Below are 56451 nucleotides of genomic sequence, written 5' to 3' on the forward strand. Positions count from 1 at the left end.
ACCCCTCCTACGCCGAGCAGCAGCCCGCGCAGCAGGAGTACGCGTACGAGGCGACCACCGTCGGCTATGCCTACGAGGTTCCCGTCGTCCCCGTCGCCGCGGAGCCCGACCCCTACGTCGAGACCTCCGTCTTCGAGCCCGTCCCCCATCCGGTGGCCGACGACGTGGCGTTCGACGAGGCACCCGAGGCACCCGAGGCACTCGGCGCGCTGGACGAACTCGAGGCGTACGAGGTTCCCGGCGTGCACCAGGTGCACGACCTCCCCACCCAGGCCGTGCCGGTGACCCCCGGGTCGCGCTCCGCGCGCCGCAACGCCCCCAAGGGCAAGGGCAGCGCCGGCAACAACGCCAAGGCGGGCAACGGCCGTCGCCGGACCCCGGCGAAGCGTTCCGCCCTGCTGACCGTGGCCGTGCCCTCCGCCTGCGTGATGGGGGTCGCGGGCATCGCGGCCGCTTCCGTCGGCGGTCTCACCGGCACCGAGAAGCCCTCCGACGACACCACGACGATGGCCGCGCCCGACCCGGCCGCCGTGAAGCCGGTCGCGGCGAACACCAAGCTCGACACCCAGCTGACGGCGCTCAGCGCCGACGCGGGTGACTTCGCGGACCGCGCGAGCCGCACGCAGGAGCGCATCGACCTGCGCCAGCGCCAGGAAGACGAGAAGAAGAAGAAGGCGGAGGAGGAGGCGGCCAAGGAAGCGGCCCGCCCCAAGTTCGCCATCCCCGTCTCGCAGCACGGCCTCAGCGCCATGTTCGGGCAGGCCGGCGGCATGTGGATGTCCGTGCACACCGGCATCGACTTCCCGGTCTCCTACGGAACCCCGGTCATGTCCGCCACCGACGGCACCGTGCGCACCCAGTGGAACAGCGCCTACGGCAACATGGCCATAGTGACCTCGCCCGACGGCACCGAGACCTGGTACTGCCACCTCAGCAGCACCAAGATCCGGTCCGGCAAGGTCAAGGCGGGCGACGTCATCGCGTACTCCGGCAACTCCGGCAACTCCACCGGCCCGCACCTGCACTTCGAGGTACGGCCCGGCGGCGGCAGCGCGGTCGACCCCCTGCCGTGGCTCCGCAGCCACGGCCTGGACCCCCGCTGAGAAAGGGCTCCCGGAGCCCCTTCAGCCGCTACGACCGCTACGACCGCTACAGCTTCTGCACCGGCGCGTAGCGCAGGAGCAGCCGCTTCGGCTTGTCGTCCCCGAAGTCGATGGTGGCCTGCGCGTCCGAACCCGCGCCCTTGACCTCCATGACGGTGCCGAGCCCGAACTGGTCGTGCGTGACGCGGTCCCCGACCGCCAGCGCGATGACCGGCTTGTCCGCCGCCCGGCGCGTCGCGAATCCCGACGGACCCGACTTCGTACGCGACGAGGACAGGAACGACTCCGGCGAGGTGCCGAACGAGGCCTTGCCGGCGCCCATGCTCCGCATCGGCCCGGCCGGCTTCTGCGCGGCGCCCGTGCGCTTCCAGTGCAGGTACTGCGCCGGGATCTCCTCCAGGAACCTCGACGGAGGGTTGTACGAAGGCGTGCCCCACGCACTGCGCATGCTCGACCGGGTCAGGTACAGCCGCTCGCGGGCGCGCGTGATGCCGACGTAGGCGAGCCGGCGCTCCTCCTCCAGCTCCTTGGTCTGGCCCAGCGCGCGCATGTGCGGGAAGACCCCGTCCTCCATGCCGGTCAGGAAGACCACCGGGAACTCCAGGCCCTTGGCCGTGTGCAGGGTCATCAGCGTGATGACGCCCGTGCCGTCCGTGTCCTCGTCCGGGATCTGGTCGGAGTCGGCGACGAGCGCGACCTGTTCCAGGAACTCGGCGAGGGTGCCGGGGCCGGGGGCCGGGGCGCCGGTCTCCGCCGCTTCGGTGGCCGCCGCCTCCCTGGCCTGCTCGAACTCGAGCGCCACGGCCGCGAGTTCCTGGAGGTTCTCGATGCGCGTCTCGTCCTGCGGGTCGGTCGAGGCCTGGAGCTCGGCGAGGTACCCGGTGCGCTCCAGCACGGCCTCCAGGACCACCGCGGGCCCGGCGCCGGAGTCGACGATGGTGCGCAGTTCCTCCATCAGGACGTTGAACCGCTTGACCGCGTTCGTCGAGCGCGCGGCCATGCCGAAGGCCTCGTCCACGCGCCGCAGCGCCTGCGGGAAGGTGATCTTCTCGCGCATCGCGAGCGCGTCGATCATCGCCTCGGCGCGCTCGCCGATCCCGCGCTTGGGCACGTTCAGGATGCGGCGCAGCGGGACGTTGTCCTCGGGGTTCGCGAGGACCCGCAGGTACGCGAGGACGTCGCGGACCTCCTTGCGCTCGTAGAACCGGACGCCACCGACGACCTTGTAGGGCAGTCCGACGCGGATGAAGATCTCCTCGAACACGCGCGACTGGGCGTTGGTCCGGTAGAAGATCGCGACGTCGCCGGCCTTGGCGTCCCCGGCGTCGGTCAGCCGGTCGATCTCGTCGGCGACGAACTGGGCCTCGTCGTGCTCGGTGTCCGCGACGTAGCCGGTGATGACGGCGCCGGTGCCGGCCTGGGTCCACAGGTTCTTCGCGCGGCGGTTCTCGTTGCGCTCGATGACGGCGTTGGCGGCGGAGAGGATCGTCTGCGTGGAGCGGTAGTTCTGCTCCAGCAGGATCGTCGTCGCGTCCTTGTAGTCCTCTTCGAACTGGAGGATGTTGCGGATGGTCGCGCCGCGGAAGGCGTAGATCGACTGGTCGGCGTCACCCACCACGCAGAGCTCGGCCGGGGGCAGGTCCGGGTAGCCGGTGCCGACCAGCTCGCGCACGAGCGTGTACTGCGCGTGGTTGGTGTCCTGGTACTCGTCGACCAGGACGTGGCGGAAGCGGCGCCGGTAGTGCTCGGCCACGTCCGGGAACGCCTGGAGCAGGTGGACCGTGGTCATGATGATGTCGTCGAAGTCGAGCGCGTTGGCCTCGCGCAGCCGGCCCTGGTACATCGCGTACGCCTGGGCCAGGGTCTTCTCGAAGCCGTCCGCGGCCTGGTCGGCGAAGGCCTCTTCGTCGATCAGCTCGTTCTTCAGGTTGGAGATCTTGGCGTTGAAGGCCTTCGGCGGGAACTTCTTCGGGTCCAGGTCCAGGTCGCGGCAGACGAGCGCCATCAGGCGCTTCGAGTCGGCGGCGTCGTAGATCGAGAACGACGAGGTGAAGCCGAGCCGCTTGGACTCGCGGCGCAGGATGCGGACGCACGCGCTGTGGAAGGTGGAGACCCACATGGCGTTCGCGCGAGGGCCGACCAGACCCTCGACGCGCTCCTTCATCTCACCGGCGGCCTTGTTGGTGAAGGTGATCGCCAGGATCTGGCCGGGGTGGACGCCCCGCGCGGACAGCAGGTGCCCGATGCGGTGCGTGAGCACGCGGGTCTTGCCGGAGCCGGCGCCGGCGACGATGAGCAGCGGGGAGCCCGCGTGGACGACGGCGGCCGCCTGCTGCTCGTTCAGCCCGTCCAGGAGCGTCGCCGGGTCGATGACGGGCTTGGGGGCGCCGTCCCGGTAGTACGCGTCTCCGCTCATGGGCACGTCGAACATGCCCCCGAAGAGGTCGTCCGCGCCCTGCTCGGGGGCGGCGTGCTCCTCGGGCGGCGGCGGGACCTCGTCGGAGGGGGTGAGGTCGGCCAGGAAGCTGTCGTCAAAGAGGCTGCTCATCGCATTCCGAGTCTAGGGGGCGGGACCGACAGCCGAGCACGAGTTCCAGCAGACCGGGGAAACACCGGTCCAGGTCCTCGCGGCGCAGCGCCAGGTAGAGCTTGCGGCCGCGGGGCCGCTGGCAGATCACTCCGCTCTCGCGCAGCGTCTTGAGGTGGTGCGTGACGCTCGACCGGGGCAGGTCCGGGACGACCTCGCCGCAGAACGCCTCCTCCCCGGAGGCCAGCTTGCGGACGATCTCCAGCCGGACGGGATGCCCGAGTGCCGCCAGGACGTCGACCAGGTCGATGCGGTCGGTGGCGGGGTGGGTCAGCTCAGCAGGCATGCACCAACTGTACGCAGATCTCGTACGGACATTGCCAGACCGTACGAACATCTCGTACTGTCGTGACCGTACGAGATCTTCGTACGGTTGCTTCGACGTGAGGACACCACCCATGACCACCACCGGCACCGACACCACCACCGGCACCGACACCGACACGGGCACCGGCACCGCCCTCGACGACGCCGCCCTCGCCGCCTCCCTCGACGGCTCCTTCACCAGCCGGCACGCAGAGGTCAACGGCATCCGCCTCCACTACGTGGAAGGGGGCAGCGGCGAACCCCTCGTCCTCCTCGGCGGCTGGCCGCAGACCTGGTGGCAGTGGCACAAGGTGCTGCCCGCGCTGGCCCGCCGCCACCGGGTGATCGCCGTGGACCTGCGCGGCATGGGCGGGTCCGCCAAGCCGGAGGAGGGGTACGACAAGAAGACGATGGCCGCCGACATCCGCGCCCTCCTCGACCACCTCTCCATCGACTCCGCGCACTTCGCCGGCCACGACATCGGCGCGATGGTCGCCTACGCCTTCGCCGCGAACCACCCCGAAGCCACCCGCCGCATCGCCCTGCTCGACGTCTCGCACCCCGACGAGAGCTGGGCGCGGATGCCACTGCTCCCCCGGCCCGACCTGTTCCACCTGTGGTGGTTCGCCTTCAACCAGGTGGAGGGCCTGCCGGAGCGACTCCTGGAGGGCCGCTACCACCTCCTGTTGGACTGGCTGTTCAAGGGCGCGGCCGTCGACCCGGCCTCGATCGACGCCCGCTCGCGGGCGGTGTACGCCCGGGCGTACGACTCCCCGGACGCGATCCGCGCGGGCAACGCCTGGTACCGCGCCTTCGGCCGGGACATCGCGGACCTGGCGACCTACGCCCCCGTGACCGCCCCGCTGCTCGCCCTCGGCGGCGAGTACAGCAACTACGAGCAGCTGGTGGCCGCAGTCCCGGCACTCGGCACCGACACCCGGGTCGTCCGCGTCGACGGCAGCGGCCACTACCTGCCGGAGGAGCAGCCGGAGGTCATAGTCGCCGAGTTGACGCAATTCTTCGGTTGACCAGGAGAACTCCCGGTCAACCGAGCTCGATCGGCGCCCCCGCCTCAGGCGCCAAGCGCAGGCCCGCAAAGAGATCGACTGGCTCGGCGCGCTTCCCGCCCAGGCGGCACGGGCCGTGTTGAAGACGTACTTCCAGGCGTGGAAGAACTGCCGGGGAGGCCGCGCCGACGCACCCGACTTCAAGGCCCGCTTGCGGACTGCCTGGAGCGGCGGGCCGCGCACCGCAAGAGTTCCCGCAAGCGCGGGGAGAAGACCTCCCGGCGCCTGCACCGCACCTGTGACCAGATCCGGCAGCTTCGTGCGAGAGCCAAGCGCAGGCGGCAGGACTGGCAGCACCAGATCACCACCGAGATCGCCGCGAAGTACAGCGTGATCGTGGTGGAGAACCTGGCCATCACGAACATGGTCAAGTCCGCCAAGGGAACCCTTGAGCAGCCGGGGAAGAACGTCGCCCAGAAATCCGGACTCAACCGCTCCATCAGCGGTGAGGCGTGGGGCCGCACGGTCGAGCTGCTGACGTACAAAGACCGCACGGCGCGGCGGCACCCTGCACAAGGTTCCCGCCCCGGGCACCTCCCAGCGCTGCTCCACGTGCGGGTTCACCACACCCGGCAACCGGGAGTCCCAGGCCGTGTTCGCGTGCAAGAACCCCAGCTGCGGCTGGTCCGGGAACGCCGACCACAACGCAGCCCGCAACGTCTTGCACCTTCACCGGATGGGCCTCGCGCTCATCCCGGCTGCCGGGAGGGCAGTCGCGAGGCGCACACGCCGCGTCAAGCCCGCCACCGCTCCAAGGCCACAAAGGCGTACCCGAGCTCCGAGTGATCATCTGCGGCGGTGGATTCTCGAAGCAGACGGGCTACGACGGCAACGTCGTCGTATTCGCCCGCCTGACCGAAATCCGCGGATAGCCACCCCGTACGCTCGACGCCATGGACGTACTCATCAATGCCTTCGTCGGCCTGCACATCATCGGAATAGCCTCGCTCCTCGGCGGCTTCCTCACCCAGATGAAGGCGATGGGCGCGGGCACCGCGCGCTTCGTGCCGGCGATGCTGCACGGCGCGCTCACCATGCTCGTCACCGGCGTACTGCTGGTCGGCTTCCGGGAAATGGACGGGGGCTCCCTCAACCACGTCAAGATCGGCGTGAAGTTGGCGGTCCTCTTCGTGATCCTCGCCCTCGTCTACGTCAAGCGAGACGAGGAGCGCGTGGAAAAGGCACTGTTCGGCGCGGTCGGCGGACTGACCGTGATCAACATCTTTATCGCCGTTCTCTGGCACTGACGACAAGCGATCCGCCACATCCGATCACTTCGGGTCATCTCGTCATCCACCCGTTACTTCCAGGTTTAGCGTCCTCCCCCAAGACCCAGCCGACAGGGGAAGGACGTGAGGCCCTCGTGGCCAGTCATCGAAAGCCCAGGCAGCGCCCGCTCCCCGGCGCAGCGGTACGTACGACCGCCGCCACCCTGGCCCTCGCGGGCGCTGCCACCGCCACCGCCTTCGAAGGCACCTCCCAGGCCGACCCCCAGCCCACCCCCTCCCAGGTCAAGGCCGAGGTGGACCGGCTCTACGAGGAGGCCGAGGCGGCGACCGAGCGGTACAACGGGGCGAAGGAGAGGGCCGACGAGGCCGAGCAGGCGCTGACCGGTCTGCGCGAGGAGGCCGCTCGCAAGACCGACCAGCTCAACGCCGCCCGCAACGCGCTGGGTTCGCTCGCCGCCGGCCAGTACCGCAGCGGCTCCCTCGGCACCGCCGTGCAGCTCGCACTGGCCGCCGACCCGCAGGAGTACCTGTCCCAGTCGGCCTTCATCACCCGCGCCCAGGAGCGCAGCGCCGCCGGGATCAGCACGGTGCGCCGCCGCCTCGACGAGGTGGGCGAGCTCCGCGAGCGGGCCGCCGGCCGGCTCGCCGACCTCCGTGCCCGGCAGGACGAACTCGCCGAACGCAAGGCGGAGATCGAGGGCAAGCTCGCCACGGCCAGGCAGCTGCTCGCCCGGCTCACCGCCGAGCAGCGCGCCGCGTACGAGGCCCAGTCGGCCGGCGCCGCCCCCGCCGGGCCGCACACCGCGACCCCGCCCCCGCCCTCCGACGGTTCGCGCGCGGCCCGCGCCGTGGCCTTCGCGTACGGGGCGATCGGGAAGCCGTACGTGTGGGGCGCGACGGGCCCGGGGTCCTTCGACTGCTCGGGCCTGACCCAGGCGGCGTGGCGCTCGGCCGGGGTCTCCCTCCCCCGCACCACCTACACCCAGATCAATGCCGGACAGCGGGTCTCACGTGATCAACTGGCCCCCGGCGACCTGGTGTTCTTCTACTCCGGGGTGACCCATGTCGGGCTCTACATCGGCAACGGCCAGATGATCCACGCCCCGCGCCCCGGCTCCACGGTCCGCATCGCCCCGGTCGACTCGATGCCCTGGGCGGGCGCCTCCCGCCCGGCCTGAGCGGCGGCGACAGCGGCCACGGCGGCGGCTACGGAGCCTTGACCACGCCGCTCAGCCAGCCGAACGTCTGCGGCAGCTGCTTGGACCACGCTTCGAGGTTGTGGCCGCCGACCACCTTCTCCGCGTGCACCGCGGTGGGCGCCTTCGCCAGCCCCTTGAGGTCCACGCCGGACAGGTAGCCGTCCTGTTCGGCCCCCGACATCCACAGCGAGACCGCCGGCGGCGCGGGCGCCGCCTGGAGCACGGCCTTCAGGTTGTGCGTACGGCGCAGCTCCGGGTCCTGGGCGACCAGCGAGGAGGGCTCCTGGCCCGGGTCGTTGTAGCCGGACAGGGAGACGGCCGCGCTGTAGCGGTCGGGGTGGGCGATCGCGAGCTTGGCGGCGCAGTAGGCGCCCGCCGAGTACCCGGCCACGCCCCAGTGCTTGGGGTCCTCCGAGGTCCGGAAGTTGTCGACGACCATCTTGCGGACGTCGACGCTGAACCAGCTGTCGGCGTTGACCTTGCCGGGGATGTTGGCGCAGCCGGTGTCGCCGTTGCCGAGGAGCATGGCGCGCGGCGAGACGAGGATGAACGGCTGCACCTTGCCGCTCTTCATCAGCGGTTCGAGCACCTCGTGCGCGTGGAGCCCCTGGAACCAGGACTTGCCCGTGCCGGGGATGCCCGGGATCAGCTCGACCACCGGGAACTTCTTGTCCTTGTGGGCCGGGTCGTCGTACTGCGGCGGCAGCCACACCATGACGTCGCCCTTGACCCCGGATATCTTCCCGTCGAGTTCGGTCTTCTTGACCCGCCCGCCGAGGCCCTCCACCGGCTGGAACTCCTGGTGCACCTTCGGGGCCTGCTTGACCTCCTCGGCCTTCTTCCCGCCGAGCCCGTCCGGGCCGAGGTCGGGGGCGGCCTGGACGTACTTGCCGGTGCCGAACAGGTCGCCCCAGGAGGCGTAGAAGTTCTCGGCCCGGTTCACCGCGACGAACACCACGGCGACGGCGGTGACCTGGGCGAACACCACCATCAGCGCACGGGTCGCCACGCGTACGGCGGCGGGGCCGCGGACCTTGCTCCACAAGGCCAGCGGAAGGATGACGGCGATCGCGGTCAGCACGATCGCCGTCACGAAGAAGGGTGTCCCCGTCAGGCTCATCACGCCACCCAAGAGGGCGGCCCGAGGCGGTCCGGTTGCCCTCGCCGACTGCGTCGTGGATCACACCCCGGGGCCCGGCCCCGGGGTGTCACCACCGGTTCACCCGCAGGTCAGGCGTCAGACGAGGCGGCGGGCCGTGGCCCAGCGGGTCAGCTCGTGGCGGTTGGAGAGCTGGAGCTTCCTGAGTACCGCCGAGACGTGCGATTCGACCGTCTTCACCGAGATGAACAGCTGCTTGGCGATCTCCTTGTACGCGTACCCGCGCGCGATCAGCCGCAGCACCTCCCGCTCGCGCTGCGTGAGGCGGTCCAGGTCCTCGTCGATCGGCGGGGCGTCCGTCGAGGCGAAGGCGTCGAGCACGAAGCCCGCCAGCCGCGGCGAGAACACCGCGTCCCCGTCCTGCACGCGGAAGACCGAGTTCACCAGTTCGGTGCCGGTGATGGTCTTGGTGACGTATCCGCGGGCGCCGCCCCGGATGACCCCGATGACGTCCTCGGCGGCGTCGGACACCGACAGCGCCAGGAACCGCACCGGGTGTTCCGCCGCCGCCATCAGCGGGGCGCAGCGCCGCAGCACCTCGACCCCGCCGCCGCCGGGCAGGTGCACGTCGAGCAGGACCACCTCGGGGCGGGTCGCGGTGATGACGGTGACGGCCTGGTCCACGTCGGCCGCCTCGCCGACGACCTCCACCCCGGTCCGGTCGGTCTCGCCGATCTCCGCCTGTACGCCCGCGCGGAACATCCGGTGGTCGTCGACGAGTACCACCCGGACCCTGCGGGTCTCCTTCTCAGCGCTGTCCTCGGTCATGCCGCCTTCGCCGCCCTCTCCATCTCCAGCTCGACTACCGTGCCGCCTTCGGGTGCGGACCGCAGCATCGCGGTCCCGCCGTTGCGCTGCATCCGGCCGATGATCGATTCTCGTACGCCCATGCGGTCGTCCGGTACCGCGTCCATGTCGAAGCCCGGCCCCCGGTCCCGTACGGACACGAACACGGTCTGCCCTTCCACTTCGGCGTACACCTGTACCGGCCCGCCCTCGCCACCGTACTTGGCGGCGTTGACCATCGCCTCGCGCGCGGCCTGGATCTGTGCGCCCAGCTTCTCGTCGAGCGGGCAGTCCCCGACGACGACGACCTCGATGGGCACCCCGTGGTGGTCCTCCACCTCGGCGGCCGTCTTCTTCACGGCCTCCGCGAGGGTGGCCGGCTCCTCGGCCTCGTCCTTGCCGGTGCCCTCGGGCTTGTACAGCCAGTTCCGCAGTTCCCGCTCCTGGGCCCGCGCGAGGCGGCGCACCTCGCCGACGTCCTCCGCGTTGCGCTGGATCAGGGTGAGGGTGTGCAGCACGGAGTCGTGGACGTGGGCGGCGACCTCGGCGCGTTCCTGGGCGCGGATGCGCATCAGGCGTTCCTCGGAGAGGTCCTGGGTCATGCGGATCAGCCAGGGCCCGGCGAGCAGGGCGACGCCGATGAGGACGGCGAGGGTCGCGGTGAGTACGTTGCCGAGCTGCGCGGCGGAGCCCCGTACGACGATGAAGACGGTCAGGCCGACGCCGACGAGGGCGACTCCGGCGAGGGCCCGGGCGACCTGGAACAGCCGGCCGCGCCGCGCGCCGGCCTCGCCCCAGTGGTCGCGCCGCGCGTTGTCGGCCTGCCGCCACACGAGGACCACGCCCGCGCCGACGAGCAGCGTCGGCCACACGTAACGGCCGGAGGAGCCGCCGACCTGGAGCTTCGCGATGAAGATCCACACGCCGACGAAGAGGGCTATCAGCGCGAGGACCTGCCCCTTGTCGGGCCGGCGCAGGTGGCGGCTGCCGTCGGTGAGGGTCTCGAAGAAGGAGCGGTTCGCGGAGCGGCCGCCGACTCCGAGCGGTACGAAGACCCAGAACGCGCCGTACAGCAGCACGCCGAGGCCGTCCCCGAACATGAACAGGCCGAGGAAGGCGAGGCGGACCCAGATCACGGGCAGTCCGAGGTGCCCGGCGAGACCGCGTGCGACTCCGCCGAGCATCCGGCCGTCGGCGCTGCGGTAGAGCTTGCGCGGCGGCGCCTCGTCGGTATCGGGCACGTGGTGGGGAGCGGCTGCTACGGGCATGTCACCAAGGGTCACACGCGCGCGGGCGGCCGGGCATCAGGGCATCCCCCCATTCCGGCCGGGGGGATATCAGGGTTGCGCCAGGGTAGGGCCGGATGCCCGGGGCGGTCCGGGACCGTCACCATGGACGCATGACCGAAGTACACGACGCCCCACCGGCCGGTGCCGGGGCTCCTCAGCCTCCCGACGCCCGGCCGCCCCTTCGCCGCAGCAGGCGCGACAAGGTCCTCGCCGGCGTGTGCGGAGGGCTGGGCCGTTACTTCGACCTGGACCCGGTGGTCTTCCGGATCGTGCTGGGCGTGCTCACCGTCACCGGGGGCGTCGGCCTGATCTTCTACGGCTTCGCGTGGCTGATGCTCCCGCAGGAGGGCGAGGAGGAGAGCGAGGCGAAGAAGCTGCTGACCGGCCGGGTCGAGGGCGCCACGCTGGCGGCGGTGTTCGCGGCCCTGGTGGGCTGCGCGCTGTTCCTGTCCATGCTGGACAACGGCGGGCTCGCGGTCTTCTCGATCCTGGTGATCCTGGCGCTGGGCGGTGCCTCGTACTGGTCGCAGCGGCGCCGGGCCCACGCCCCGGAGGCCGAGACCCCTGCCGCGCACTCCCCGGCCCCGCCGGAGACACAGGCCCCGCCCGTCCCCGGCAGCCCGTCGTGGTGGCGGGACCCGCTGGTCAAGGACGGCACCACCGGCCCGGTCGGGTCCACCGGGTACCTGTGGGGTCCCGCGGACGCCGAGGACGTGCCGCCCGGCGGCACGGCTACGCGGGCGCCCGAGCGGCCCAAGCCCGCAGCGGCCCGGCCGCGCGGCGGGATCGGCGGGCGGATCTTCGTACTGGCCCTGCTGGCCGGAATCGCCGGGGCCGCCTCCGTATGGCAGGGCAGCACCCTCGGGCACGCCCTTCAGATCGGGCTCGCCGCGGCCCTGGCCGTCTTCGGTCTGGGCCTCGCGGTCAGCTCGGTCAAGGGCCGCACCGGCTTCGGCACCGTCCTGCTGGGCCTGATCACGGCCGGGCTACTGGCGGGGGCCTCGGCCCTGCCGCCCGAGATCGGCACCGACTTCGAGCGGGTGGAGTGGCGGCCCGCGTCCGTGGCCGACGTACGACCGGTGTACGAGGCGGGCACCGGGCTCGCCACCCTGGACCTGAGCCGGCTGGACGTCCCCAAGGGCACCACCGTCTCGGTCCGCGCGTCCATCGACGCGGGGCGGCTGAAGGTGATCGTGCCCCGGGAGGTCACGGCGCGGGCCGACGTGTCGGTCAAGCTCGGCGACATCCACATGCCCGGGGACACCAGCCAGGACGTACGCATCAAGAGCGGCGGCGAAACCCAGACGGAGACGCTCCCGCCCACCGCCGGCACGGAGGCCGGCGGGACGATCGATCTGCACCTGCACGCGGGTGTCGGACAGGTGGAGGTGGACCGTGCCGCGTCATGAGTTCCAGCCCGGAAGGCTCCTCGCGGGGATCGTGCTGCTGACCGCGGGCGTGATGTACCTGCTCGACGCGGCGGGCGAGACCGACGTGCCGTGGTTCCTGGTCGTCCCCCTGGCCTTCGGCGGGCTCTGCCTCGCCGCCCTGGTGGGGATGGTGACCTACGCGGTGCGCAGGGACCGGCGCGACCGGATCACGGAATCGAGCGACAGGTAGGGCGCCCCGGCCAGGATCAGCGGCGTCCACGCGATCATGTAGATCAGGTCGTTGCCGTAGTAGTACGGGGTCACCGCCCACGACACCGTCAGCCACAGGCTGAGCGAGATCAGCGCTCCGCCGGCGGCCGCGATCCGGGTCAGCAGGCCGGCCAGCACCCCGAGGCCGACCAGCAGCTCCCCGACGGCGATGACCACCGCGAAGCCGACGGGGGCCTTCAGCGCCAGGTCCACCATGGCCGGGATCGCGGAGGTGTCGCGCACGCCGTGCATCAGGTCGCCGATGGATCCGGTGCCGGTGGCGGACAGGAAGGCGGAGTCGGTCAGCTTGTCGAGACCCGCGTAGACGAAGGTCACGCCGAGGAAGATCCGCAGGGGCAGCAGGGCATGGCGGGAGGCGAGGGGGGCGACGCGCAGCCCCTCCGCTCTGGACGGGGCTTCAGTTCCGGTAGTGGTCACCCGTCATGTCTACCCCGATCATTCGGCCACGTCGATGACGCAGCGGTTGGATTCCACTCCTGCGGCCGTGATGACCTGGATGTCGATCCGTCCCGGCTCCACTTCCGCGGGCACCGGCACGGTCAGCACCGCGTCGGACGGGTTGGTGAAACCGCCCGCCACCGGAACCAGCGGCACGTGCACGTGGATCGCGCCGATCCGCACCACGAGCCGGGCCAGCATCTCCGGCGTCTGCGCCCCGGGCGGTACGAACCCCACGCCCCGGATCTCGATGTCGTCCCCGGGGCGGACCGCGGCGTCCAGGTCCCCGGGCTCGCGTCTGCGGACCACCGACAGGACGAGGGGGCGGCTGCCCTCCGCGTACTTCGCCGCCAGGTACACCGCGGCCGACAGCGCCATCAGCAGCGCCAACGCCCACGGCAGTTGCGGGAGCCGTTCGGGGAAGCGGGCCAGCGACACCGCCGCGTAGGTCAGCACCACCGTGGAGACCAGCACGTACTGCGCGTCCGGGAAGCTCCCGTGTCCCGCGTCGTCCGTCAGCAGGTCCACCCCGCGCGGCCGGTCCGCGGGGAGCTTCTGCAGCCGCTGGCCCATGATCCGTACGGAGACCACCCGGCGCACAAGCACCGCCACCGCCGAGGTCAGCGACACCACCGCCAGCAGCGGCAGCGCCCGGTCCAACGCGAGCCCCGCGTAGAGGGCCTGGCGCTCGGGGCCCGGCGGGGAGGCCGCCAGCCGCAGCGCGGGCAGCAGTGTCGCGAAGGCCGTCAGCACGACCCAGGCGCTCGCCGCCGCCTTCGAGGTGGACAGCCGGTTGTCCTCGCCGACCAGCGGGGCCAGCAGCCCGCCTCGCACCGACTGGGCGCGTGCCGCGACGGTGAGCAGCCCGGCCAGCACCAGGGCGGCCAGCAGTCCGGCGGTGCGGGCGGTGGACCAGCCGGTGCCGAGCGCGGTGCCCACCTGGACGACCAGCAGGACCCCGGCGGCGATCCACACGGCGAGTACGGCCCGCCGGGAGAACAGGTACAGCCAGGAGTTCCCGGCCTCCCGGCCCCGGTCCGCCGCGGCGCGGGCCGACAGGGTGAGCTCGTCGGAGACCCACTGGCGGGAGGCACCGAGGGAGTGCGCCACGGCGGCCGGCACCCCGTGGCCGGAGGCGAACTCGTCGCGCTTCTCCAGGAACGCGGCGACCGCGCGGCGGTGGCCCTCACGTGCGCACTCGTCGCAGGCACAGGCGGCCGTGTGGGTGCCCCCGCGGGACATCTCGGACATCTCTTGGACAGCCACGTGCGTGCCGCCTCTCTGAACTACGGTGCAATGCCAGCGAATTGTGCACCACTGGGGCAGTGTTCCGGATTGCGCACGATGTCAGAGCAGGTGATTAACGGTTCATGATGTTGACGCCACCTCTTCCCTGAGGGGTTGGTAGCTCACCCAGGCGGCCAGATCGGACCCGAACCGCTCGCGCGTGGCGACCGCCGCGCGGTGGTCGACGGGCACCGGTTTCCCGGCTGCCCGGGCGGTCAGCTGCACCCGCGCCGCCCGCTCCGCCTCGATGAACCACCAGACCGCCGCGTCCACCGAGTCCCCGACGGTCAGCAGCCCGCGGTTGCGCAGGATCAGCGTCTTGTACGGGCCCAGCGCGTGCGCGATCCGGCTCGGCTCCTCCACCCCGGTGAACTCGTCCAGCAGCGCGTGGTCCTCGTAGAAGGCACAGGCCTCCTCGGTGATCGGGGCCAGCAGTTCGCCCAGCGCCGCGAGCGCGCCGCCGTACGGGGCCCGCGCGCGCACCACTGCCACGGCGCCGGGGCGCGCGCGGTGGACGGCGGCGTGCACGGCGAAGGCCAGCTCGTTGACCCGGCGTCCGCCCTGGAGCACCCGCCCGTCCCCGTCGACCAGCAGCAGGTCGTCCGCGGTGAGACCGGCGAAGCCCCGCCCGAAGGGGTTCACCCAGTAGCAGTCCTCGAACTCCGGGTCCCGTGCGGTGATCTGCCCGCCGACCCCGCCCCCGTGACCGAGCCGCGCCAGCAGCCGCAGCGCCTCGGCGAGCCGTTCCTTGCGGTGCGCGCGCTCCTCGTCGGCCGTGGCGAAACGGGGCGGCATCTCGAAGTCGAGCCGCTCCAGGGGCACGGGTACGGGCTTGTCCTGCATGGGCACTCCTTCGACGGCTCGGCTCGCGGCGCAAGGTACCCGCGGCGGGCCGAGGAGACCAGAGCCGCGGCCCGGCCGGGAAACGGCGGCGCCGCCGCTCAGCCAGGCTGAACGGCGGCGCCGTCGTACGGGGCGGGTGCCCCTACTCCCACTCGATGGTGCCCGGGGGCTTGCTCGTGCAGTCGAGGACCACGCGGTTGACCTCCGGCACCTCGTTGGTGATGCGGGTGGAGATCCGGGCGAGCACCTCGTACGGCATGCGCGTCCAGTCCGCGGTCATCGCGTCCTCGGAGGAGACGGGGCGCAGGACGATCGGGTGGCCGTAGGTACGGCCGTCGCCCTGCACGCCGACGCTGCGGACGTCGGCCAGCAGCACGACCGGGCACTGCCAGATCTCGCGGTCCAGGCCGGCCGCGGTGAGCTCGTGGCGGGCGATGGCGTCGGCCTCGCGGAGCAGGTCCAGGCGCTCCTTGGTGACCTCGCCGACGATGCGGATGCCGAGGCCGGGGCCGGGGAACGGCTGGCGCTGGACGATCTCCTCGGGCAGGCCGAGCTCCTGGCCGACCATCCGGACCTCGTCCTTGAACAGCTGGCGCAGCGGCTCGACGAGCTCGAACTCGATGTCGTCGGGGAGGCCGCCCACGTTGTGGTGGGACTTGATGTTCGCGGTGCCGGTGCCGCCGCCGGACTCGACGACGTCCGGGTACAGGGTGCCCTGGACCAGGAAGGCGACCGCCGGGCCGTCCTCCTGGAGGATCTCCAGCTGGGCCTGCTCGAAGACGCGGATGAACTCGCGGCCGATGATCTTGCGCTTGGTCTCCGGGTCGGAGACGCCGGCGAGCGCGTTCAGGAAGCGTTCCTGTGCGTCGACGACCTTCAGCTGCACGCCCGTGGCGGCGACGAAGTCCTTCTCGACCTGCTCGGTCTCGCCCTTGCGCATCAGGCCGTGGTCGACGTAGACGCAGGTCAACTGCGAGCCGATGGCCTTCTGGACGAGGGCCGCGGCGACCGCGGAGTCCACGCCGCCGGAGAGGCCGCAGATGGCGCGCTTGTCGCCGACCTGCGCCTTGATGGCCGCGATCTGCTCCTCGACGATGTTGCCGGTGGTCCAGCTGGGCTTCAGGCCCGCACCGCGGTAGAGGAAGTGCTCCAGGACCTGCTGGCCGTGCGTGGAGTGCATCACCTCGGGGTGGTACTGCACGCCGTACAGCTTCTTCTCGTCGTTCTCGAAGGCCGCGACCGGGACGACGTTCGTCGACGCGGTGACGGTGAAGCCCTCCGGGGCGGCGGAGCAGGCGTCGCCGTGGGACATCCACACCGACTGGTTCTCCGGGGTGCCCTCGAAGAGGGTGGAACCGGCCTTGGAGACGGCCAGCGGGGTCCGGCCGTACTCGCGGGCGCCCGTGTTGTCGACCGTTCCGCCCAGGGTGGTCGCCATCAGCTGGAAGCCGTAGCACATGCCGAAGACGGGGACCCCGGCCTCGAAGATCGCGCGGTCGAGCCGCGGTGCGCCCTCTTCGTACACGGAGGAGGGGCCGCCGGAGAGGATGATCGCCTTGGGGTTCTTGGCCAGCATCTCGTCGACGGGCATCGAGCTCGGCACGATCTCGCTGTAGACCCGTGCCTCGCGGACGCGGCGGGCGATGAGCTGGGCGTACTGGGCGCCGAAGTCGACGACGAGAACCGTGTCCGGGGCGCTGTCGTGGGCGGCGGAGGGTGCTTCTGGCACGGGGCGGCCTTCCGGCGGAAGAGGAGGTTGTTTTGTCGATTCTAACGGGGGACGCGGTGCCCTCTTCGTCTCACCATCCGAACTTGCTTGGCCCGGAGGGTGCCGGGCCGCAATAATCGGCACGTGCGCAAGCAGCTGAGCTTCCTCTTTACCTATGGCACCGGCCGGTCCGGTCGCCATGGGTCATCGTGATGCTCGCCTGAGCCACAGACTTCCCAGAGCGCCCCGGTCCGACAGGACCGGGGCGCTCCGCGTTCCGCTCCTGCCGGCTCAGACCACAGGAGAGAAGACCATGACCACGATCACCACCACGCCCGAGCAGCTGATCGCCGACTCCCGTGTCCGCATCGACGCGATCGACGACCGGATCATCGGTCTGATCCAGGAGCGGATGGCCGTCTCGACGGTGATCCAGGACGCCCGGATCGCCTCCGGCGGGCGGCGCGTGCACCTGTCGCGCGAGATGGAGGTGCTCTCCCATTGGAGCGATGCCCTCGGCAAGCCCGGCACCGCCCTCGCCATGACGCTGCTGGAGCTGTGCCGGGGCCGGGTGTGACGGCAGGCGCTGACGCCTGTTCGTCACCCGTCCGGACCGTGACGGCCCCCGGGGGACCTCGTTGGTGAGGTTGTCCGCGCCAGCCAGGTGCGGGACCGCGACACCACGCGTGGCTCCGCCGGAGCGATGAGACGGGCGCCTCGTGGAGCCCCCGTCGTGGGACCTCGCTCCTTCGCGTGACCGGACGGCAGGGGACAGCAGCCCGGTCACCCCACAAAAGACGGCCGGCCCGGGGGACGCCCCGGGCCGGCCGTTCTTCTGTTCCCTCGCCGCTGCGCCCCGCCCGCCCCGCCCCCTCCGGTCCGGTTCCGCGCCCGCGCATTTCACCACGTGATGGACGCCACAGCCCGGCGGGGCGGATTCCGGTACAACCATCCGTGCTGACCACCTGTCACTCATGTACCGCGGTGGTCACCGCGCTCGGAGGGGGAGCGCGGTGACCACCCGGTCGTCCGCTTGTCGCCTGTGTCGCCCGTCACACGGGGAGTGGGCAACTGCGTGCAGGGTTCACGGGTCTGGGACCCCATGAAGAAGAAGTTGACCTTGCTCGCCGTGGGAGGGCTGGTCGCGCTGGGCCTGGCCTCCCCGGCCGGTGCGGCGGACCCCGTCTACCACCTCACAGGCCCCAACTCGCTCTCCTTGCCCCCGGTCTCGGAGTCGGGTCAGGCGTACCCGCGCGCGCTCGCGGTGCTCTCCCCCGACCTGCCGTACGGCAAGCGGACCGTCACCCTCACGGTCGACACGAGCAAGCTCGCGGGTATCGCCACGGTGGCCATCAACGGTGATCCGTCGCAGAACAAGTGCACCTCGGACGCGACCACGCTGACCTGCGTGTCGGCGTCCGCCGACCTGGACCTGAGCGTCACCCCCGTCAAGGGCGGCAAGGTGGGCGACGCCGGTGACCTGACCTTCAGCGCGAAGACGGAAGGCGCCACCTTCGCCCCGCACAGCACCCGCGTCGTCGTCGGGGGGCCCGAGCTGAACATCGAGAGTGGCAGCCCGTTCGCCCTCTCCGCGGTGGGCAACCAGAGCCGGCTCCCGATCGCCTTCAAGAACCGGGGCCTGATCGCCACCAAGGACCCGGTCGTCTGGATGCGCACCACCCGGGGCATCGACACCCTGGAGAAGTACGACAACTGTACGTACGGCCCGGCCGGCGACAGCCAGGCCGACAAGGGCAGCACCCTCACCATCTGCACCCTCGAAGGTACGGCCGAGGGCGGCCAGACCTACGAGACGGTCGAACCGCTGACGCTGAAGGCCAACACCCGCGCGATGAACGAGGTCGTGTCGGCCCAGATCTTCGAGGCGGGCGAGGCGCCGAAGCCCCGCGGAGAGCAGACCCGGCCGAGCACGGGCAAGAAGCTGACCTTCAAGCCGCGCACGAGCCCCGGTGGCTCCTACGACGACGACCTCGTGAAACACGCCTTCACCGTCAAGAACACCGCCGACATCGTCGCCGTCGGCTCCACCGTCAAGGGCAAGGCCGGCGAGACCGTCACACTCGACGTCGGGTACCACAACCGCGGCCCGGCGGCGATCGCCGACGAACACACCGAGGTCGTCAACGTCGGGGTCGAGATCCCGGCCGGCGCGACCGTCACCAACGTCCCCCCGCGCTGCTCCAAGGTGGACGCCACCAGGTACACGTGCGGGAGCGGCGAGACCGTCCTGGACGACGAGAAGGGGATCTTCCGCTTCGAGCTGAAGATCGACAAGGTCGTCGAAGGCGCCAAGGGCTTCGTCCGCGTCGGCTCCGGGCAGGGCGAGAACGAGCCGCACTCCTGGGACCCCGACCACGCCAACAACACGGCCGACATCGTGCTGAATCCCAAGGACCCGGGCCCGGGCACGACCCCGACGTCCAGCGCGACGACGTCGGCCGCCCCCACCACACCGGCGCCGCCCGGCACGACCACCCCGACGGCCCCCGCTTCCAGCACCGCCCCCGCCTCCGGTGGTCTGGCCTCCACCGGCACCTCCGCGCTGGCGACCGCCGTCGGTGCGGCCGCCGTCCTCGCCGCGGGCATCGTGCTGTTCGTCGTGTTCCGCCCCCGTCGCGGCAACCACGCGTAACGGCGCCGGGCGTCTCAGAGGTCCCGCTTCGGCGGGACCTCCGGGACCGCCAGGAACGGCAGCCGCAGCGCGCCGAAGGCCTCCTTCGGGACCGCCGGGCGGACCGGCGGGGTCGCGGCGAGGCGTACGTAGGCCGCGCCCTGTTCGGGGCGCTGGTCCCGCTCGCCGTTGTTCGGCCAGTACGACATCGCCCGTTCCGCCTGCGCGGTGATCGTGAGCGACGGGTTGACCCCGAGGTTCGCGGAGACGGCCGCGCCGTCCACCACCGATATGCCCGGGTGCCCGTAGAGCCGGTGGTACGGGTCCACCACGCCCTCCTCGGCACAGGCGCCGATCGGGCAGCCGCCGAGGAAGTGCGCGGTCAGCGGGGTCCCCATCAGCTCGCCGATGTTGCTGCCGGGGAAGCCGTTGATCTCCTCGGCGAGCAGGGTCGCGGCCTGCGTGGCCTCCGCGATCTGCACCGGGTTCGGGGCTCCGTGGCCCTGGCGGGCGGTGAGCAGGCCCTTCCCTATGCCGCCGGGCTTGCGGTACGTCGTCAGGGAGTTGTCCAGCGACTGCATGACCAGGCCGATGATGGTCCGCTCCGACCAGCGCCGGTTGGACAGGGACCGCGCCAACTGCACGGGGTGGCGGGCGGTGCGGGCGAACCAGGCGCGGACCCGGTGCTTGGCGTAGGGGACCTGGAGGACGGTCATGAACCCCATCGCGTTGGAGCCCTTGCCGTAGCGGACGGGCTCGATGTGGGTGTCGGCGTTGGGGTGCACGGACGAGGTGATCGCCACGCCGCGGGTGAAGTCGGCGCGCCGCTCCTTGCCGTGCCGCCTGCGGTAGCGGCGGTCGTCGGTCTGCGCGCCGACCAGGCCCTCGGAGTTGGTGCGGGTCAGGTCGCCGAGCCGCTCCGAGAGGTGCGGCAGCTCGCCGCGGTCCTTCATCGTGTGCAGCAGGGTCTGGGTGCCGTAGGTGCCTGCCGCGACGACCACGTACCGGGCGCGCAGCACGCTCGCCCGTCCCTTGCGGCGGCCGTCGGTGGGGACGGTGCGGACGCGGTAGCCGCCTTCGGGGTGGTCGGAGAGAGCGGTGACCGTCGTCATCGGGTGGATGACGGCGCCGGCGCGTTCGGCGAGGTGCAGGTAGTTCTCGTTCAGGGTGTTCTTGGCGCCGTGGCGGCAGCCGGTCATGCACTCGCCGCATTCGGTGCAGGCCTTGCGCGAGGGGCCGGCGCCGCCGAAGTAGGGGTCGGCGACCTCGTCCCCGGGGCGGACCTTCCGCTGTCCTTCCGCGTCGTCCCCGTCTCCGAAGAAGACGCCGACGGGAGCCATGTGGAAGGAGTCCCCGACGCCCATCTTCTCGGCGGCCGCCTTGAGGTGGACGTCGGAGGGGGTCATCGTCGGGTTGAGCCGCACGCCCAGCATCCGCTTGGCCTGGTCGTAGTACGGGGCGAGCTCCTCGCGCCAGTCGGTGATCGACGCCCACTGGCGGTCCTCGAAGAAGGCCGCGGGCGGCACGTAGAGGGTGTTGGCGTAGTTGAGAGAGCCGCCGCCCACCCCGGCGCCGGCGAGCACCATCACATTGCCGAGCAGGTGGATGCGCTGGATCCCGTACAGCCCGAGGGCCGGGGCCCACAGGTAGTTGCGCAGGTCCCAGCTGTTCCTGGGCAGGCTCTCGCGGGTGAAGCGGCGTCCTGCCTCCAGGACGCCGACGCGGTAGCCCTTCTCGGTGAGGCGCAGTGCCGAGACCGACCCTCCGAAGCCCGATCCGATGACGATGACGTCGTAGTCGTACGACTCAGACACGGTGCTGCCCTTTCGGCGGGGTCCGGTTCAGCGGAATCGAAGTGCCTTCATGACCTTGAGGCTGCGGGTCATGAACGCCGCGTACTTCTCGTCGTCCATGCCCAGCGAGGGCGCCATCGGGAGCAGTCGCTGGTGGGCGACGGTCTGCGCCTCGGTGTACTTGAGGATGCCCTCGGAGCCGTGGCGGCGGCCGAGGCCGGAGTCCTTCATGCCGCCCATGGGGGCCTGGGCGCTGCCGTAGGCGGGGGCGTAGCCCTCGTTGATGTTGACGGTGCCGGTGCGCAGGCGGGCGGCGACGGCGTGGCCCCGGCGGGAGTCCTTGGTCCAGACGCTGGAGTTGAGGCCGTAGGCGGTGGCGTTGGCCTCGGCGATGGCCTGGTCCTCGTCGGTGAAGCGGTAGATGGAGACGACGGGGCCGAAGGTCTCCTCTCCGCAGACCGCCATGGGCGCCTCGACGCCGTCGAGGATGGTGGGCTCGTAGAAGAGCGGGCCGATGTCGGGGCGGGCGGTGCCGCCGGCGACGAGCGTGGCGCCCTTGGCGACGGCCTCGTCGACGTGCCGCGTCACGGTCTCCAGCTGGCGCTCGCCGACCAGGGAGCCCATGTCGGCGCCGTACGCGAGGGAGGCGCCGAGCCGCATGGCCTTGGTGCGGGCGGCGAACCGCTCGACGAAGGCGTCGGCGATGGAGGCGTGGACGTAGAGCCGCTCGATGGAGATGCAGAGCTGGCCGGCGGAGGAGAAGCAGGCGCGGACGGCGCCCGCGGCGGCCTTCTCGATGTCGGCGTCGTGCAGGACGAGCATGGCGTTCTTGCCGCCGAGTTCGAGGGTGACCCCGACGAGGCGGTCGGCGGCGCCCCGGGCGACCTCGCGGCCGGTACGGGTGGAGCCGGTGAAGGAGACGTAGTCGGCGTGCCGGACCACCTCGGGGCCGACCACGGGGCCCTCGCCGAGCACGATCTGGAAGACCTCGGCGGGCAGTCCGGCCTCGATCAGCAGGTCGCGGGCCCACAGGGCGGTCAGCGCGGTCTCGGTGTCGGGCTTCATGACCAGCGCGTTGCCCGCGACGAAGGCGGGCAGGGCGTCGCCGACCGACAGTTCGAGCGGGTAGTTCCAGGGGGCGATCTGGCCGACGACCCCGCGCGGCTGGCGCAGCTCGGTGACCTTGGTCAGGGTGGGCATGGCACCCGTGTGGCCCTTGGGGCGCAGGTAGGCGGGGGCCTTGCGGCCGTAGTGGCGGGCCGCGACGGCGACGGCCTGGACCTCCTCGTGGGCGTGCAGGCGGGCCTTGCCCGTCTCCAGCTGGATGAGGTCGAGGACCTCGGCCTGCCGGGCCAGCACCAGGTCGTGGAAGCGCAGCAGTACCGCGGCCCGCTTCCGCGCGGGGACGGCCGCCCAGGCGGGCTGTGCGGCACGGGCCCGCTCGAAGGCCTCGGCCACGTCCTCGGGGGTGGCCTCGGGAAGCTCGGCGAGCCGGTCCCCGGTGAAGGGGGTGTGGTTGGCGGTGCGGCCGGAGCCGATCACTCCGCGGGTCAGCCGGGCGACCAGGTCGGCGGTGACCACGTCGGCGGCGGTGCGGGCACCGGCCGGGGCCGGGGCCACCGGGTTGGTGGGCTGCGGTGCGGTCCGGAGAGGGGCGTCGGGGGCCTGCGAATCCGTCATGGCGGTGAGCGTATTGCGCCCGCGGACCTTTGGGTACCCGTGGGTAACCGGATTTTGCCATTTCCGCCAGTGATTGCTGGCGGGGTGGCGGGATCAGGGCTTCTTGGCAGGCGGCTCCCAGCCACTGAGCAGGACGTCGAACTGCTGCTGGGTCGTGGCCCAGTCGGCGGCGGGGCTCGACATGTAGATCGCGTACTCGGTGCCGTCCGGGCCGATGTACATCTGCTCCCTGGCCCTGCGCGGACCGGGGTGGTTCTGCTTCTCGGTCCACGAGAAGTCCCAGAGCGCGGCGCGGACGGTGTCCCGGAAGGTGTTCTGGTTCAGCAGCTGCTTCTTGTAGTCCGTCCGCTTCTTCACCTGCTGCTCCAGATCGAGCAGGTGCGCGTACGGGTCCCGGTAGTCCGGGGTGGAGTCGACGGCGATCCGGATCAAGTGGTTGCCGCTGTCCGGCGTGTAGTCGATCTGGTCACCGTTCGTCTGGCGCGTCCAGCCGTCCGGGACGAACAGGGTGAAGCCGGCGATGGGGTCGGTGACCTTGTCGTAGCCGGCCGGCGGGGTCGCCGCCCGGGGCTTCCCGTCGTCGCCCGACTGCCCGCCCGTCGAACCCGCGGGCTTGTCGTCCGCCCCCGAGTCCCCGGTGTACTTGAGGATCCCGAACACACCGCCACCGCCGAGCAGCGCCGCCACCAGGGCCACCACCGCGGCGCGCTTGAGCCAGCCGCCGCCCTGGACGGCGGGCACGGGCGCGGGTGCGGACACCGTCCCGGGCACCGCCCCCGACGCGGACGCCGTCCCGGACACGGGCGGCTCCGGGAGCGCGGCCGTCTGCGCGCCGTCCGCCCGCGTGGCCGGCTCCTCCGCCGACTCCCGCGCCGGCGCGAGCTCCTCCGGGGTCACCGCGCGGGTCGGCACGTACGCCTGCGCCGCCTTCGGTTCGCGGCCCTCCATCGCCTCCATCAGCATCCGCTCGGCCTCCTCGGCCGAAGGGCGCTCCTCCGGGTCCTTGCGCAGCAGGGCCGTGATCACCGGTCCCAGCACCCCGGACTGGCGCAGCGCCGGCGGTTCGTCGTTGACGACGGCCTGGAGGCTGGAGATGGGCGACGTACGGCGGAACGGCGAGCGGGCCTCGACCGCCGTGTAGAGGGTGGCGCCCAGCGACCACAGGTCGGAGGCCGTGCCGGGCGTCGCGCCGGTGACCCGCTCGGGGGCCAGGTAGTCGATGGAGCCGACGATCTCGCCGGTGCGCGTGATGGAGGAGTCGCCCTCGATCGCGGCGATCCCGAAGTCCGTGAGCAGCACCCGGCCGTCCTTGGCCAGCAGCACGTTGCCCGGCTTCACGTCCCGGTGCAGTACGCCGACCGCGTGCGCGGCGCGCAGCGCGCCCAGCACGTGCAGGCCGATCCTGGCCGCCTCGCGGGGCTCGATCCGGCCGGCCGCCTTGGCCGCGTCCGCGAGGGAGGGGCCGTCGATGTACTCCATGACGATCCAGGGCCGGTCGTCGTGTTCCAGTACGTCGTGAACGGTGACGACCGCCGGGTGCTGGATCCGGGCCGCGGCCCGGGCCTCCTTCTGCGTACGGGCGTGCATGACGTCCCGGTCGGCCTGGGCGACGTACAGACCCGCCGTCAGTTCCTTGACGGCGACGGTCCTGTGCAGCAGCTCGTCATGCGCGCGCCACACCTTGCCCATGCCGCCGCGGCCGATGGGCTCGACGAGCCGGTACCGACCCGCGAGCACGGTGCCCCCACCTGTCTGCTGTTCCACGAAATCCCGCCGCTCTCCACACTTCAGGCCGCCAGATTACGGAGCTCATGGGCACTGCCGGAACCGCACGGGGCCGTAAAGGCAGCACTGTGACGCAATCGCCGTACTGATCAGTCGTCAGTACGTTCTCAGCCACCGGACTTGTAACTCGCCGTGGCCTTCTCGAAGACCTCGGTGACCTTGCCCTGCTCGTCCTCCGGTCCGGTGACCATGACGACGTGGTAGCTGCCGGCCAGCGCGACCACGAAGTTGCGGGCGAAGACGTTGCGTCCGGTGCCGTCGATCCACGTGTAGCGGCCGGTGGCGCGGAGTTGCCGGCCGACCTTCGTGGTCTTCACGTCACCGACGGAGGACCAGGTGGAGGTGCGGTACGGGGTCAGCTCCTGCTCCTTGTCCTTCTGGTAGGCCGCCGGGTCGGGATTGCCCTCGACCTTGTCGCGGCCGGGGACGACGGTCAGTACGAACTGCCCGCTGACGTACCGCACCTGACCGGCGTCGTTGACGCTGCGGCGCTCCCAGCCCTCGGGGACGGCGATCTCGAAGTGCTCGGGGTCCTGCTGGATGGTGTAGCCGGGCGGGGCCGTCGCCTCCGGGGCGGATGCGGTCGCCGTCGTCTGGGGCGCGGGCTTGGACTCGGGGGTCCCGGTGGGCACCTGGGAGGGGCTCCCACTCTGCTTCGGGGGTGTCGGCGCGGCATCGTGCGTCCCCCCGCCGTCCGCCGCCCGGGGCATGAACAGCATCGCGTACGCCACGCCTCCGGCGAGCAGCACGAGGATCCCGAGGAGCAGGGTCCGCCCGAGGGAACGGGGCCCCCGGGTGCGCGGGGCGGACGGATTGCGGTGCCGGCCGTGCAGTTCGCCCCGGCGGCGTACGACGGGCAGGCGCGCGGGATCCGGCTCCGCCATCGGCAGCATGGCCACGCCGGCGCCCGACTCCGGCTCGGGGGCCGATCGTACGAGCGAACGCAGCCAGCCGCGCAGCTCCTCGAAGTCGGGTCGTTCGGTGGGGTCCTGACGCAGCAGCGACTCCACGACGGGGCGCAGCGCGCCGCACTCCTCGGCGAAGGCCGGGGGCTCGGCACAGACGAGCTCGACGAGCTCGGCCGCGCTGTCCTCCGGGTACGGGGCGTGGCCCTGCACCGCGCGGAACAGCAGCGCGCCGAGGGCCCAGAGGTCGGTGGCGGGTCCGACGGGAGCGGCCAGCTGCCAGGGCCCGGAGACGCTGCGGGCCTGCTCGGGAGCCCACCGCTCGGTCACGGCCCCGACGACGGCCATCCGTGTCTGGCGCGCCCGCTCGGCGTCCAGCCCGGTGCGCGGGCCACCGACCGCGTGCGGCTGCGCGTACCCGGGGCGAAGGCCCGCGGAGGCGGCCTGCGCGGGACCGTGAGCCTGCTGCACGGGCCCCTGGCCACCCTGCTGCGCGGAGGCCCAGCCGCCGGCCCCGGAGGCGGCCTGCGCGGGACCGTGGTCGCGCTGCCGCGCGGGCACCGGAGCGGTACCGCCGTGGCCCTGTGGCCGCGGCTGCGGCCCGCCGGACCCGGCCGACTGCACGGGCACCCGGCCCGTACCGCCGTACCCCCGCGGCTCGGCCCCGCCCTCCGACGGGGTCCGACCGTACCCGGGGGCGCCCGGTCCGCCGTGCGGCGCGCTGCCGTCCCCGGGCGACGACTGCTCGGGAGCGGGGGTCTCGGCCTGGTGGTACCCCTGCGGCAGAGCGAGCTGCGCGGGCAGGCCGGGCCGCGCCGGGTCGGCCTGCGGCCAGGCGCGTTGCGGCGGCTGCGGCTGCGGCTGCGGCTGCGGACCGGGCCGCGCGGGGTCGCTCGGCGGGTGGTCGTCGTGCCGGGCGAGCCCGTACCCGGCCCCCACCTGCGGGTCGGCGGGCCGGCCGGGCGCCCCGGGCTGCGGACCGGTGGCCTGCGCGGGCGGTTCCGGCCGCGTCACATCGGCCTGCGGCGTCCCCCCGGCCGGGGGGAGGGCATGCCGGCGAGGGGTCGCTCCGTGCCAGGAGGTGGTGGCGCCGGACTGCGGGCCGCCGTACGGGTACGAGTACCCCTCCGGGAGGTTCGATCCCCCGGGCCTCGGCGCCGGCTCGGGCGCGGGGACCCCTGTCGCCGCCGCCTCCGCCTCCGCCTTGCGCTGCTCGGTGACACGGGCGGCGGCCGCCCGCGAGCCGGCCCGGTACGCGGCGATGGCCCCGGCCCGTGCCGCAGCCTGGAGGTCGGGCCGCTCCTCGGGACGCCCGGGGGTGATGTGGTCCGTGTACCGCGGCCCGGTGTCGTACCCGGGCGCCACCAACGGCGCGTACCGCGCCTGCTCTTCGGGCGACGGGACCTCCCCGGGCGAGTCCGGCCCCGGCCCCTCGCGGCCCGGGCCCCCGGCACCGTCACCGTAGCCGCCGGCAGGCTCCCCGGCCCCCTGGCCCGGCACACCACCGGAGCCTCCGGCCCACGGCTCACGACCGGAAGGACCGGGCCCAGGGCCCAAAGCCCCGCCACCCGGCGCCACGCCCCACACCTCGCCGCCGGATACAACCGCCCCGCCTCCCGGCTCGCGGCCGGAAGCACCGGGCCCGGGGCCCAAAGCCCCGCCACCCACCGCGACACCGCCGGAGGCATCCGCACCCCACACCTCGCCGCCGGAGGCACCCGCGCCCGCCTCCCGGGGCACCGGGTCGTACCCGCACAGCGCTTCCTCGGCCGCGCCCGCGGCCAGGCCGGTCAGGACGACGCGGCCGTCCTCGCACACCAGCACCGTCCGCACCGTGATGTTCCGGTGCGTCCACCCGTGCGCGTGCAGCACCCGCAGCGCGGTCAGTACGTCCGACGCCACCTCCGCCGCCCGGTACGGGCTCAGCGGTGCGTCCGCGATCAGCGAGGCCAGCGGCCTGGCCGGGACCAGTTCGCTCACTATCCACAGCGAGCCGTCCTCCGCGAACACGTCGAAGACCTGGTCCAGCCGGGGGTGGTCCGGGACCGCGGCCGCGGCCTGCGCCGCCTCGATCGCGCGCCGCACGGCCGGCAGCTCACCCGCCGGGAGGGTCTGCGGCCGCGGCCCGTCCATCAGCTCGGCGTCCACGACCTCCGGCAACGGCACCTGCCGTACGAGGACTTCCTGCCCGCTGCGCGTGTCGAAGGCGCGGGTCTCGACGAGTTCGTAATCGGCGTAGTCGGCCGGCGGCAGCGGCAGGCGGTAGCGGTGGGCCAGGATCCGGCCCGCGTACTCCTCCACATCGCCTCCCCCGAGTGCGCCGGGTCCCCCGTGGCCCCGCTGACACGATACGTCGCCGGGGCCGCCCGCGTCCCGGGGTCAGCCGAGCGGCTGGAAGGTCTCGAACGCCACGTTGCGCATCTGCGTGCACTCCGCGCCGTCCCACTGGTCGGCCGGGCAGCTGATCATGATGGCGTAGCCGTGCGTCGCGTCCATCTTGAAGCCGCGGTTGAGCACGCGGACCCGGATGCCCTTCTGGTCTCGCTCGAACTCCCAGTCGGCGACGGTGGGGTAGTTCCGGTAGCTCACCAGGTCGATCCTGAGCAGCTTGTAGTTCGTGCTGGTGGACGCCGTACCGGGGCTCGCTTCGAGCCAGGCCTTGCGCGCGTCGTCCTTCGGCCTGGGGTTGTAGTCGACCTGTATCCGCGGGAAGCCGCCGTCACGGCTGTATATGCCGCCGGAGTTCTCGCCCGCTATGCCCGTCTGGTGGAAGCCCTGCGGCATGGCCATGGAGAAGTGGAACCCCGGGTCCGTCACCATGGCGAACCCCGCCGGGAGTCCGCCGCCACCGCCGCCCGGCGCGGCACCCTGTCCCTGGCTGGTGCTGGTGGTCCCCGGGTCGCCGGCGCCGGTGTTCGGGGAGGAGGACGGCTGGTTCTGGGGCGTGCTGGGCGTGGCGTTCTGCGGGGTGTTCTTCCCGTTCCCGCCCTGGTTCTGGCCCTGGCCCGGGGTCGGGTTGCCGGAGACGGCCGGGGTGGGCTTGCCGCCGTTCTTGCCCTGCTGCTTGCCGCCCTCGTCGTCGCCTCCGGCCATGTAGGCGATCAGCGAACCGACCGCCGCGAGCACCACCAGTACGGCGGCCACCGCCATCGCGATCGTGCGGCGCGGCAGGACGTCGGTGACCGGCGCCGCGACGGGCGCGGGCTTGCCGGAGGCCGGGGCCTCGGCCGCCGAGGCGGTCGGCACGGCGGCTGCGGCAGCGGCGGCCGCCGCTGCCGCGGCGGCTTCCTTGCGGGCCGACTTCAGTGCGGCGCGGGCCCGTTCGCGCTGCTCGCGCTCCCGCCGCTCGCGTTCCTTCTTCGCCGCCTTCTCGGCCGCCTTCTCCGCCTTCTCGGCAGCGGCCTTGTCCACGGCCTCCTTGGCGTCGGCCAGCGATATCTGCCGGGTCTCCTCCGCGTTCGGGGTCACGACCGGCGGCGCGACGGGCTCGGGCGCGTTCACCACGGCGGTGAGCATGGCCCGCGCGCCCTCGTCGTCGAGACGCCGCGCGGGGTCCTTGACGAGCAGGCCGTAGATGACGTCTGCCAGCGGGCCCGCGTTCTTCGGCGGATTCACCGGCTCGGTCATCACGGCGGTGAGGGTGGCGAGCGCGGAGCCCTTGTCGTACGGGGGCACGCCCTCGACGGAGGCGTACAGGAGGCCGCCGAGCGACCACATGTCGGCGGGCGGGCCGGGCTTTTGGCCTCGGGCGCGCTCCGGGGAGATGTAGGAGGGGGCTCCCACGAGCATGCCGGTGGAGGTGACGGAAGGGTCGCCCTCGACCTGCGCGATGCCGAAGTCGGTCAGGACGACGCGGCCGTTGGCGGCGATGAGCACGTTGGACGGCTTGACGTCCCGGTGCAGGATCCCCTGGCCGTGGGCGGCGCGCAGTACGTCGAGCACCGCGAGGCCGACCTCGGCGGCGCGGCGCGGGGTCAGCGGGCCGTTCTCCCGTACGAACTCGGCGAGCGAGGGCCCCTCGATGAGCTCCATGACGATCCACGGACGGCCGTCCTCGTCGACGACGTCGTAGACGGTGACGGCGCCGCCGCTCCGGATCCGGGCGATGGCCTTGGCCTCGCGCAGGGTACGGGTGATGAGGCGGCGCTTCTCGTCCTCGTCGACGCCCGTGCTGAAGCGGAGCTCCTTGACGGCGACGATACGGCCCAGGGTCTCGTCCTCGGCCCGCCAGACGGTGCCCATCCCGCCCTTGCCGAGTACGGCTCCGAGCCGGTAGCGCCCGGCCAGCAGCCGTCCTTCGCGCTCCCCGTCGGCGGCGGCCTTGGCGGCCGCCGCCTTGACGGCCGCCGCCATGGCATCGGCCTTCTCGACGACGGGATTGACCACTTCTCCGCCGCCGGTCGCGGCCGCGGGCTTGCGCAGGTTCGCCCCGGCGGCCGGGGCCGGTTCCGCCACCGCCGCCTTGCCCGGCTTCGCCCCGGCGGACTCCGCATCCGCGGCCTCCGCCGCAGCCGCACCCTTGCTCAGGCTCGACTTGGCAGCCGCAGCCGGCTTCGCGTCCTCGGGCTCCGCAGCGGCGGCACCCTTCTCATCGTCAGCGGCGGTGACCACGACCGGTTCCCCGGTCGGGGACCCGTTCTCGGCCTCCACGGGCGCGTCCGCGCCCGAAGTTGCCTCGGCCGCAGCCTTCGCGCCGTCAGCAGGCGCGGCCTCGACCGGCTTCGCGTCCTCGGGCTCCGCCGCGGGCGCGCCCTTGCTCAGGCTCGGCTTCGCAGCCTCAACCGGCTTCGCCCCTGCGGGCGCGGCCGTGCCCGGAGCCGCCTCGACGGCAGCCTTCGCGCCGTCAGCAGGTGCGGCCCCTGCCGGCTTCGCGTCCTCGGGCTCCGCCGCGGGCGAACCCGCCGACGCGGCCGGAGCCGCAGCCCCCTCTTCGTCGGGCTTCGCCGCAGGCGTCCCGTGCTCCGGCTTCGACATGCGTCCCCTCTGCGTTCCTGCAGCCTGCCCCGGCTGCCCCGGCAGCCGCCGGGGCCCGCTGTAACCCACCCCGGCGGAAACCTCATTGTTCCTCACTCCGCAACTGACGGGCGCCCCGGGTCTGCGGTTCCCCCTTCCACATCGCGGAGTTACAACGGCACGATGTCGGGCGCGCCGAGCCTCGCCGCGTCCGCCGTCTGGTCGTCCGGCTGGCGCTGCGATTCCCGTTCCGCCTGGACCCGCTTGTCGTAGTGCTCCACTTCCTTCTCGATCTGCTGCTTGTCCCATCCCAGCACCGGCGCCATCAACTCCGCGCACTCCCGGGCCGACCCCGTCCCCCGGTCGAAGGTCTCGATCGAGATCCGCGTACGCCGCGTCAGTACGTCGTCCAGGTGCCGCGCCCCCTCGTGCGAGGCCGCGTACACGATCTCCGCCCGCAGGTAGTCCTCCGCGCCGGTGACCGGCCGCGCCAGTCCCGGGTCGGCGGCGATCAGGTCGAGCAGTTCCTCCGTCAGCGACCCGTACCGGTTCAACAGGTGCTCCACCCGCACCACATGGAGCCCGGCCCGTCCCGCGATCCGTGCCCGCGCGTTCCACAGCGCGTGGTAGCCCTCTGCCCCCACCAGCGGCACGTCCTCCGTCACGCATTCCGCGACCCGCTGGTCCAGCCCGTGCACCGCCTCGTCGACGGCGTCCTTGGCCATGACCCGGTACGTCGTGTACTTGCCGCCCGCGACCACCACCAACCCCGGCACCGGGTGCGCCACCGTGTGCTCGCGCGAGAGCTTGCTCGTCGCGTCCGACTCGCCCGCCAGCAGCGGCCGCAGGCCCGCGTACACGCCCTGGACGTCGTCCCTCGTGAGCGGCACGGCGAGCACCGAGTTCACGTGCTCCAGCAGGTAGTCGATGTCCGCGCTCGACGCCGCCGGGTGCGCCTTGTCCAGGTCCCAGTCGGTGTCCGTGGTCCCGATGATCCAGTGCCGTCCCCAGGGGATGACGAACAGCACCGACTTCTCGGTGCGCAGGATCAGCCCGGTGCTGGAGTGGATGCGGTCCTTCGGGACCACCAGGTGGATGCCCTTGGACGCCCGTACGTGGAACTGCCCGCGCTCCCCGATCAGGGCCTGGGTGTCGTCCGTCCACACCCCCGTCGCATTGACCACCTGCTTCGCACGGATCTCGTACTCGCCTCCGCCCTCGACGTCGCGCACCGTCGCGCCGACCACCCGTTCGCCCTCGCGCAGGAAGCCGACCACCCTCGCCCGATTGGCGCAGTGCGTCCCGTACGCCGCGGCCGTGCGCACGAGCGTGGCGACGTACCGCGCGTCGTCCATCTGGGCGTCGTAGTACTGCAGGGCCCCCACCAGGGCGTCCTTGCGCAGCGCCGGGGCCACCCGCAGGGCCCGCCTGCGCGAGAGGTGCCGGTGGACGGGGAGGCCTCGCCCGTGGCCGCTGGAGAGGGACATGGCGTCGTAGAGCGCGACGCCCGAGCCCGCGTAGAAGCGCTCCCAGCCCTTGTGCTGCAACGGGTACAGGAACGGCACCGGCTTCACCAGGTGCGGGGCGAGGCGCCCCAGGAGCAGGCCTCGCTCCTTCAGCGCCTCCCGTACGAGGGCGAAGTCGAGCATCTCCAGGTATCTCAGGCCGCCGTGGATCAGCTTGCTGGACCGGCTCGAGGTGCCGGAGGCCCAGTCACGCGCCTCCACCAGGCCGGTGGACAGGCCGCGGGTCACGGCGTCGAGCGCGGTGCCGGCGCCGACCACGCCCGCGCCCACGACCAGGACGTCCAGTTCCCGTTCGGCCATCCGGGCGAGGGCCTCGGCGCGCTGCGCCGGTCCCAGTGTCGCTGTCCTCACGGCTGCCTCCCGTTGGTGCGGGCGTTCCCGCGTCGTGCGGACGTGCCCGCATGGTGCGGGTGATCCCGCTCACATCCCCGTTTCACGATTCTGACCGGCCGCACCCACATCAGCCACCGCCTGTGGACAACACAACGGCGACCTCCACCCTGGAATGCGACATATCTGTCATATATACGCCTAGTCTGACATTGCGCCGGCTCGCTGCGCGGTCTTGCCGCCCCCAGGGCCCCGGCGCACATCCCCCTCGTGTCAGGGAAGGGACGGCACCCCCATGCCCGCAGACCTCGCCGTCATCGGACTCGGCCACCTCGGCCTCCCCCTCGCCCAGGCGGCCGTCGCCGCCGGAATCGAGACCGTCGGCTACGACAGCGGTCCGGTCACGGACTCCACCCTCACCGCCGCCGAGATCCGCCGCATGTCGGCGGCGGGGTTCCGGGTCACCACCAACCCCGCCGAGCTCGGCCGGGTCCGCACCGCCGTCATCTGCGCCCCCACCCACCTCGGCGCCGACCGCGCCCTCGACCTCTCGGCCGTCGGCGAGGCGGGCCGCGCGCTCGCCGCCCGACTGCGCCCGCACACCACGGTCATCCTCGAATCAGCCGTCCACCCGGGCGTCACCGAGGAGTACCTGCGCCCCATCCTCGAAGAGGGATCCGGACTCCGGGCCGGCCGGGACTTCCACCTGGCCTACTCCCCCAGCCGGCTCGACCCCGGCAACCGCACCCACGGCATCTCCAACACGCCGAAGGTGATCGGCGGTCTCACCCCCGCCTGCACCGAGTCCGCGCACGCCTTCTACGCCCGCCTCGCCGAGAAGGTGGTCCGGGCCCGCGGCCTGCGCGAGGCCGAGACCGTACAGCTCCTCGAAACGAACTACCGGCACGTCAACATCGCCCTCATGAACGAGATGGCGGTGCTCTGCCACGACCTCGGCGTCGACCTCTGGGACGTCATCCGCTGCGCCGAGACCAAGCCGTACGGGTTCCAGGCGTTCCGCCCCGGCCCCGGCGTCGGCGGCCACGGCGTCCCCCTCGACCCCAACTACCTCCCCCACACCACCCGCACCCCGGGCCACCCCCTGCGCATGGTCGGCCTCGCGCAGGAGATCAACAACCGGATGCCGCAGTACGTCATCCAGCGCTCCGCCACCCTGCTGAACGAGCACGGAAAGTCCGCGCGCGGCGCCCGCGTCCTGCTCCTCGGCGTCACCTACAAGCCCGACCTCGCCGACCAGGAGGGCTCCCCGGCCCGCGAGATCGCCAGCCGCCTCCTCGACCTGGGCGCGCTGATCAGCTACCACGACCCGTACATCGCGGGCTGGCGGGTGCGGGACCAGCCGGTGCCCCGTGCCGAATCGTTGTACGAGGCCGCCGCGAACGCCGATCTGACGATCCTGCTCCAGCACCACCGCACCTATGACCTGCAAGGCCTCGCGGTGAAGGCCCAGTTGCTGCTGGACACCCGCGGCGCCAGCCCGGCGGGCGCCGCGCACCGCTTGTAAGTGCCCGGAAAATCCCCCTCACGGATGTCGTAAGCGACTGCTAGCCTGCGGCGTCACTTCTTTATCTCGCACATACGTCCCCCAGGACACGTGTGCCCACGATTCCCTGGGGGGGATCTCCGCATGAGCCAGAACTTCCAGCCGCCGGCGCCCGACTCCTTCACCGAAGCCCCCGCCCCGGCCCCGGCCCGCACGGGCAACATCGGCCTCGGCATCGTCGCCGCGGTCGTCGCGGCCCTGGTCGCGGCCGGCATCTACGGCGCGATCATCGGCGGCACCAACCACGAGATCGGCTACGCCGCCGTCGGCGTGGGCGCCGTGATCGGCCTCGCCGCGGGCAAGCTCGGCGGCCGCAACCCGATCCTGCCCGTGCTCAGCGCGATCCTCGCCATCGGCGCGGTCGTCGCGGGCCAGCTGGTCGGTACGGCCATGATCGGCGCCGATGTCCTCAACTCCGGCGCGATGGATGTCCTGACGAACCAGTTCGACCTGGTCCAGGAATCCTGGAAGGAGGACCTCGACCCGATGTCCTTCCTGTTCTTCGGTCTCGGTGCGGTCGTCGCCTTCCAGACCGCCCGCAAGACGGCCGCCTGATCCGGCCCGGCCCCCGGAACGCCGTCAGGCCCGGCCCCGCGGATGCGGGACCGGGCCTGACGTGTGTCCGGATGCGATCAGCGGCTGTGCTGCGAGTCCGCGACCGTGACCTCGACCCGCTGGAACTCCTTGAGCTCGCTGTAGCCGGTGGTGGCCATCGAGCGGCGCAGCGCGCCGAAGATGTTCATCGAGCCGTCCGGGGTGTGCGACGGGCCCGTGAGGATCTCCTCGGTGGTGCCGACCGTGCCGAGGTTGACCTTCTTGCCGCGCGGCACGTCCTCGTGGACGGCCTCCATGCCCCAGTGGTTGCCCTTGCCGGGCGCGTCGGTGGCACGGGCCAGCGGGGAGCCCATCATCACGGCGTCGGCGCCGCAGGCGACGGCCTTCGGGATGTCGCCGGACCAGCCCACGCCGCCGTCGGCGATGACGTGCACGTAGCGGCCGCCGGACTCGTCCATGTAGTCGCGGCGGGCCGCGGCCACGTCCGCGACGGCGGTCGCCATCGGGACCTGGATGCCGAGCACGTTGCGCGTGGTGTGCGCGGCGCCGCCGCCGAAGCCGACCAGCACGCCCGCCGCGCCGGTGCGCATCAGGTGCAGGGCCGCCGTGTAGGTGGCGCAGCCGCCCACGATGACCGGGACGTCGAGCTCGTAGATGAACTGCTTGAGGTTCAGCGGCTCGGCGGCGCCGGAGACGTGCTCGGCGGAGACCGTGGTGCCGCGGATGACGAAGATGTCCACGCCCGCGTCGACGACGGCCTTGGAGAACTCGGCGGTGCGCTGCGGCGAGAGCGCGGCGGCGGTGACGACGCCCGAGTCACGGACCTCCTTGATCCGCGCACGGATCAGGTCGGCCTGGATCGGGGCCGCGTAGATCTCCTGGAGGCGGCGGTTGGCCGTGGCCTCGTCCAGCTCCGCGATCTCGTCGAGCAGCGGCTGCGGGTCCTCGTACCGGGTCCACAGGCCTTCGAGGTTCAGCACACCGAGGCCGCCGAGCTCGCCGATGCGGATCGCGGTCTGCGGGGAGACGACCGAGTCCATGGGGGCGGCCAGGAAGGGGAGCTCGAAGCGGTACGCGTCGATCTGCCAGGCGATCGAGACCTCCTTCGGGTCCCGGGTACGCCGGCTCGGGACGATGGCGATGTCGTCGAACGCGTACGCCCTGCGGCCGCGCTTGCCGCGCCCGATCTCGATCTCAGTCACGTGTGGTGGCCTTTCCTCTGGGTCTGCCCGTCCAGTATCCCCGAACCCCGGGGGCCCGCGTTCCGGTGACCGCTGTACGGACGGCCCCACTGCTCCGAACGACGTGCGGGCACGCCGAAGGGGCGGGCCCGGACGGGCCCGCCCCTTCGGCGGTGTCGCGATCAGCCCTTGCGGCTGTAGTTGGGAGCCTCGACCGTCATCTGGATGTCGTGCGGGTGGCTCTCCTTGAGGCCCGCCGAGGTGATCCGGACGAACCGGCCCCGCTCCTGCAGCTCGGGGACCGTGCGGCCGCCGACGTAGAACATCGACTGGCGCAGGCCGCCGACGAGCTGGTGCACGACCGCGGCGAGCGGGCCGCGGTAGGGCACCTGGCCCTCGATGCCCTCGGGGATGAGCTTGTCGTCGCCGCCCACGCCCTCCTGGAAGTAGCGGTCCTTGGAGAAGGACTTGCGGTCGCCGCGGGACTGCATCGCGCCGAGCGAGCCCATGCCGCGGTACGACTTGAACTGCTTGCCGTTGATGAAGAGCAGCTCGCCCGGGGACTCCTCGCAGCCCGCGAGCAGCGAGCCGAGCATGACCGTGTCGGCACCCGCGACCAGGGCCTTCGCGATGTCGCCCGAGTACTGCAGCCCGCCGTCGCCGATGACCGGGACGCCCGCGGCCTTGGCGGCCAGCGAGGCCTCGTAGATCGCGGTGACCTGCGGGACGCCGATGCCGGCGACGACGCGGGTGGTGCAGATGGAGCCGGGGCCGACGCCGACCTTGATGCCGTCGCAGCCGGCGTCGATCAGGGACTGGGCGCCGTCGCGGGTGGCGACGTTGCCGCCGATGACGTCGACGGAGGAGTTCGACTTGATCTTCGCGACCATGTCCCCGACCAGGCGGGAGTGGCCGTGGGCGGTGTCGACGACGATGAAGTCGGCGCCCGCCTCGATCAGGGCCTGGGCGCGCTCGTAGGCGTCACCGGCGACGCCGACCGCGGCGCCGACGAGGAGCCGGCCGTCCTTGTCCTTGGCGGCGTTCGGGTACTTCTCGGCCTTGACGAAGTCCTTGACCGTGATGAGGCCCTTGAGGATGCCCGCCTCGTCGACCAGCGGAAGCTTCTCGATCTTGTGGCGGCGCAGCAGCTCCATGGCGTCCACGCCGGAGATGCCGACCTTGCCCGTGACCAGCGGCATCGGGGTCATGACCTCGCGCACCTGGCGGCTGCGGTCCGACTCGAAGGCCATGTCGCGGTTGGTGACGATGCCCAGCAGCTTGCCGGCCGGGTCGGTGACCGGGACGCCCGAGATGCGGAACTTCGCGCAGAGCTCGTCGGCCTCGCGCAGCGTCGCGTCCGGGTGCACCGTGATGGGGTCGGTGACCATGCCGGACTCGGAGCGCTTGACCAGGTCGACCTGGTTGGCCTGGTCGGCGATGGAGAGGTTGCGGTGCAGGACGCCGACGCCGCCCTGGCGGGCCATCGCGATGGCCATCCGGGACTCGGTGACCTTGTCCATGGCCGCGGACAGCAGCGGAACGTTCACTCGCACGTTGCGCGAGATGAGGGAGGAGGTGTCGATCGCATCGGGCGACATGTCCGACGCGCCCGGCAGCAGCAGCACGTCGTCGTAGGTCAGTCCGAGCGTGGCGAATTTGTCGGGCACTCCGTCGGCGGTCATGACACCTTCCCAATGGTCTTGCTCAGCGCGGATGTCCATGCTAACGGGATCGCGCCGCGTCTCATTCCACGATGAAGATCGACGGCCATTTTCGTATATTGCTACAAGTTTTGCGGCGGGATTTACTGCTCGGCGAGCGCGCGGAGCCGGCTGAGCGCCCGGTGCTGGGCAACCCGCACCGCACCGGGGGACATGCCGAGCATCTGCCCGGTCTCCTCCGCGGTCAGCCCGACGGCGACGCGCAGTACGAGCAGCTCGCGCTGGTTCTCCGGCAGGTTCGCCAGGAGCTTCTTGGCCCAGGCGGCGTCGCTGCTCAGCAGCGCCCGCTCCTCCGGCCCCAGCGAGTCGTCGGGGCGCTCCGGCATCTCGTCGGAGGGGACGGCCGTGCTGCCCGGGTGCCGCATCGCGGCCCGCTGGAGGTCGGCCACCTTGTGCGCGGCGATCGCGAAGACGAACGCCTCGAAGGGCCGCCCGGTGTCCCGGTAGCGCGGCAGGGCCATCAGGACGGCGACGCACACCTCCTGCGCCAGGTCCTCGACGAAGTGGCGGGCGTCGCCCGGGAGCCGGGAGAGCCGGGTGCGGCAGTAGCGGATCGCGAGGGGGTGCACGAAGGCGAGCAGGTCGTGCGTGGCCTGCTCGTCGCCCTCGACCGCCCGGCGTACGAGCGCGCTGACGGCCCCGGCGCTACCGCCCTTGGCGGCGCCGGTGGGGCCTGTGGCCGCGGGTGACCCCAGGGCCTCGTCTTCACGCATCAATCCATGGTGCCTTGGCGCCGGCGGATCCGTGGCACCGCGGCCCGTTTCATGCGTCGAAGCGTTATGAGCGGGTGCGCCTGAACTCATGCTTGCGCCCTCCCCTCCCGCTCGGCCGAATGGTCCCCGAGGACGGGGACCCCACATTTCCAAGAATGCGGCACACCCTCAAGGATGCGGCATCGCGCACGAAGCGACACGTCCCCCGGATTGTGCCCCGCCAACCCCCGGGTGCGCACCGGGTACGGCGGGGCTCACCATCGCCGGGCGGAGTCAGCGCACGAGGCCCCAGCGGAAACCGAGCGCGACCGCGTGCGCACGGTCCGAGGCGCCGAGCTTCTTGAAGAGGCGGCGGGCGTGCGTCTTGACGGTGTCCTCGGAGAGGAAGAGCTCGCGCCCGATCTCCGCGTTGGACCGGCCGTGGCTCATGCCCTCCAGCACCTGGATCTCGCGCGCGGTGAGCGTGGGCGCGGCGCCCATCTCGGCCGAGCGGAGCCGGCGCGGGGCCAGTCGCCAGGTCGGGTCGGCGAGCGCCTGGGTGACCGTGGCCCGCAGTTCGGCGCGCGAGGCGTCCTTGTGCAGGTAGCCGCGGGCACCGGCGGCGACCGCGAGGGCCACGCCGTCCAGGTCCTCGGCGACCGTCAGCATGATGATGCGGGCCCCGGGGTCGGCAGAGAGCAGGCGGCGGACCGTCTCCACACCGCCGAGCCCGGGCATCCGTACATCCATCAGAATCAGGTCGGAGCGGTCGGCACCCCAGCGGCGGAGGACTTCCTCGCCGTTGGCGGCCGTCGTCACACGCTCGACGCCGGGCACGGTGGCAACCGCGCGACGGAGCGCCTCTCGGGCAAGCGGGGAGTCGTCGCAGACGAGGACGGAAGTCATGACCGCCCTCCGCAGCTGCTGATGCGCGTCACCTTGAGCCTCCAGGCTGGTACGTATCGTCACCTGTGCGGTCGATGCTCTCGGACACCTGTCCGGGAACTTCTTGGTTCAACCGCCTTCGCACTCTCAACGATGGTCACTCGAAAGAGTTACGGGTCGGACGGACACCTTCGGCACTCTACGTGAGGAACCGATCACGACACGGGCGCCACAAGTCATCTGTCCTCCATCTGGAGCTATGCCCTATTTGGCGGCTTTCCTTCCGTTTGGCACATGTCTGAGGCTAGATTCCCAATGAGTCATATTTACATCTACTCCGACAGTAGGTGTGGAGACCCTTGGAGACATGGACCGTATCCGCCTCAGTACCGGCACCAAGAGGACTACCAATGGCAGATTTCTCCCGCCTCCCCGGACCGAACGCCGACCTCTGGGACTGGCAGCTGCTCGCCGCCTGCCGCGGGGTCGACAGCTCCCTCTTCTTCCACCCGGAAGGTGAGCGGGGCGCGGCGAGGAGCGCGCGCGAGGCCTCGGCTAAAGAGGTCTGCATGAGATGCCCGGTGCGTTCGGAATGCGCCGCGCACGCACTCGCCGTCCGCGAGCCCTACGGGGTGTGGGGCGGCCTCACCGAAGACGAACGCGAGGAACTGATGGGGCGCGCCAGGCACCGCCTGATCCCCGCGTCGAGTGCGATCGCACCGATCACGCCGCACTGACGGCACACGAGACGAAACGCCCGAAGGAACGTTTCTTCGAATCGCTCGGATCCGCCGGATCCGCTGAGACCCAGTCCCTCCGAACCAACGCCCGCGCCCGGGCGTGTCGGGGCTCCGGCCCGCACGTCACGCGTTCGGCCGTACGCACCCTGCGTCGTGCGTACGGCCGGCGCGTGCGTGCCGGCGCGCGCGTACGGTCAGCGCGCGCACGGCCAGCGCGCGCACGGTCAGCGCGCGCACGGTCAGCGCGCCGCGGCCCGTTCCAGCTCGGCCAGGGTCGCGGCCACGGCCGGCACCCTCGCCAGGTCGGGCAGGGTCAGCGCCACGATCTCCCGCTCCACGGCCGGCTCCACGGCCAGGGTGCTCACGCCCTTGGCCCGTACGGACTCCACCGCGAGCTCCGGCAGCACCGCGACGCCCAGCCCGGCGCCGACCAGGCCGACCACCGCCGGGTAGTCGTCGGTGGCGAAGTCGATGCGCGGGGTGAAGCCGACGCCCTCGCACACCTCCACCAGATGGCGGCGGCAGCGCGGGCAACCCGCGATCCAGGGCTCGTCGGCCAGCTCCGCCATGCCCACCCGCTCGGCTCCGGCCAGCCTGTGCCCCTCGGGGACCAGTCCCACGAGCCGGTCGGTCAGCAGCGGCCGGACCACCAGGTCCTCCCACTCGGCGGCCGATCCGGCCGACCCTCCGTACCGGAACGCCAGCGCCAGGTCGCAGTCGCCCTCTCGCAGCATCTCCACCGAGCGCGGGGGCTCGGCCTCGACGAGGGAGATACGGGTGCCCGGGTGCTCGGCGCGCATCGCCGCGAGCGCGGTCGGCACCAGGGTCGAGCTGCCGCTGGGGAAGGAGACGAGGCGGACCCGCCCCGCGCGCAGCCCGGCGATGGCCGCGACCTCCTCCTCGGCCGCCGTCAGCCCGGCCAGGATCCCCGCGGCGTGCCGGACCAGGGCCTCACCGGCCTGGGTCAGCCGCATCTCGCGGCCGGTGCGGATGAGCAGCGGAGTGCCCGCCGACTGCTCCAGCGCTTTCATCTGCTGGGACACGGCGGGCTGGGTGCAGCCCAGCTCGCGGGCGGCGGCGGAGAAGGAACCGGTCCCGGCGACAGCGCGCAGGACCCGGAGATGACGTGCCTCGATCACACCTTCGAGCATAAGCCCTGCTTTGATCGCCGCGCGAATATCCCGGTGACGCTTTGGGCCTGCCCGGCTAGCGTGTACGCATGGGCCCCTCTCACCTCATCTCCGTGAACCTCGGCCGCGCGACGGCCGTCGACTACACCGACGCGGAAGGCGGGGTGACGGGCCACGGCAAGCGCCCGGTTCCCGGGCCGGTCCGCGTCTTCGCCCCCGGACCGATGGCCACCGGTCTCGGCAGCGGTCTGGAGGGCGACGCCGTCTGCGACCGGCGCTACCACGGCGGCGACCACCAGGCCGTCTACGCGTACGCGCGCGAGGACCTCGACCGGTGGGAGGCCGCGCTGGGCCGCGAGCTGCCCGGCGGGATCTTCGGCGAGAACTTCACCACCTCCGGCATCGACGTGAACGGCGCGCTGCTCGGCGAGCGCTGGCGCGTCGGCACGGACCTCGTCCTGGAGGTGGCCTCGGCCCGCGTCCCGTGCCGGACCTTCCAGGAGGCCGTCGGGGAGAGCTCGTGGGTCAAGAGGTTCACCCAGGAGCGGCGGCCGGGCGCGTACCTGCGCGTGATCGAGGAGGGTTCGGTCTCCCCCGGCGACCCCATCGAGATCATCCACCGCCCGGACCACGAGGTGACGGTGGAGTTCTGGTTCCGCGCCTTCACCACCGAGCGCGCGCTGATGCCTCGCACCCTGGCGGCGGGCGAGGCGATGGAGCCGGAGTCGCACGAACAGGTGCGTGCGTACATGGAGAAGTACGGAACCGGTGACGGGGCGCCGTAGCGCCGTCACCCGGGGCCGCTAGGTTGCGGCTATGACGACTGCGTTGATTACGGGATCCACGGCGGGCATCGGCGCCGCCTTCGCCAGGCGGCTGGCCGCCCAGGGGCACAACCTGGTGCTGGTGGCGCGCGACACCAAACGGCTCGGCGAACAGGCCACCGAACTCCACGACCGGCACGGCATCGAGGCCGAGGTGCTCACCGCCGACCTCTCCACGGAGGAGGGCATCAAGGCCGTCGAGGAGCGGCTGGCCGACCGCAGGCACCCCGTGGACCTCCTGGTCAACAACGCGGGCTTCGGCAACAAGGGCCGCTACCTCGAAGTCTCCATGGCCGACGAGCTGACGATGCTGAAGGTGCACATCGAGGCGGTACTGCGGCTGACCTCGGCGGCCACCGAGTCGATGCGCTCGCGCGGCCGCGGCGGCGTGATCAACGTGGCCTCGGTCGCCGCCTTCGTGCCGCGCGGCACGTACGGGGCCAGCAAGGCCTGGGTCGTGCAGTTCACCCAGGGTGCGGCGAAGGACCTGGCGGGATCCGGCGTGCGGCTGATGGCGCTGTGCCCGGGATTCGTCCGTACCGAGTTCCACCAGCGGGCCGGCATGGGCACCGACAACATCCCCAACTGGATGTGGCTCGACGCCGACAAGCTGGTGGCCGCGGCCCTGGCCGACCTGGCGCGCGGCAAGACGGTCTCGATCCCGGACCCCCGCTACAAGGCGCTGATGGGCGTGGTGAAACTGACCCCGCGCGGGCTGCTGGGCGGGGTGTCCTCCCGGACGGGACGCAAGTACGGACCCCAGTGACAAACCGGGCCGAATGGGTGAATTCTCCCTAGACTGGATGTGCCCCTTCCAGCCCGGGAGACATCATGACCAGATTCGTACAGATAGTCGATTACGAGACCAAGCAGCCCGAGGCCCTGAACGCCCTCCTCGACAGGTACGTCGCGCAGGGACAGGGCAAGCGCACGCTGACGCACAGCATGCTGGGCAAGGACCGCGAGTCCGAGAACCACTACGTCGACGTGGTCGAGTTCCCTTCGTACGAAGAGGCCATGAAGAACTCGAACCTCCCGGAAACCGACCGAATGTTCAAGGAGATGGTGGCCCTCTGCGAGGGCATGCCGACCTTCACCAACCTCGACGTCGTCCGCGACGAGCACCTCAACACCATGATGGTGAACCGGATGTTCGACGACATCGCGATGAAGGGCGACTTGAGCGTCATCGAGGAGATCTTCGCCGAGGACTACATGGACCACGACGTCATGAAGGGCATGGAGCCGGACATCGGCCGCGACGCGATCCGCCAGGACGTGATGGGGTGGCGGGGCGCCTTCGACTTCACGTTCACCAAGAAGGCACAGCTCGCGCAGGACGACTGCGTCACCACCGTGTGGACGTGGACGGGCACCCAGAAGGCCGACTTCATGGGCATCGCCAACACCGGCAAGACCTGTTCCATGGACGGCACCACCACCTTCCGCTGCGAGGACGGCATGATCAAGGAAGGCTGGTGGCACTTCGACGCCATGTCCCTCATGCGGCAGCTGGGAGCGATGGAGTAACAGGACAGGGCGGGAAAGCAGGAAGGCCCCCACCGCACTCATGTGCGGTGGGGGCCTTGCCCGTTCGGGCGATCAGGCCTTCAGGCCTTCAGGCCTTCAGGCCTTCAGCCGTTCGGCCTCAGTGGCTGTGGCCGTGACCGTGGCCGTGACCGGCCTCGGCCTCTTCCTCCGCCGGCTTCTCGACGACCAGGGTCTCGGTCGTGAGCAGCAGGGAGGCGATGGAAGCGGCGTTCTCCAGCGCGGAGCGGGTGACCTTCACCGGGTCGATGACGCCGGCCTTGACCAGGTCGCCGTACTCGCCGGAAGCGGCGTTGAAGCCCTGGCCCTTGTCGAGCTCGGCGACCTTCGAGGTGATGACGTAACCCTCGAGACCGGCGTTCTCGGCGATCCAGCGCAGCGGCTCGACGGCGGCGCGGCGGACGACCGCGACACCCGTGCCCTCGTCGCCGGACAGGCCCAGGTTGTCCTCCAGCACCTTCACGGCGTGGACGAGCGCGGAGCCACCGCCGGAGACGATGCCCTCCTCGACCGCGGCGCGGGTCGCCGAGATGGCGTCCTCGAGGCGGTGCTTCTTCTCCTTGAGCTCCACCTCGGTGGCGGCGCCGACCTTGATGACGCAGACGCCACCGGCGAGCTTCGCCAGGCGCTCCTGCAGCTTCTCGCGGTCCCAGTCCGAGTCGGTGGACTCGATCTCGGCCTTGATCTGGTTGACGCGGCCGAGGACCTCGTCGGAGGAACCGGCACCGTCGACGATGGTGGTGTCGTCCTTGGAGATGGTCACGCGGCGGGCGGAGCCCAGCACGTCCAGACCGGCCTGGTCGAGCTTGAGGCCGACCTCCTCGGCGATGACGGTGGCACCGGTGAGGGTGGCCATGTCCTGGAGCATCGCCTTGCGGCGGTCACCGAAGCCGGGGGCCTTGACGGCCACGGCGTTGAAGGTGCCACGGATCTTGTTGACGACGAGGGTGGAGAGCGCCTCGCCCTCGACGTCCTCGGCGATGATCAGCAGCGGCTTGGAGCCACCCGCCTGGATGACCTTCTCCAGCAGCGGCAGCAGGTCCTGGATGGACGAGATCTTGCCCTGGTTGATCAGGATGTACGGGTCGTCGAGGACGGCCTCCATGCGCTCCTGGTCGGAGACCATGTACGGGGAGAGGTAGCCCTTGTCGAAGGCCATGCCCTCGGTGAACTCCAGCTCCAGGCCGAAGGTGTTGGACTCCTCGACGGTGATGACACCGTCCTTGCCGACCTTGTCCATCGCCTCGGCGATGAGCTCGCCGACCTGCTGGTCCTGCGCGGAGAGCGCGGCCACGGCGGCGATGTCGGACTTGTCCTCGATCGGGCGGGCGGTCGCGAGGAGCTCCTCGGACACTGCCTTGACCGCGGCGTCGATGCCCTTCTTCAGGGCGGCCGGGGAAGCGCCGGCGGCGACGTTGCGCAGACCCTCGCGGACCAGCGCCTGGGCCAGCACGGTGGCGGTGGTGGTGCCGTCACCCGCGATGTCGTTGGTCTTGGTCGCCACCTCCTTCACGAGCTGGGCGCCCAGGTTCTCGTACGGGTCGTCCAGCTCGACCTCGCGAGCGATGGTGACACCGTCGTTGGTGATGGTGGGCGCGCCGAACTTCTTGTCGATGACGACGTTGCGGCCCTTGGGGCCGATCGTCACCTTGACCGTGTCGGCAAGCTTGTTGACGCCGCGCTCGAGGGCGCGACGGGCGTCCTCGTCGAACTTCAGGATCTTCGCCATGGGAGCGGTTCAGCCCTCTCGAAAACTCGGGTTTAACGAACTGCGCCCCTCGCCGCCCGGCAATCAGCGGGGTGACCAGGGGCGCAGCTCAAAGCAGTACTGGTGAAGCGAATTACTTCTCGACGATCGCGAGCACGTCGCGAGCCGAGAGGACGAGGTACTCCTCGCCGCTGTACTTCACTTCGGTGCCGCCGTACTTGCTGTACAGCACGATGTCGCCGACGTTGACGTCCAGCGGGAGACGCTGGCCGTCCTCGAAGCGACCCGGGCCCACGGCGAGGACGACGCCCTCCTGGGGCTTCTCCTTCGCGGTGTCCGGGATGACCAGGCCGGAGGCCGTGGTCTGCTCGGCGTCGAGCGGCTGGACCACGATGCGGTCCTCAAGCGGCTTGATGGCAACCTTGGAGCTGGCGGTCGTCACGATCCGACCTCCCCCTTCGGAGATCCGGGGTTAACTGTCTGAGGTGGCGACCAGGTCGATCCGTCGTCGCGGGTGCCGGACCTGCCTGTCGCTGTGTTGGCACTCACCCGGGGCGAGTGCCAGGTGCGACACTATTCCGGCGATTAGCACTCGGTCAAGCGGAGTGCCAATTCTCGCCGTACGGCGTTGCGCGATCCCGCCGCCGGACACCGAACCGCGGCCCCCGGACCGGGGAAACGCGGGCGTACGCGCGTTCGGGATCATTACGCTCGCACCATGACCAGACCGAGCCCGGACGGCTCGCGCGCGGGTTCGCGCGCAGGGTGGCGTGCAGGGTGGTGGCGACGATCGGTCCCGATCATCGTGTGCCTGGCGGCCGGGATCCACTTCCTGTCGAGCGCCGCGCCCCGACTGGTGACCCAGCTGACCGGGGTGGAGGGCGCGTTCCGCGCGGAGCACTGCCGGGAGGCCCCGTACCAGGCGGGCGAGCGGACCCTGACCTGCACGGGTGGCTTCACGGCGGCCGACGGCTCGTTCACCCTCGCCGAGGTCGAGGTCGACACCGCGTTCGAGGCCCCGCCGGCCGGCCCGGTGGCGGTGACCGTGAGCGGCCCGGCCGCGGATACGGCCGTACGGCGCAACCTCCTGGTCTGGCTCGGTCCGGGCACCGCCGGCGCCCTGGCGCTGATCCACCCGGTCCGAGCGGCGGCGGCAGCCCTGACCGGCCGAATCCAGCCCCGCCGCCGTTCGAGGAGCGGGGCCCGGGGCAGAGCCCCGGGGGCTCGGGCGCAGCCCGGCCCCACCACCGCCCCCCTGTACGGAACCGCGGACCGCCCGCGAGACTTCGGTACATGACGACCCGGCCGACACAACCGGCACGCAAGCCGATGCACTGGGGAGCGGACCTCGCCCTTGCCCTGCTGACGGCCCTGGCCCTGGGCACGGCCCTCCTCATCGGCCTCTTCTACGTCACCGTCGACGAGTTCGGCCTGCTCGAACGCACCGAAAGCACCGCCGGCCAATGGCAGGGCCTCCCCCTCACCGCCGCGACGTTCACCGTCCTCGGCGTCCTGTGCTGCGTCTCCACCCTGACCGCCCTCGGCTTCCGCCGGCTGCGCGCGCCGTTCTCCACCACCGTGCACGGCCTGGCCTCCGTACTGCTGCTCGGGGTGCTGCTGGTCATGGCGGGCGCCTCGTACGAAACCGGCCACCCGGCGGAGACCAAGCCCGACCCGGCCGCGACCGAGCCGAGCCGGCAGTGCCGCAGTGGCGGGGACAACAGCGAGTGCCTCGGCGGCTGAGGAACCACCCGCAGGACATAAACGTCATAGACGACATGAAGATAAACCGCCCCATTGCCGATCAGATCGGGCCGAAGGCTTCCGAAATCGCGACCGCACGGTCGACCCCGGTCTCGGCCTCGTCCTCGGCACCGGCCCCGGCGACGGCCCCGGCGACGGCCCCCGGTGAGGCGTCACCCCCGCCGCCCTCCCCCACCCCGAAGGACGTCGGCGGCATCCCGTGCGCGGGCTGAAACCCCTGACTTCGGCCGGCGCCCGCCGCCGCACCGAGGCGCTGCTCCTGCTCTTCGTCATCGCCATCGCGGTTTTCGGCCATGCCGCCGCCGGCCTCGCCATGAACGACGAGCTGCCGCCCAACCTCGCGGGCTTCACGGTCAGCCTGACCCTGCTGTCACTGGTGGGACACCTGGGCGTGCGCCGGTTCGCTGCCCACGCGGATCCGCTGATCCTCCCCCTCGCCATGCTGCTCACGGGGCTCGGTCTCGTCCTCCTCCACCGCCTCGACCAGGGATACATCGAGCGGTACAACTCGGACGCGAACGCGCCCGGGCAGCTCCTGTGGACGGTGGTGGGCGTCGCCGCCTGCCTGTTGGTCCTCGCCCTGCTCCGCGACCACCGCCTGCTACAGCGCTTCATCTACATCACGATGGCCGTCTCACTGGTGCTGCTGATCGCACCGGCGTTCTTCGGTGCGGACACCTACGGCGCCAAGCGCTGGATCAAGCTCTTCGGCTTCTCCCTGCAGCCCGGCGAGTTCGTGAAGATCATGATCGCGGTGTTCTTCGCCGGCTACCTGGTCGTCCACCGCGACTCGCTGGCCCTGACGGGCCGCAAGTTCCTCGGCGTCCGCCTGCCGCCCATGCGCCAGCTCGGCCCGATCATCACGGTGTGGATCGTCTCGATGCTGGTCCTGGTCTTCGAGCGCGACCTCGGCACCTCGCTGATCTTCTTCGGCGTCTTCGTGGTGATGCTGTACGTCGCCACCGAGCGCACCAGCTGGATCGTGTGCGGTCTGTTCATGGCGGCCGTGGGCGCCTTCGCCGTCGGCTCGACCGAACCGCACGTGAAGGCCCGCGTGGCGGCCTGGCTCAATCCCCTCTCCTACTACTGGGAGGTCCGCCCGCCCGGCGTCACCTCGGACCAGTCGGCGCAGGCCCTCTTCAGCTTCGGCACGGGCGGCATCACCGGCACGGGCCTCGGCGTGGGCCACCCCGAACTGATCGCGTTCGCCGGCCGCAGCGACTTCATCCTCACCACCGTCGGCGAGGAGCTCGGCCTGGCCGGGGTCATGGCCGTCCTGCTCCTCTACGCACTCCTCGTGCAGCGCGGCCTGCGCATGGCCCTCGGCGCCCGCGACCCGTTCGGCAAACTCCTGGCGGTGGGCCTGGCCTCGGCGCTGGCCCTCCAGGTCTTCGTGGTGGCGGGCGGCGTCACCGGCCTGATCCCCCTCACGGGCAAGGCCCTCCCCTTCCTGGCGAAGGGCGGCTCGTCCCTGCTGGCCAACTGGATCATGATCGCCCTCCTCCTCCGCATCAGCGACAGCGCGGAACGCCAACGCGAAGCCGACGCGAGGGGCCCGGCGGAGACGACGATCACCCCGATGGTGACGGCGCCCTAGGCCGACGCCGTACCGGTTCCGGGGTTGACCTGGAGCGCGCTCCAGCTCTTAGGCTCCGCTGGTATGACCATGCGATACCGAAACCTGGGTGGGACCGGCATCGAGGTGAGCGCGTACTGCCTCGGGACGATGATGTTCGGCGCGGTGGGCAACCCCGATCACGACGACTGCGTACGGATCATCCACACCGCCCTCGATCAGGGCGTCAACTTCGTGGACACCGCCGACATGTACTCCGCCGGCGAGTCCGAGACGATCGTCGGCAAGGCGCTCAAGGGGCGCCGCGACGACGTCGTGCTCGCCACCAAGGTGCACTTCCAGATGGGTGAGGGCCGCAACCGGAGCGGCAACTCCCGCCGGTGGATCACTCGGGCCGTGGAGGACAGCCTCAGGCGCCTCGACACCGACTGGATCGACCTGTACCAGGTGCACCGTCCCGACCCTTCGACCGACATCGAGGAAACCCTGTCGGTCCTGGGCGACCTGGTCCGGGCCGGCAAGATCCGGACCTTCGGCTGCTCCACCTTCCCCGCCGAGCAGATCGCCGAGGCCCACCACGTCGCGGAGCGCCGCGCGCTGCCGCGTCCGCGCACGGAGCAGCCGCCGTACTCGATCCTCGCGCGCGGCGTGGAGCGGGACGTGCTGCCCACCGCCCAGCGCCACGGGATGGGAGTGCTGACGTGGAGCCCGCTGGCCTCCGGCTTCCTGAGCGGCAGGCACCGGCTGGGCCGGGACATCGACATGACCACCGGCCGCGCCGCGCTGCACCCCGCGCGCTTCGACATGGCGATCCCGGGGAACGTCGCCAAGCTGGAGGCCGTGGAGAAGCTCGCCGGGGTGGCGGAGGGGATCGGCCGTACCGTGCCGGAGCTCGCGCTCGCCTTCCCGCTCGCCCACCCGGCCGTCACCTCGGTGATCATCGGTCCGCGCACGGCCGAGCAGCTGGAGGCCGCTCTCAAGGGAGCGGACCTGCTGCTCGACGACGCCACGCTGGACCGGATCGACGAGATCGTGCCGCCCGGCACCAACCTCTACCACCCGGACGGCGTCTGGCAGCCGCAGTCCCTGACCGACCCGAGCCGCCGTCGCCGCCCCCTCACCGAGCGCTCCGCGGGCTAGGCCCTAGTGTCCGTCGCCGGCCTGGGCGTGGGCGATCACGCCGAAGCGCTCGCTCTCGGCCGGGCCGGCGAACAGCCGCTTGGGCATGACCAGCAGGCAGGTCCTGCCGCCCGAACGCCCCACGAACACGTGCAGTCGGGGCGTCTCGTGGTACCAGCGGATCTCGTCCCAGGCGACGCGCGTCGTCTCTCCTCCCCGTGTCACGGTGACGCCCGCCTCGTCGACCGTGGTGCGCTTCTCCTCTGCGCACCGGCCGCGTCGGAATCCCCGGGCCGCCAACAGCCTTGGCAGGACCACCAGTCCGAGGAGCGCGTAGACGGCGGCGATGCAGAGCGGGACCGCGTGCAGGGTTCCGCCATGCGCGGAGAGCGAAACGCCGGAAGCAGCGAGGAGAACGGTGCCGAGCACCACGACGACCCGGCCTCGCCGGAACAGTCCGGCGGCCTTGACGGCTTCGTCGTACTCGTCCCGGGTCAGGGAGCCGGTGACGGTGACGGTGTTCTCGGATATGTCGTCCACAGGAGCGGAGCCTAATGCTCCGGGCCTAGAGGTAGTCCTCCAGGCGGCCTATGCGGTAGCCCTGTTCCTGGATGCGCTGGAGCATGCGGGTCGTCATCTGGATCTCCGTCGAGCCCTTGAGCTCGGAGGGGCCGCGGAAGTGGGCCAGGATGATGTCGCCCGGTTTGAGGGCGGAGCCCTCGGCGTACTGGAAGTTGTTGATCTGCATCGAGACCTTCCACAGCACCATGGACGAGACTCCGCACTCCGAGGCGGCCCGGAGGGTGTCGTCGTTGTAGTTGCCGAAGGGCGGGCGGAAGAGCGGTGGGCGCTTGCCGAAGCGCTTCTCCAAGTGCTCCTGCTGGCCGCATATCTCGCGCTTCTGCGCCTCGTAGGAGAGGGTCCGCATGTTCGGGTGGGTCAGGGTGTGGTTGTTGATCGTGCTCGCGGAGCCGTTGTCGCGGAGCTTCTCGAAGTGGCCGTAGTCGGACGAGGCCACGTTGTCCGTCAGGAACATGCTGATCGGCAGCTTCAGGTCGGCCGCCATCTTGAGGAACTCGGGGTCCTTCTCGGCGCCGTCGTCGAAGGTCAGGAAGACGACCTTGTCGTCGGCCGGGACGGGTATTCGGTCTATCACCGGGACCTTGCCGGGGGCCGCCTTCGGTATCTGCGGCTTCTGGGCGGGCTTCGGCGCGTACTGGAGGGGTGCGGTCAGGCCCCACTTCTTGTACGCGTCGTCCGAGGCGCCGGTCGCACCGGCCGTACCCGGGGACGCCGGGGCGGACGAGCCGGCGGCCGCCGTCTCCTTCGCCCCCGGCTTCTCCTCCGCCGTCTTGCGGCCCAGCCGCTCGATGGGGTCCACGCTGTCCCCGCACCCCGCAAGGGACAGCGCGAGCGCGCCGGCCGCCAGCGTCCCGGCTACGAACCGGCGCGCGTGCTTCACAGATAATCCTCCAGCCGTGCCACGGCATATCCCTTGTCCGTGACGGTCTTCATGACATGACGGATCATGTCAGGCATCGTGCCCTTCCAGTCCTCCTTACCGCGGAAGTGCGTGAGGATGATGTCACCGGGGTGCAGATCGCGGTCCCACTCCCGGTAGTCCATCCGGTTCGTGAACGCCTCGGCGTTCCACAGCGGGACGGCCTTGATGCCGCAGGACTTCGCCGCCTTCAGCGTGTCCTGGTTGTAGTTGCCGTACGGCGGCCGGAAGAGGGTCGGGCGCTTGCCGAACTCCTTCTGGATGGTGTCCTGCTGACCGCAGATCTCCTCGCGCTGCTTCTCGTACGAGAGCGCCGGCATGTAGCGGTGGTTGAGCGTGTGGTTGTTCAGCGTGACGCCCGCGGCCTGCATCTGCTTGAAGTACGGGTAGTTGTCGCGCACGAGGTAGTCGCTGAGGAAGGCCGTGTACGGGATCTTCAGCTCCTGCATCATCTTCAGGAACTCGGGATCCTTCTCCGCGCCGTCGTCGATGGTCAGGAAGACGACCTTGTCCTCCGTCGGAACGGTGGTGAAGACCGGCGGCAGGTTCTCCTGGTCCTCCACCTCGAAGCCGTCGCGGGTGGTGATCTCGGGCTTCGTCTTCGGTGCCGCCGGGGCGGTGAGCGGCGGTTTGGCCAGGCGCCACTTCTTCGCCGCGGCGACGCGCGCCTGCTGGGCCGCCTTCAGTTGCTCCGCCTGCGAGACGACGGCACCGGCCGCGCCCTCGGCACCCTTGGCGGTCTTGGCCTTCCCCACCTTTTCCGCCTCGCCGGAGTCCGCGGAGCCGCATGCCGTCCCGAGGGCGGCGACGAGCAGGGCGGCCAGTGCCACCCCGAACCGGCCGTGCGGGATCGCCGCGCGCCGGTGACCGTGTTGCGCCTTATCTTCCTTTTGTCCGACTAGCTGCATAGCTGCGCATACTGGCACCCGCGGAGCGGCCTCCCGGGAAGACACCGCGACGGGCCGCCCACCTTCCCCCGAGCTTCCTTCGAGTGGCCCACAGCCGGGCCCGTACGGCCGCCCGTGCGGCCGGGCGCACCGGCCGGGCGCACCGGTCGGGCGCACAGGCCGGCGCACAGGCCGTCGCCGACAATGGAGGCGTGACCCCCGAAGACTTCGCCGCCCTCCTCACCCCCGAGGGCCGCGCCCTCCTCGACTCGCTCCGCGACTACGACCCCGCCCAGGAACTGGCCGTGGCCACCCGGCTGCGCCGCGAGCACCCCGCCGGGCTGGTCTCGGCCGCACTCGGGCAGGCCAGGCTGCGGCAGCGCGCGGTGGCGAAGTTCGGCGCGGAGGACGCCTTCCGGATGTACTTCACCTCCGGCGGCGGCGAGATGGCGACCCGCGCCTCCGTGGCCTCGTACCGCGCGCAGCGGCTGGCCGACCTCGGCGTTCGCAGCGTCGCCGACCTGTGCTGCGGCATCGGCGGGGACGCGCTCGCGCTGGCCCGGCTCGGCATCCGCGTGCTCGCCGTGGACCGCGACCCGCTGACCTGCGCCGTCGCGCGGGCCAACGCCGAGGCGCTGGGGCTGGCCGACCTGATCGAGGTCCGGGAGGCCGATGTGACGGAGGTGGACACGGCCGGGTTCGACGCCGTGTTCATCGATCCCGCCCGGCGCGGCGGACGGGGCCGGGTGTTCGACCCCGAGTCCTACTCGCCCCCGCTGTCCTGGGCCGTCGAAGCCGCCAGGGGCGCCAAGTGCGCCGCCATCAAGATCGCCCCCGGGATCCCGCACGAGGCCGTGCCCGAGGAGGCCGAGGCCGAGTGGATCTCCGACCAGGGCGACGTGAAGGAGGCCGTGCTCTGGTTCGGCACCGCGCCCGGTACGGTGCGCGCCACCCTGCTGCCCGGGCCGCGCGGGCTGCACACCGCCGATCCGCTGCCGGATCCGGAGGCGGGGCCGGTGGGCCGCTGGCTGTACGAGCCCGACGGCGCCGTGATCCGCGCGCACCTCGTCGCGGAGGTCGCCGAGCAGCTGGGCGGCCGGCTCATCGATCCGACCATCGCCTATGTAACCGCCGACGAGCTGCGCGCGACGCCGTACGCGACCGCGTACGAGATCACCGATGTGCTGCCCTTCGGGCTGAAGAAGCTGAAGGCTCTGCTGCGCGAGCGCGGGGTCGGTGTCCTGACCGTGAAGAAGCGCGGGTCGGCGATCGAGCCCGAGGAACTGCGCAAGAAGGTCAAGCCGCAGGGGCCGAACTCGGCGACGGTGTTCCTGACGCGGGTGGCGGGCGCCCCCTCGATGCTGATCGGCGCCCCGGCCGTACCGCCTGCCGTGGCGCCTGCGGCGGAGCCCGCGCGCTGACCCGGCCGACCGGCCGCCTCCCGTGCGGCCCCGGTCGACCGGCCGCCTCCCGTGCGGCTCGGGGCGGGTGTGGACGTCGCCCGCCGGGAGGCCCTGGCGGGCGGCGCCCTCGGCCTCGCCCCGTGAGCCGCGGGGGCGGTGTCGTACCCGTGTCCTAGCCTCGGTCGCGAGACCCGTACGTCACACCGCCACCGGAAGGCAGCCACCATGGCCTCGGCTCCGCAGAAGATCACCACGTTCCTGATGTTCGAGGGCCGGGCGGAGGAGGCGATGACCTTCTACACCTCGCTGTTCGACGACGGCGAGGTCATCGACATGAGCCGCTACGACGCCGACGGGCCGGGCGAGGCGGGCACGGTGAAGGTGGCCACGTTCGCGCTCGCCGGGCAGCGGTTCAAGTGCATCGACAGCCACGTCAAGCACGGCTTCGGCTTCACCCCGGCCATGTCGCTCTTCGTGGAGTGCGAGAGCGCGGCCGAGCTCGACCGGCTCTACGCGGCCCTCGCCGAGCAGGGCTCGGAGTTGATGCCGGTGGGGTCGTACGGGTTCAGCGCCCGGTTCGGCTGGGTCAACGACCGCTTCGGAGTCTCCTGGCAGCTGAACCTGGCGTCCTGAGTACGCGGCGACGCAGACGACGGGCCCCAGGGCCCGTCGCGGGGCAGGCGGGAACGTGACGACGGGCCCTAGTTCCGTGAGCGGAAGGCGCGTACCGCCCAGCGGTAGTGGACGACCGCCTTGGCGAGGCCCAGCAGGCCCGTGATCCACAGGATCTGGCCCGTGCCCATGATGTAGGCGAGCTCGCCGGACGTCGTGCGGCTCGGGCCGGCCGAGGCCGCGGCGCCGAAGGCCACCCACAGCCCGAGGACGCCCAGCGCGAACGAGGCCAGCAGCCAGACCAGGCTCAGCCCGGGCGCCCGGAGCCTGGCGTCCGCGGCCGGATCCCGGTCCGACTCCACCCAGGCGTGCAGCAGTTGCCGCACCTGCCGGTCCTGCCGGATGCCCCGGACGAGCCAGAACACGGCGGGGATCAGCACGCCCACGCCGAGCACGGTGTAGATGAGGCCGTGGACGTACGAGAAGAACTCGTGCCGCTCCACGTCCATCCAGGCCATGCCGACGAAGGTCCAGCCGAGCACGAAGACGGCCGCGACGGCCCACAGGAGCAGCAGCCGCCCGATGCCGAGGCTGCGCCGGCTCAGATCGGTCAGGAACCGTGCGCGGTCGGCCCGCAGGACGGCGTCGTCCAGCCAGGGGCGCAGGTGCGCGGGCGGTGGCAGGGGCGGCAGGGCGCTGCGAGGCATGCACATGACCATATCCGCACCGTCCGCGAACCCCTACGGCGTGGTCTCGACCGACTCGAAGCGCCAGCGGTGGACCGCCCGAGTGATCAAGTCGGCGGCGGGCTCCGGGAGTTCCGGGAGCTGGGCCGCCACCCCCTCGGGCGTCTCCCACCAGGTGATGACGAGCACCCGGTCCTGCGGGGCCCGGAACACCTCGCGGCGCACCGGCTCCCGGGCGAGGACCTGGGCGCGCGCCCACTCCAGCAGCTCGTTGCCCCGGCCGTCGGCGGCCCGGGCCTCCCACATCAGGGCGACGGTGCTCACGAGTACAGGTTGTCCTTGCTCAGCTCGTGCACGTGGTCGTGATCGTGGCCGTGGCCGTGCGAGTGGCCGTGCGCGTGCCCGGTCCCCGGCACGTGCGGGTCCGTCACCGGGAGGGAGGAGTCCGCCGACAGGTCCCAGTCCGAGGCCGCCCGGTTCCGCTTGACCATCTCCGCGCCCAGCGCGGCCACCATCGCGCCGTTGTCCGTGCACAGCTTCGGCCGGGGCACCCGCAGGATGATCCCCGCGGCGTCGCACCGCTCCTGCGCGAGCGAACGCAGCCGGGAATTGGCCGCCACGCCGCCGCCGATCATCAGGTGGTCGACGCCCTCGTCCTTGCACGCCCGGATCGCCTTGCGCGTCAGCACGTCCACCACGGCCTCCTGGAAGGACGCCGCGACATCGCGCACCGGGACCTCCTCGCCCGCGTTCCGCTTCGCCTCGATCCAGCGGGCGACGGCCGTCTTCAGCCCGGAGAAGGAGAAGTCGTACGCCGCGTCGCGCGGCCCCGTGAGCCCGCGCGGGAAGTTGATCGCCTTCGGGTCGCCCTCCTTCGCGAGCCGGTCGATGACCGGGCCGCCGGGGAAGCCCAGCTGCAGCACGCGCGCGATCTTGTCGAAGGCCTCGCCCGCGGCGTCGTCGATGGTCGCGCCGAGCGGCCGGACGTCGGAGGTGATGTCGGGGGCCAGCAGCAGCGAGGAGTGCCCGCCGGAGACCAGCAGGGCCATCGTCGGCTCGGGCAGCGGCCCGTGCTCCAGCTGGTCCACGCAGATGTGCGAGGCGAGGTGGTTCACCCCGTAGAGCGGCTTGCCCAGCGCGTACGCGTACGCCTTGGCCGCCGAGACGCCCACCAGCAGCGCGCCGGCGAGGCCCGGACCGGCCGTGACCGCGATGCCGTCGAGGTCGCGGGCGCTGACGCCGGCTTCCTTCAGGGCGCGGTCGATGGTGGGGACCATCGCCTCCAGGTGGGCGCGGGAGGCCACCTCGGGCACGACGCCGCCGAAGCGGGCGTGCTCGTCGACGCTCGACGCGATCGCGTCCGCGAGCAGGGTGGTGCCGCGGACGACGCCGACGCCGGTCTCGTCGCAGGAAGTCTCGATGCCGAGGACGAGCGGTTCGTCAGCCATTGCTCTCACTGCTCTCAGTTCGTGCTTGTGCGGGGTCGGTCAGTCGCATGACGACCGCGTCGATGTTGCCGGGCTGGTAGTAGCCGCGCCGGAAGCCGATCGGCTCGAAGCCGAAGCGCTCGTAGAGCTTCTGGGCGCGGGTGTTGTCCACCCGTACCTCCAGCAGCACCTCGGCGCACTCGAAGGCGGTGGCGGCGCGCAGCAGCTCGGTGAGGAGCCTCGCGCCGAGGCCGGTCCCCCACTGGTCGCGGGCGACGGCGATGGTCTGCACGTCGGCCAGGTCCCCGGAGGCGGCCAGTCCCGCGTATCCCACGAGCCGGCCGGAGGAGCCCGCGGCGGAGCCGCTGTCAGGAGGAAGCTCGGCGACGACGTAGCGGCGCGTGGAATGCGGGCCGCGGGCGTGGGCGAGCTCGGACCAGAACATCCCGGCGGACCAGGCGTCGTCGGGGAACAGCTCGTGCTCCAGCCGGAGCACGGGCGCGATGTCCCACCAGCGCATCTCGCGCAGCGTGTGGGGGGTCGCCGGGGTCACTGCGGGGTGACCACCTTGTAGTTCTTCGGCACCTGGGCGTCGGGCCGGCGCAGGTACAGCGGCGTCGGAGGCAGGAACTCCTCTCCCGCCGCCAGTCGTTCCACCGCCA

50 protein-coding genes and 2 pseudogenes (2 of these 52 cut by a window edge) are annotated in these 56451 nt (G+C 71.7%); 22 read left to right on the forward strand and 30 right to left on the reverse strand.

All coding sequences use genetic code 11. The annotated features are described in order from the left end of the window. Positions 1-1103, forward strand: partial view of a peptidoglycan DD-metalloendopeptidase family protein gene (locus ACIQ5Y_RS11140; RefSeq protein ID WP_403878045.1) — the 3' portion only. The gene continues 436 nt to the left of window position 1, outside the view; the window shows 1103 of its 1539 coding nt (coding positions 437-1539); its start codon lies off the left edge, out of view; the stop codon is at positions 1101-1103. A gap of 46 nt (positions 1104-1149) precedes the next feature. Here the strand turns inward: ACIQ5Y_RS11140 and pcrA are convergent, their stop codons facing one another. Both pcrA and ACIQ5Y_RS11150 read right to left on the reverse strand, forming a co-directional pair. Next, a complete protein-coding gene (pcrA, locus tag ACIQ5Y_RS11145) occupies positions 1150-3651 on the reverse strand; it encodes a DNA helicase PcrA (protein ID WP_403878048.1) in 2502 nt (833 codons plus the stop codon). Next, entirely contained in the window at positions 3635-3976 is a 342-nt protein-coding gene (locus ACIQ5Y_RS11150; RefSeq protein ID WP_403878051.1) for an ArsR/SmtB family transcription factor, read from the reverse strand. Before ACIQ5Y_RS11150 ends, pcrA begins: the two co-directional genes overlap by 17 nt. Before the next feature lie 112 nt (positions 3977-4088). On the opposite strand from ACIQ5Y_RS11150, the gene ACIQ5Y_RS11155 reads away from it, so the two are divergent. From ACIQ5Y_RS11155 to ACIQ5Y_RS11175, 5 genes and pseudogenes are all read left to right on the forward strand, one after another. Beyond that, positions 4089-5024 carry an alpha/beta fold hydrolase gene (locus ACIQ5Y_RS11155; protein ID WP_403878054.1) on the forward strand — a complete coding sequence of 312 codons (936 nt, stop codon included), beginning with the start codon at positions 4089-4091 and terminating at the stop codon, positions 5022-5024. Between the two features lie 547 nt (positions 5025-5571). After that, a pseudogene (locus ACIQ5Y_RS11160) lies at positions 5572-5670 on the forward strand (RNA-guided endonuclease TnpB family protein); the annotation flags it as partial. Between the two features lie 148 nt (positions 5671-5818). After that, positions 5819-5935, forward strand: a pseudogene (locus ACIQ5Y_RS11165) (class F sortase); the annotation flags it as partial. A gap of 21 nt (positions 5936-5956) precedes the next feature. Beyond that, a complete protein-coding gene (locus tag ACIQ5Y_RS11170; protein ID WP_384584689.1) occupies positions 5957-6310 on the forward strand; it encodes a hypothetical protein in 354 nt (117 codons plus the stop codon). A gap of 116 nt (positions 6311-6426) precedes the next feature. Next, entirely contained in the window at positions 6427-7470 is a 1044-nt protein-coding gene (locus ACIQ5Y_RS11175; protein ID WP_403878058.1) for an NlpC/P60 family protein, read from the forward strand. Between the two features lie 28 nt (positions 7471-7498). On the opposite strand, the gene ACIQ5Y_RS11180 is transcribed toward ACIQ5Y_RS11175, so the two are convergent. The 3 genes from ACIQ5Y_RS11180 to ACIQ5Y_RS11190 all read right to left on the reverse strand — a co-directional run bounded on the left by ACIQ5Y_RS11180 (position 7499) and on the right by ACIQ5Y_RS11190 (position 10704). Then, on the reverse strand, positions 7499-8611 hold the full coding sequence (locus tag ACIQ5Y_RS11180) for an alpha/beta hydrolase (RefSeq protein WP_403878061.1): 1113 nt from the start codon (positions 8609-8611) through the stop codon (positions 7499-7501). 117 nt (positions 8612-8728) lie between these two features. Next, entirely contained in the window at positions 8729-9418 is a 690-nt protein-coding gene (locus ACIQ5Y_RS11185; RefSeq protein ID WP_403878063.1) for a LuxR C-terminal-related transcriptional regulator, read from the reverse strand. Further along, positions 9415-10704 (reverse strand): PspC domain-containing protein, encoded by a 1290-nt coding sequence (locus tag ACIQ5Y_RS11190; protein ID WP_403878066.1) that lies wholly within the window; start codon positions 10702-10704, stop codon positions 9415-9417. Before ACIQ5Y_RS11190 ends, ACIQ5Y_RS11185 begins: the two co-directional genes overlap by 4 nt. Positions 10705-10835: 131 nt before the next feature. On the opposite strand from ACIQ5Y_RS11190, the gene ACIQ5Y_RS11195 reads away from it, so the two are divergent. Both ACIQ5Y_RS11195 and ACIQ5Y_RS11200 read left to right on the forward strand, forming a co-directional pair. Beyond that, positions 10836-12134, forward strand: a complete 1299-nt coding sequence (locus ACIQ5Y_RS11195) for a PspC domain-containing protein (RefSeq protein WP_403878069.1) — start codon at positions 10836-10838, stop codon at positions 12132-12134. Next, positions 12121-12345, forward strand: a complete 225-nt coding sequence (locus ACIQ5Y_RS11200; protein ID WP_403878072.1) for a hypothetical protein — start codon at positions 12121-12123, stop codon at positions 12343-12345. Before ACIQ5Y_RS11195 ends, ACIQ5Y_RS11200 begins: the two co-directional genes overlap by 14 nt. Here the strand turns inward: ACIQ5Y_RS11200 and ACIQ5Y_RS11205 are convergent. The 4 genes from ACIQ5Y_RS11205 to guaA form a co-directional block, all read right to left on the reverse strand. Further along, positions 12291-12803: a DoxX family protein gene (locus ACIQ5Y_RS11205; protein WP_403878075.1), complete on the reverse strand. Its 513-nt coding sequence runs from the start codon at positions 12801-12803 to the stop codon at positions 12291-12293. The two genes, ACIQ5Y_RS11200 and ACIQ5Y_RS11205, sit on opposite strands and share 55 nt — an antisense overlap. Positions 12804-12821: 18 nt before the next feature. After that, positions 12822-14075 carry a hypothetical protein gene (locus tag ACIQ5Y_RS11210; RefSeq protein ID WP_403878225.1) on the reverse strand — a complete coding sequence of 418 codons (1254 nt, stop codon included), beginning with the start codon at positions 14073-14075 and terminating at the stop codon, positions 12822-12824. Between the two features lie 117 nt (positions 14076-14192). After that, entirely contained in the window at positions 14193-14954 is a 762-nt protein-coding gene (locus tag ACIQ5Y_RS11215) for a class II aldolase/adducin family protein (protein WP_403878076.1), read from the reverse strand. A 142-nt stretch (positions 14955-15096) separates the two neighbouring features. Further along, positions 15097-16683: a glutamine-hydrolyzing GMP synthase gene (gene guaA, locus ACIQ5Y_RS11220; RefSeq protein WP_403878079.1), complete on the reverse strand. Its 1587-nt coding sequence runs from the start codon at positions 16681-16683 to the stop codon at positions 15097-15099. Between the two features lie 292 nt (positions 16684-16975). Between guaA and ACIQ5Y_RS11225 the strand changes: the two genes are divergently transcribed. Further along, positions 16976-17239, forward strand: coding sequence for a chorismate mutase (locus ACIQ5Y_RS11225; protein WP_384584659.1), 264 nt, complete (start codon positions 16976-16978; stop codon positions 17237-17239). A 525-nt stretch (positions 17240-17764) separates the two neighbouring features. Further along, complete coding sequence (locus ACIQ5Y_RS11230; RefSeq protein WP_403878082.1) at positions 17765-19315, forward strand: hypothetical protein; 1551 nt, start codon at positions 17765-17767, stop codon at positions 19313-19315. 14 nt (positions 19316-19329) lie between these two features. On the opposite strand, the gene ACIQ5Y_RS11235 is transcribed toward ACIQ5Y_RS11230, so the two are convergent. The 6 genes from ACIQ5Y_RS11235 to ACIQ5Y_RS11260 form a co-directional block, all read right to left on the reverse strand. After that, positions 19330-21108 carry a GMC family oxidoreductase N-terminal domain-containing protein gene (locus tag ACIQ5Y_RS11235; RefSeq protein ID WP_403878085.1) on the reverse strand — a complete coding sequence of 593 codons (1779 nt, stop codon included), beginning with the start codon at positions 21106-21108 and terminating at the stop codon, positions 19330-19332. A 27-nt stretch (positions 21109-21135) separates the two neighbouring features. Next, positions 21136-22767, reverse strand: a complete 1632-nt coding sequence (locus ACIQ5Y_RS11240) for a succinic semialdehyde dehydrogenase (protein WP_403878087.1) — start codon at positions 22765-22767, stop codon at positions 21136-21138. Positions 22768-22860: 93 nt separating this feature from the next. Then, positions 22861-24531 (reverse strand): serine/threonine-protein kinase, encoded by a 1671-nt coding sequence (locus ACIQ5Y_RS11245; RefSeq protein WP_403878089.1) that lies wholly within the window; start codon positions 24529-24531, stop codon positions 22861-22863. 128 nt (positions 24532-24659) lie between these two features. Next, entirely contained in the window at positions 24660-27758 is a 3099-nt protein-coding gene (locus tag ACIQ5Y_RS11250) for a protein kinase (RefSeq protein WP_403878092.1), read from the reverse strand. A 78-nt stretch (positions 27759-27836) separates the two neighbouring features. Beyond that, positions 27837-30431 carry a serine/threonine-protein kinase gene (locus ACIQ5Y_RS11255; protein ID WP_403878095.1) on the reverse strand — a complete coding sequence of 865 codons (2595 nt, stop codon included), beginning with the start codon at positions 30429-30431 and terminating at the stop codon, positions 27837-27839. 149 nt (positions 30432-30580) lie between these two features. After that, positions 30581-32287, reverse strand: coding sequence for a glycerol-3-phosphate dehydrogenase/oxidase (locus ACIQ5Y_RS11260; RefSeq protein ID WP_403878098.1), 1707 nt, complete (start codon positions 32285-32287; stop codon positions 30581-30583). 274 nt (positions 32288-32561) lie between these two features. Here ACIQ5Y_RS11260 and ACIQ5Y_RS11265 point away from each other — a divergent pair, with 274 nt between their 5' ends. After that, positions 32562-33791 (forward strand): nucleotide sugar dehydrogenase, encoded by a 1230-nt coding sequence (locus ACIQ5Y_RS11265; RefSeq protein ID WP_384751288.1) that lies wholly within the window; start codon positions 32562-32564, stop codon positions 33789-33791. A 123-nt stretch (positions 33792-33914) separates the two neighbouring features. Next, complete coding sequence (locus tag ACIQ5Y_RS11270; protein WP_403878101.1) at positions 33915-34385, forward strand: hypothetical protein; 471 nt, start codon at positions 33915-33917, stop codon at positions 34383-34385. A 77-nt stretch (positions 34386-34462) separates the two neighbouring features. Here ACIQ5Y_RS11270 and ACIQ5Y_RS11275 read toward each other — a convergent pair whose 3' ends face one another. The 4 genes from ACIQ5Y_RS11275 to ACIQ5Y_RS11290 form a co-directional block, all read right to left on the reverse strand. Next, a complete protein-coding gene (locus ACIQ5Y_RS11275) occupies positions 34463-35587 on the reverse strand; it encodes a GuaB3 family IMP dehydrogenase-related protein (protein ID WP_403878103.1) in 1125 nt (374 codons plus the stop codon). A gap of 161 nt (positions 35588-35748) precedes the next feature. Continuing rightward, positions 35749-37248 carry an IMP dehydrogenase gene (gene guaB / locus ACIQ5Y_RS11280; RefSeq protein ID WP_403878106.1) on the reverse strand — a complete coding sequence of 500 codons (1500 nt, stop codon included), beginning with the start codon at positions 37246-37248 and terminating at the stop codon, positions 35749-35751. Positions 37249-37370: 122 nt separating this feature from the next. Continuing rightward, positions 37371-38000, reverse strand: coding sequence for a sigma-70 family RNA polymerase sigma factor (locus tag ACIQ5Y_RS11285; RefSeq protein ID WP_384751824.1), 630 nt, complete (start codon positions 37998-38000; stop codon positions 37371-37373). 273 nt (positions 38001-38273) lie between these two features. Beyond that, entirely contained in the window at positions 38274-38885 is a 612-nt protein-coding gene (locus ACIQ5Y_RS11290) for a response regulator transcription factor (protein ID WP_003948568.1), read from the reverse strand. Positions 38886-39274: 389 nt separating this feature from the next. Between ACIQ5Y_RS11290 and ACIQ5Y_RS11295 the strand changes: the two genes are divergently transcribed. Then, entirely contained in the window at positions 39275-39601 is a 327-nt protein-coding gene (locus tag ACIQ5Y_RS11295) for a WhiB family transcriptional regulator (RefSeq protein ID WP_376661599.1), read from the forward strand. Positions 39602-39843: 242 nt separating this feature from the next. Here the strand turns inward: ACIQ5Y_RS11295 and ACIQ5Y_RS11300 are convergent, their stop codons facing one another. Next, positions 39844-40743 (reverse strand): LysR family transcriptional regulator, encoded by a 900-nt coding sequence (locus tag ACIQ5Y_RS11300; RefSeq protein WP_403878110.1) that lies wholly within the window; start codon positions 40741-40743, stop codon positions 39844-39846. Positions 40744-40823: 80 nt separating this feature from the next. Between ACIQ5Y_RS11300 and ACIQ5Y_RS11305 the strand changes: the two genes are divergently transcribed. From ACIQ5Y_RS11305 to ACIQ5Y_RS11315, 3 genes are all read left to right on the forward strand, one after another. Further along, a complete protein-coding gene (locus tag ACIQ5Y_RS11305; RefSeq protein WP_403878113.1) occupies positions 40824-41519 on the forward strand; it encodes an MOSC domain-containing protein in 696 nt (231 codons plus the stop codon). Between the two features lie 31 nt (positions 41520-41550). Next, the gene (locus tag ACIQ5Y_RS11310) at positions 41551-42324 is read left to right on the forward strand and encodes an SDR family NAD(P)-dependent oxidoreductase (RefSeq protein WP_403878116.1); all 774 of its coding nucleotides are present in this window, start codon (positions 41551-41553) and stop codon (positions 42322-42324) included. Between the two features lie 65 nt (positions 42325-42389). Continuing rightward, positions 42390-43088, forward strand: coding sequence for an ester cyclase (locus ACIQ5Y_RS11315; protein ID WP_403878119.1), 699 nt, complete (start codon positions 42390-42392; stop codon positions 43086-43088). A gap of 118 nt (positions 43089-43206) precedes the next feature. Here ACIQ5Y_RS11315 and groL read toward each other — a convergent pair whose 3' ends face one another. Further along, complete coding sequence (groL, locus tag ACIQ5Y_RS11320; RefSeq protein ID WP_376661595.1) at positions 43207-44835, reverse strand: chaperonin GroEL; 1629 nt, start codon at positions 44833-44835, stop codon at positions 43207-43209. A gap of 112 nt (positions 44836-44947) precedes the next feature. Continuing rightward, positions 44948-45256 (reverse strand): co-chaperone GroES, encoded by a 309-nt coding sequence (gene groES / locus ACIQ5Y_RS11325; protein ID WP_007265952.1) that lies wholly within the window; start codon positions 45254-45256, stop codon positions 44948-44950. A gap of 276 nt (positions 45257-45532) precedes the next feature. Between groES and ACIQ5Y_RS11330 the strand changes: the two genes are divergently transcribed. The 4 genes from ACIQ5Y_RS11330 (at position 45533) to ACIQ5Y_RS11345 (ending at position 49294) form a co-directional block, all read left to right on the forward strand. Next, complete coding sequence (locus ACIQ5Y_RS11330) at positions 45533-46111, forward strand: hypothetical protein (RefSeq protein ID WP_403878122.1); 579 nt, start codon at positions 45533-45535, stop codon at positions 46109-46111. Further along, the gene (locus ACIQ5Y_RS11335) at positions 46108-46557 is read left to right on the forward strand and encodes a DUF6234 family protein (RefSeq protein WP_403878125.1); all 450 of its coding nucleotides are present in this window, start codon (positions 46108-46110) and stop codon (positions 46555-46557) included. The genes ACIQ5Y_RS11330 and ACIQ5Y_RS11335 overlap by 4 nt, the downstream gene beginning before the upstream one ends. A 220-nt stretch (positions 46558-46777) precedes the next feature. Further along, positions 46778-48175, forward strand: a complete 1398-nt coding sequence (locus ACIQ5Y_RS11340; protein ID WP_403878128.1) for an FtsW/RodA/SpoVE family cell cycle protein — start codon at positions 46778-46780, stop codon at positions 48173-48175. Positions 48176-48244: 69 nt separating this feature from the next. Beyond that, on the forward strand, positions 48245-49294 hold the full coding sequence (locus ACIQ5Y_RS11345) for an aldo/keto reductase (protein WP_403878228.1): 1050 nt from the start codon (positions 48245-48247) through the stop codon (positions 49292-49294). Between the two features lie 3 nt (positions 49295-49297). On the opposite strand, the gene ACIQ5Y_RS11350 is transcribed toward ACIQ5Y_RS11345, so the two are convergent. The 3 genes from ACIQ5Y_RS11350 to ACIQ5Y_RS11360 are packed head-to-tail and all read right to left on the reverse strand — an operon-like array spanning position 49298 to position 51604. Continuing rightward, positions 49298-49813, reverse strand: coding sequence for a YcxB family protein (locus ACIQ5Y_RS11350; RefSeq protein WP_403878131.1), 516 nt, complete (start codon positions 49811-49813; stop codon positions 49298-49300). A 25-nt stretch (positions 49814-49838) separates the two neighbouring features. Next, positions 49839-50735, reverse strand: coding sequence for a polysaccharide deacetylase family protein (locus ACIQ5Y_RS11355; protein WP_403878133.1), 897 nt, complete (start codon positions 50733-50735; stop codon positions 49839-49841). Next, on the reverse strand, positions 50732-51604 hold the full coding sequence (locus ACIQ5Y_RS11360) for a polysaccharide deacetylase family protein (RefSeq protein ID WP_403878136.1): 873 nt from the start codon (positions 51602-51604) through the stop codon (positions 50732-50734). The genes ACIQ5Y_RS11355 and ACIQ5Y_RS11360 overlap by 4 nt, the downstream gene beginning before the upstream one ends. A 269-nt stretch (positions 51605-51873) precedes the next feature. On the opposite strand from ACIQ5Y_RS11360, the gene ACIQ5Y_RS11365 reads away from it, so the two are divergent. Continuing rightward, a complete protein-coding gene (locus ACIQ5Y_RS11365) occupies positions 51874-53082 on the forward strand; it encodes a methyltransferase domain-containing protein (RefSeq protein WP_403878138.1) in 1209 nt (402 codons plus the stop codon). A 207-nt stretch (positions 53083-53289) separates the two neighbouring features. Further along, positions 53290-53697: a VOC family protein gene (locus ACIQ5Y_RS11370; RefSeq protein ID WP_403878141.1), complete on the forward strand. Its 408-nt coding sequence runs from the start codon at positions 53290-53292 to the stop codon at positions 53695-53697. 68 nt (positions 53698-53765) lie between these two features. On the opposite strand, the gene ACIQ5Y_RS11375 is transcribed toward ACIQ5Y_RS11370, so the two are convergent. The 5 genes in view from ACIQ5Y_RS11375 to tsaB are tightly spaced (at most 33 nt apart) and all read right to left on the reverse strand, a layout consistent with a single transcriptional unit that may run on beyond the window. Further along, positions 53766-54383 (reverse strand): hypothetical protein, encoded by a 618-nt coding sequence (locus tag ACIQ5Y_RS11375; protein ID WP_403878143.1) that lies wholly within the window; start codon positions 54381-54383, stop codon positions 53766-53768. Positions 54384-54416: 33 nt separating this feature from the next. Further along, positions 54417-54686, reverse strand: coding sequence for a hypothetical protein (locus ACIQ5Y_RS11380; RefSeq protein WP_384595217.1), 270 nt, complete (start codon positions 54684-54686; stop codon positions 54417-54419). Further along, positions 54683-55810: a tRNA (adenosine(37)-N6)-threonylcarbamoyltransferase complex transferase subunit TsaD gene (gene tsaD, locus ACIQ5Y_RS11385; RefSeq protein WP_403878146.1), complete on the reverse strand. Its 1128-nt coding sequence runs from the start codon at positions 55808-55810 to the stop codon at positions 54683-54685. Before tsaD ends, ACIQ5Y_RS11380 begins: the two co-directional genes overlap by 4 nt. Continuing rightward, positions 55803-56309: a ribosomal protein S18-alanine N-acetyltransferase gene (gene rimI / locus ACIQ5Y_RS11390; protein ID WP_403878231.1), complete on the reverse strand. Its 507-nt coding sequence runs from the start codon at positions 56307-56309 to the stop codon at positions 55803-55805. Before rimI ends, tsaD begins: the two co-directional genes overlap by 8 nt. Before the next feature lie 29 nt (positions 56310-56338). Then, positions 56339-56451, reverse strand: the end of a protein-coding gene (gene tsaB / locus ACIQ5Y_RS11395) for a tRNA (adenosine(37)-N6)-threonylcarbamoyltransferase complex dimerization subunit type 1 TsaB (protein ID WP_403878148.1). Its footprint extends 550 nt past the window's final position; the window shows 113 of its 663 coding nt (coding positions 551-663); the start codon falls outside the window, past its right edge — the gene reads right to left on this strand; the stop codon is at positions 56339-56341.

The organism is Streptomyces sp. NPDC096339, assembly GCF_044762985.1.
In the GTDB taxonomy this organism is placed as follows: Bacteria; Actinomycetota; Actinomycetes; order Streptomycetales; family Streptomycetaceae; genus Streptomyces.

Coding starts and splice junctions, on each gene's coding strand:
- pcrA (WP_403878048.1), bottom strand. CDS start 3,651: ATGAGCAGCCTCTTTGACGACAGCTTCCTGGCCGACCTCACCCCCTCC.
- ACIQ5Y_RS11150 (WP_403878051.1), bottom strand. CDS start 3,976: ATGCCTGCTGAGCTGACCCACCCCGCCACCGACCGCATCGACCTGGTC.
- ACIQ5Y_RS11155 (WP_403878054.1), top strand. CDS start 4,089: ATGACCACCACCGGCACCGACACCACCACCGGCACCGACACCGACACG.
- ACIQ5Y_RS11170 (WP_384584689.1), top strand. CDS start 5,957: ATGGACGTACTCATCAATGCCTTCGTCGGCCTGCACATCATCGGAATA.
- ACIQ5Y_RS11180 (WP_403878061.1), bottom strand. CDS start 8,611: ATGAGCCTGACGGGGACACCCTTCTTCGTGACGGCGATCGTGCTGACC.
- ACIQ5Y_RS11185 (WP_403878063.1), bottom strand. CDS start 9,418: ATGACCGAGGACAGCGCTGAGAAGGAGACCCGCAGGGTCCGGGTGGTA.
- ACIQ5Y_RS11190 (WP_403878066.1), bottom strand. CDS start 10,704: ATGCCCGTAGCAGCCGCTCCCCACCACGTGCCCGATACCGACGAGGCG.
- ACIQ5Y_RS11195 (WP_403878069.1), top strand. CDS start 10,836: ATGACCGAAGTACACGACGCCCCACCGGCCGGTGCCGGGGCTCCTCAG.
- ACIQ5Y_RS11210 (WP_403878225.1), bottom strand. CDS start 14,075: ATGTCCGAGATGTCCCGCGGGGGCACCCACACGGCCGCCTGTGCCTGC.
- ACIQ5Y_RS11215 (WP_403878076.1), bottom strand. CDS start 14,954: ATGCAGGACAAGCCCGTACCCGTGCCCCTGGAGCGGCTCGACTTCGAG.
- ACIQ5Y_RS11225 (WP_384584659.1), top strand. CDS start 16,976: ATGACCACGATCACCACCACGCCCGAGCAGCTGATCGCCGACTCCCGT.
- ACIQ5Y_RS11230 (WP_403878082.1), top strand. CDS start 17,765: ATGAAGAAGAAGTTGACCTTGCTCGCCGTGGGAGGGCTGGTCGCGCTG.
- ACIQ5Y_RS11240 (WP_403878087.1), bottom strand. CDS start 22,767: ATGACGGATTCGCAGGCCCCCGACGCCCCTCTCCGGACCGCACCGCAG.
- ACIQ5Y_RS11255 (WP_403878095.1), bottom strand. CDS start 30,431: ATGTCGAAGCCGGAGCACGGGACGCCTGCGGCGAAGCCCGACGAAGAG.
- ACIQ5Y_RS11265 (WP_384751288.1), top strand. CDS start 32,562: ATGCCCGCAGACCTCGCCGTCATCGGACTCGGCCACCTCGGCCTCCCC.
- ACIQ5Y_RS11270 (WP_403878101.1), top strand. CDS start 33,915: ATGAGCCAGAACTTCCAGCCGCCGGCGCCCGACTCCTTCACCGAAGCC.
- guaB (WP_403878106.1), bottom strand. CDS start 37,248: ATGACCGCCGACGGAGTGCCCGACAAATTCGCCACGCTCGGACTGACC.
- ACIQ5Y_RS11285 (WP_384751824.1), bottom strand. CDS start 38,000: ATGCGTGAAGACGAGGCCCTGGGGTCACCCGCGGCCACAGGCCCCACC.
- ACIQ5Y_RS11290 (WP_003948568.1), bottom strand. CDS start 38,885: ATGACTTCCGTCCTCGTCTGCGACGACTCCCCGCTTGCCCGAGAGGCG.
- ACIQ5Y_RS11295 (WP_376661599.1), top strand. CDS start 39,275: ATGGCAGATTTCTCCCGCCTCCCCGGACCGAACGCCGACCTCTGGGAC.
- ACIQ5Y_RS11305 (WP_403878113.1), top strand. CDS start 40,824: ATGGGCCCCTCTCACCTCATCTCCGTGAACCTCGGCCGCGCGACGGCC.
- ACIQ5Y_RS11310 (WP_403878116.1), top strand. CDS start 41,551: ATGACGACTGCGTTGATTACGGGATCCACGGCGGGCATCGGCGCCGCC.
- ACIQ5Y_RS11315 (WP_403878119.1), top strand. CDS start 42,390: ATGACCAGATTCGTACAGATAGTCGATTACGAGACCAAGCAGCCCGAG.
- groL (WP_376661595.1), bottom strand. CDS start 44,835: ATGGCGAAGATCCTGAAGTTCGACGAGGACGCCCGTCGCGCCCTCGAG.
- ACIQ5Y_RS11330 (WP_403878122.1), top strand. CDS start 45,533: ATGACCAGACCGAGCCCGGACGGCTCGCGCGCGGGTTCGCGCGCAGGG.
- ACIQ5Y_RS11335 (WP_403878125.1), top strand. CDS start 46,108: ATGACGACCCGGCCGACACAACCGGCACGCAAGCCGATGCACTGGGGA.
- ACIQ5Y_RS11345 (WP_403878228.1), top strand. CDS start 48,245: ATGCGATACCGAAACCTGGGTGGGACCGGCATCGAGGTGAGCGCGTAC.
- ACIQ5Y_RS11370 (WP_403878141.1), top strand. CDS start 53,290: ATGGCCTCGGCTCCGCAGAAGATCACCACGTTCCTGATGTTCGAGGGC.
- ACIQ5Y_RS11375 (WP_403878143.1), bottom strand. CDS start 54,383: ATGCCTCGCAGCGCCCTGCCGCCCCTGCCACCGCCCGCGCACCTGCGC.
- tsaD (WP_403878146.1), bottom strand. CDS start 55,810: ATGGCTGACGAACCGCTCGTCCTCGGCATCGAGACTTCCTGCGACGAG.
- rimI (WP_403878231.1), bottom strand. CDS start 56,309: ATGCGCTGGTGGGACATCGCGCCCGTGCTCCGGCTGGAGCACGAGCTG.